Origin of the sequence: Streptomyces sp. NPDC001068, assembly GCF_042897315.1 — a bacterium.
Taxonomy (GTDB): Bacteria; Actinomycetota; Actinomycetes; order Streptomycetales; family Streptomycetaceae; genus Streptomyces.
The window spans coordinates 1-55,611 of the sequence record NZ_JBIAYD010000015.1 but is presented as its reverse complement, the minus strand read 5'-3'; the positions used below and the strand labels follow the sequence as shown (position 1 = coordinate 55,611).

52 protein-coding genes and 2 pseudogenes (1 of these 54 only partly in view) are annotated in these 55,611 nt (G+C 70.3%); 27 read left to right on the top strand and 27 right to left on the bottom strand.

Annotated features, from left to right (window positions below; genetic code table 11):
* Positions 1-2,882, top strand: partial view of an FG-GAP repeat domain-containing protein gene (locus ACFY3I_RS36100; RefSeq protein ID WP_390865217.1) — the 3' portion only. The gene continues 241 nt to the left of window position 1, outside the view; only the last 2,882 of its 3,123 coding nucleotides appear in the window; its start codon lies beyond the left edge, outside the window; it ends in the stop codon at positions 2,880-2,882.
* Between the two features lie 429 nt (positions 2,883-3,311).
* Complete coding sequence (locus ACFY3I_RS36095) at positions 3,312-4,514, top strand: alpha/beta hydrolase (RefSeq protein WP_390865216.1); 1,203 nt, start codon at positions 3,312-3,314, stop codon at positions 4,512-4,514.
* Between the two features lie 151 nt (positions 4,515-4,665).
* On the opposite strand, the gene ACFY3I_RS36090 is transcribed toward ACFY3I_RS36095, so the two are convergent.
* Positions 4,666-5,148 (bottom strand): hypothetical protein, encoded by a 483-nt coding sequence (locus tag ACFY3I_RS36090; protein ID WP_390865215.1) that lies wholly within the window; start codon positions 5,146-5,148, stop codon positions 4,666-4,668.
* 284 nt (positions 5,149-5,432) lie between these two features.
* Between ACFY3I_RS36090 and ACFY3I_RS36085 the strand changes: the two genes are divergently transcribed.
* The 3 genes from ACFY3I_RS36085 (at position 5,433) to ACFY3I_RS36075 (ending at position 8,499) form a co-directional block, all read left to right on the top strand.
* Positions 5,433-6,659 (top strand): cysteine desulfurase-like protein, encoded by a 1,227-nt coding sequence (locus ACFY3I_RS36085; RefSeq protein ID WP_390865214.1) that lies wholly within the window; start codon positions 5,433-5,435, stop codon positions 6,657-6,659.
* A gap of 728 nt (positions 6,660-7,387) precedes the next feature.
* Entirely contained in the window at positions 7,388-7,846 is a 459-nt protein-coding gene (locus tag ACFY3I_RS36080; protein WP_390865213.1) for a hypothetical protein, read from the top strand.
* A gap of 179 nt (positions 7,847-8,025) precedes the next feature.
* Entirely contained in the window at positions 8,026-8,499 is a 474-nt protein-coding gene (locus ACFY3I_RS36075; protein WP_390865212.1) for a GNAT family N-acetyltransferase, read from the top strand.
* A gap of 105 nt (positions 8,500-8,604) precedes the next feature.
* Here the strand turns inward: ACFY3I_RS36075 and ACFY3I_RS36070 are convergent, their stop codons facing one another.
* Positions 8,605-9,864, bottom strand: coding sequence for an NADH:flavin oxidoreductase/NADH oxidase family protein (locus ACFY3I_RS36070; RefSeq protein WP_390865211.1), 1,260 nt, complete (start codon positions 9,862-9,864; stop codon positions 8,605-8,607).
* A 95-nt stretch (positions 9,865-9,959) separates the two neighbouring features.
* Between ACFY3I_RS36070 and ACFY3I_RS36065 the strand changes: the two genes are divergently transcribed.
* Positions 9,960-10,544, top strand: a complete 585-nt coding sequence (locus ACFY3I_RS36065) for a TetR/AcrR family transcriptional regulator (protein ID WP_390865210.1) — start codon at positions 9,960-9,962, stop codon at positions 10,542-10,544.
* A 129-nt stretch (positions 10,545-10,673) separates the two neighbouring features.
* Here ACFY3I_RS36065 and ACFY3I_RS36060 read toward each other — a convergent pair whose 3' ends face one another.
* A complete protein-coding gene (locus tag ACFY3I_RS36060; RefSeq protein ID WP_390865209.1) occupies positions 10,674-10,991 on the bottom strand; it encodes a hypothetical protein in 318 nt (105 codons plus the stop codon).
* A 225-nt stretch (positions 10,992-11,216) separates the two neighbouring features.
* Here ACFY3I_RS36060 and ACFY3I_RS36055 point away from each other — a divergent pair, with 225 nt between their 5' ends.
* Both ACFY3I_RS36055 and ACFY3I_RS36050 read left to right on the top strand, forming a co-directional pair.
* A complete protein-coding gene (locus ACFY3I_RS36055; protein WP_390865208.1) occupies positions 11,217-12,095 on the top strand; it encodes an LppX_LprAFG lipoprotein in 879 nt (292 codons plus the stop codon).
* A 42-nt stretch (positions 12,096-12,137) separates the two neighbouring features.
* On the top strand, positions 12,138-12,608 hold the full coding sequence (locus tag ACFY3I_RS36050) for a hydrolase (RefSeq protein WP_390865207.1): 471 nt from the start codon (positions 12,138-12,140) through the stop codon (positions 12,606-12,608).
* Here the strand turns inward: ACFY3I_RS36050 and ACFY3I_RS36045 are convergent.
* From ACFY3I_RS36045 to ACFY3I_RS36035, 3 genes are all read right to left on the bottom strand, one after another.
* A complete protein-coding gene (locus ACFY3I_RS36045; RefSeq protein ID WP_390865206.1) occupies positions 12,583-13,494 on the bottom strand; it encodes an alpha/beta fold hydrolase in 912 nt (303 codons plus the stop codon). The two genes, ACFY3I_RS36050 and ACFY3I_RS36045, sit on opposite strands and share 26 nt — an antisense overlap.
* Positions 13,495-13,778: 284 nt before the next feature.
* Complete coding sequence (locus tag ACFY3I_RS36040) at positions 13,779-14,438, bottom strand: fasciclin domain-containing protein (protein WP_390865205.1); 660 nt, start codon at positions 14,436-14,438, stop codon at positions 13,779-13,781.
* A 123-nt stretch (positions 14,439-14,561) separates the two neighbouring features.
* Positions 14,562-16,211: a molybdopterin-dependent oxidoreductase gene (locus ACFY3I_RS36035; RefSeq protein ID WP_390865204.1), complete on the bottom strand. Its 1,650-nt coding sequence runs from the start codon at positions 16,209-16,211 to the stop codon at positions 14,562-14,564.
* Positions 16,212-16,442: 231 nt separating this feature from the next.
* On the opposite strand from ACFY3I_RS36035, the gene ACFY3I_RS36030 reads away from it, so the two are divergent.
* Together ACFY3I_RS36030 and ACFY3I_RS36025 are read left to right on the top strand one after the other, a co-directional pair.
* Positions 16,443-17,153 carry a hypothetical protein gene (locus ACFY3I_RS36030; RefSeq protein ID WP_390865203.1) on the top strand — a complete coding sequence of 237 codons (711 nt, stop codon included), beginning with the start codon at positions 16,443-16,445 and terminating at the stop codon, positions 17,151-17,153.
* A 353-nt stretch (positions 17,154-17,506) separates the two neighbouring features.
* A complete protein-coding gene (locus ACFY3I_RS36025; RefSeq protein ID WP_390865202.1) occupies positions 17,507-18,430 on the top strand; it encodes an alpha/beta fold hydrolase in 924 nt (307 codons plus the stop codon).
* A gap of 115 nt (positions 18,431-18,545) precedes the next feature.
* Here the strand turns inward: ACFY3I_RS36025 and ACFY3I_RS36020 are convergent, their stop codons facing one another.
* From ACFY3I_RS36020 to ACFY3I_RS36005, 4 genes are all read right to left on the bottom strand, one after another.
* Positions 18,546-19,778, bottom strand: coding sequence for an Ig-like domain repeat protein (locus tag ACFY3I_RS36020; protein WP_390865201.1), 1,233 nt, complete (start codon positions 19,776-19,778; stop codon positions 18,546-18,548).
* A 637-nt stretch (positions 19,779-20,415) separates the two neighbouring features.
* Positions 20,416-20,724 (bottom strand): DUF5133 domain-containing protein, encoded by a 309-nt coding sequence (locus ACFY3I_RS36015; RefSeq protein ID WP_390865200.1) that lies wholly within the window; start codon positions 20,722-20,724, stop codon positions 20,416-20,418.
* A 65-nt stretch (positions 20,725-20,789) separates the two neighbouring features.
* The gene (locus ACFY3I_RS36010) at positions 20,790-21,590 is read right to left on the bottom strand and encodes a SigB/SigF/SigG family RNA polymerase sigma factor (protein ID WP_390865326.1); all 801 of its coding nucleotides are present in this window, start codon (positions 21,588-21,590) and stop codon (positions 20,790-20,792) included.
* 389 nt (positions 21,591-21,979) lie between these two features.
* Positions 21,980-22,348 carry a helix-turn-helix transcriptional regulator gene (locus tag ACFY3I_RS36005; protein ID WP_390865199.1) on the bottom strand — a complete coding sequence of 123 codons (369 nt, stop codon included), beginning with the start codon at positions 22,346-22,348 and terminating at the stop codon, positions 21,980-21,982.
* A gap of 129 nt (positions 22,349-22,477) precedes the next feature.
* On the opposite strand from ACFY3I_RS36005, the gene ACFY3I_RS36000 reads away from it, so the two are divergent.
* On the top strand, positions 22,478-23,281 hold the full coding sequence (locus ACFY3I_RS36000) for an anti-sigma factor antagonist (RefSeq protein ID WP_390865198.1): 804 nt from the start codon (positions 22,478-22,480) through the stop codon (positions 23,279-23,281).
* Between the two features lie 69 nt (positions 23,282-23,350).
* On the opposite strand, the gene ACFY3I_RS35995 is transcribed toward ACFY3I_RS36000, so the two are convergent.
* A complete protein-coding gene (locus ACFY3I_RS35995) occupies positions 23,351-23,581 on the bottom strand; it encodes a hypothetical protein (RefSeq protein WP_390865197.1) in 231 nt (76 codons plus the stop codon).
* A gap of 192 nt (positions 23,582-23,773) precedes the next feature.
* A pseudogene (locus tag ACFY3I_RS35990) lies at positions 23,774-24,670 on the bottom strand (NAD(P)-dependent oxidoreductase); the annotation flags it as partial.
* Positions 24,671-24,955: 285 nt separating this feature from the next.
* On the opposite strand from ACFY3I_RS35990, the gene ACFY3I_RS35985 reads away from it, so the two are divergent.
* The gene (locus ACFY3I_RS35985) at positions 24,956-25,483 is read left to right on the top strand and encodes a hypothetical protein (RefSeq protein WP_390865196.1); all 528 of its coding nucleotides are present in this window, start codon (positions 24,956-24,958) and stop codon (positions 25,481-25,483) included.
* 186 nt (positions 25,484-25,669) lie between these two features.
* Here ACFY3I_RS35985 and ACFY3I_RS35980 read toward each other — a convergent pair whose 3' ends face one another.
* The 3 genes from ACFY3I_RS35980 to ACFY3I_RS35970 all read right to left on the bottom strand — a co-directional run bounded on the left by ACFY3I_RS35980 (position 25,670) and on the right by ACFY3I_RS35970 (position 28,531).
* The gene (locus ACFY3I_RS35980; RefSeq protein ID WP_390865195.1) at positions 25,670-25,903 is read right to left on the bottom strand and encodes a hypothetical protein; all 234 of its coding nucleotides are present in this window, start codon (positions 25,901-25,903) and stop codon (positions 25,670-25,672) included.
* A gap of 309 nt (positions 25,904-26,212) precedes the next feature.
* On the bottom strand, positions 26,213-27,436 hold the full coding sequence (locus tag ACFY3I_RS35975) for an MFS transporter (protein ID WP_390865194.1): 1,224 nt from the start codon (positions 27,434-27,436) through the stop codon (positions 26,213-26,215).
* A 342-nt stretch (positions 27,437-27,778) separates the two neighbouring features.
* Positions 27,779-28,531, bottom strand: a complete 753-nt coding sequence (locus ACFY3I_RS35970) for an SDR family oxidoreductase (RefSeq protein ID WP_390865193.1) — start codon at positions 28,529-28,531, stop codon at positions 27,779-27,781.
* Between the two features lie 90 nt (positions 28,532-28,621).
* Here ACFY3I_RS35970 and ACFY3I_RS35965 point away from each other — a divergent pair, with 90 nt between their 5' ends.
* Entirely contained in the window at positions 28,622-29,218 is a 597-nt protein-coding gene (locus tag ACFY3I_RS35965) for a TetR/AcrR family transcriptional regulator (protein ID WP_390865192.1), read from the top strand.
* Positions 29,219-29,484: 266 nt separating this feature from the next.
* Entirely contained in the window at positions 29,485-30,432 is a 948-nt protein-coding gene (locus ACFY3I_RS35960; RefSeq protein WP_390865191.1) for a hypothetical protein, read from the top strand.
* Positions 30,433-30,505: 73 nt separating this feature from the next.
* Here ACFY3I_RS35960 and ACFY3I_RS35955 read toward each other — a convergent pair whose 3' ends face one another.
* From ACFY3I_RS35955 to ACFY3I_RS35940, 4 genes are all read right to left on the bottom strand, one after another.
* Positions 30,506-31,372: a hypothetical protein gene (locus tag ACFY3I_RS35955; RefSeq protein ID WP_390865190.1), complete on the bottom strand. Its 867-nt coding sequence runs from the start codon at positions 31,370-31,372 to the stop codon at positions 30,506-30,508.
* Positions 31,373-31,606: 234 nt separating this feature from the next.
* The gene (locus ACFY3I_RS35950) at positions 31,607-32,815 is read right to left on the bottom strand and encodes an acyltransferase (protein ID WP_390865189.1); all 1,209 of its coding nucleotides are present in this window, start codon (positions 32,813-32,815) and stop codon (positions 31,607-31,609) included.
* Between the two features lie 85 nt (positions 32,816-32,900).
* Complete coding sequence (gene car / locus ACFY3I_RS35945; protein ID WP_390865188.1) at positions 32,901-36,428, bottom strand: carboxylic acid reductase; 3,528 nt, start codon at positions 36,426-36,428, stop codon at positions 32,901-32,903.
* Positions 36,429-36,578: 150 nt separating this feature from the next.
* On the bottom strand, positions 36,579-36,917 hold the full coding sequence (locus ACFY3I_RS35940; protein ID WP_390865187.1) for a cyclic-phosphate processing receiver domain-containing protein: 339 nt from the start codon (positions 36,915-36,917) through the stop codon (positions 36,579-36,581).
* A 137-nt stretch (positions 36,918-37,054) separates the two neighbouring features.
* Between ACFY3I_RS35940 and ACFY3I_RS35935 the strand changes: the two genes are divergently transcribed.
* Positions 37,055-37,741, top strand: a complete 687-nt coding sequence (locus ACFY3I_RS35935) for a hypothetical protein (protein WP_390865186.1) — start codon at positions 37,055-37,057, stop codon at positions 37,739-37,741.
* Positions 37,742-37,770: 29 nt separating this feature from the next.
* Here the strand turns inward: ACFY3I_RS35935 and ACFY3I_RS35930 are convergent, their stop codons facing one another.
* From ACFY3I_RS35930 to ACFY3I_RS35915, 4 genes are all read right to left on the bottom strand, one after another.
* Positions 37,771-38,577, bottom strand: a complete 807-nt coding sequence (locus tag ACFY3I_RS35930) for an SDR family oxidoreductase (RefSeq protein ID WP_390865185.1) — start codon at positions 38,575-38,577, stop codon at positions 37,771-37,773.
* A 25-nt stretch (positions 38,578-38,602) separates the two neighbouring features.
* Positions 38,603-39,022 carry an SRPBCC family protein gene (locus ACFY3I_RS35925; RefSeq protein ID WP_390865184.1) on the bottom strand — a complete coding sequence of 140 codons (420 nt, stop codon included), beginning with the start codon at positions 39,020-39,022 and terminating at the stop codon, positions 38,603-38,605.
* Positions 39,023-39,052: 30 nt separating this feature from the next.
* On the bottom strand, positions 39,053-40,066 hold the full coding sequence (locus ACFY3I_RS35920) for an aldo/keto reductase (protein WP_390865183.1): 1,014 nt from the start codon (positions 40,064-40,066) through the stop codon (positions 39,053-39,055).
* 73 nt (positions 40,067-40,139) lie between these two features.
* Complete coding sequence (locus ACFY3I_RS35915) at positions 40,140-40,910, bottom strand: SDR family NAD(P)-dependent oxidoreductase (protein ID WP_390865182.1); 771 nt, start codon at positions 40,908-40,910, stop codon at positions 40,140-40,142.
* Between the two features lie 283 nt (positions 40,911-41,193).
* On the opposite strand from ACFY3I_RS35915, the gene ACFY3I_RS35910 reads away from it, so the two are divergent.
* On the top strand, positions 41,194-41,421 hold the full coding sequence (locus ACFY3I_RS35910) for a hypothetical protein (RefSeq protein ID WP_390865181.1): 228 nt from the start codon (positions 41,194-41,196) through the stop codon (positions 41,419-41,421).
* Between the two features lie 155 nt (positions 41,422-41,576).
* Here ACFY3I_RS35910 and ACFY3I_RS35905 read toward each other — a convergent pair whose 3' ends face one another.
* Positions 41,577-42,443 carry an LLM class flavin-dependent oxidoreductase gene (locus tag ACFY3I_RS35905; RefSeq protein WP_390865180.1) on the bottom strand — a complete coding sequence of 289 codons (867 nt, stop codon included), beginning with the start codon at positions 42,441-42,443 and terminating at the stop codon, positions 41,577-41,579.
* Positions 42,444-42,737: 294 nt separating this feature from the next.
* Here ACFY3I_RS35905 and ACFY3I_RS35900 point away from each other — a divergent pair, with 294 nt between their 5' ends.
* From ACFY3I_RS35900 to ACFY3I_RS35890, 3 genes are all read left to right on the top strand, one after another.
* Positions 42,738-43,322: a TetR/AcrR family transcriptional regulator gene (locus ACFY3I_RS35900; RefSeq protein WP_390865179.1), complete on the top strand. Its 585-nt coding sequence runs from the start codon at positions 42,738-42,740 to the stop codon at positions 43,320-43,322.
* Between the two features lie 115 nt (positions 43,323-43,437).
* Positions 43,438-44,808 carry an MFS transporter gene (locus ACFY3I_RS35895; protein ID WP_390865178.1) on the top strand — a complete coding sequence of 457 codons (1,371 nt, stop codon included), beginning with the start codon at positions 43,438-43,440 and terminating at the stop codon, positions 44,806-44,808.
* 108 nt (positions 44,809-44,916) lie between these two features.
* Positions 44,917-45,675, top strand: a complete 759-nt coding sequence (locus ACFY3I_RS35890) for an SDR family oxidoreductase (protein WP_365292199.1) — start codon at positions 44,917-44,919, stop codon at positions 45,673-45,675.
* Between the two features lie 72 nt (positions 45,676-45,747).
* Here the strand turns inward: ACFY3I_RS35890 and ACFY3I_RS35885 are convergent, their stop codons facing one another.
* On the bottom strand, positions 45,748-46,299 hold the full coding sequence (locus tag ACFY3I_RS35885; RefSeq protein ID WP_390865177.1) for a carbonic anhydrase: 552 nt from the start codon (positions 46,297-46,299) through the stop codon (positions 45,748-45,750).
* Positions 46,300-46,399: 100 nt separating this feature from the next.
* Positions 46,400-46,915: a carbonic anhydrase gene (locus tag ACFY3I_RS35880; RefSeq protein WP_390865176.1), complete on the bottom strand. Its 516-nt coding sequence runs from the start codon at positions 46,913-46,915 to the stop codon at positions 46,400-46,402.
* A 524-nt stretch (positions 46,916-47,439) separates the two neighbouring features.
* On the opposite strand from ACFY3I_RS35880, the gene ACFY3I_RS35875 reads away from it, so the two are divergent.
* From ACFY3I_RS35875 to ACFY3I_RS35855, 5 genes are all read left to right on the top strand, one after another.
* Positions 47,440-48,006, top strand: coding sequence for a TetR/AcrR family transcriptional regulator (locus ACFY3I_RS35875; RefSeq protein WP_390865175.1), 567 nt, complete (start codon positions 47,440-47,442; stop codon positions 48,004-48,006).
* Between the two features lie 403 nt (positions 48,007-48,409).
* Entirely contained in the window at positions 48,410-49,297 is an 888-nt protein-coding gene (locus tag ACFY3I_RS35870) for an NmrA family NAD(P)-binding protein (protein WP_390865174.1), read from the top strand.
* 370 nt (positions 49,298-49,667) lie between these two features.
* The gene (locus tag ACFY3I_RS35865) at positions 49,668-51,395 is read left to right on the top strand and encodes a diacylglycerol kinase family protein (protein ID WP_390865173.1); all 1,728 of its coding nucleotides are present in this window, start codon (positions 49,668-49,670) and stop codon (positions 51,393-51,395) included.
* A gap of 1 nt (position 51,396) precedes the next feature.
* A complete protein-coding gene (locus tag ACFY3I_RS35860) occupies positions 51,397-52,350 on the top strand; it encodes a YihY/virulence factor BrkB family protein (RefSeq protein WP_390865172.1) in 954 nt (317 codons plus the stop codon).
* Positions 52,350-53,132 carry a phosphatase PAP2 family protein gene (locus ACFY3I_RS35855; RefSeq protein ID WP_390865171.1) on the top strand — a complete coding sequence of 261 codons (783 nt, stop codon included), beginning with the start codon at positions 52,350-52,352 and terminating at the stop codon, positions 53,130-53,132. Before ACFY3I_RS35860 ends, ACFY3I_RS35855 begins: the two co-directional genes overlap by 1 nt.
* Before the next feature lie 13 nt (positions 53,133-53,145).
* On the opposite strand, the gene ACFY3I_RS35850 is transcribed toward ACFY3I_RS35855, so the two are convergent.
* Positions 53,146-53,571: a DUF6003 family protein gene (locus ACFY3I_RS35850; RefSeq protein WP_390865170.1), complete on the bottom strand. Its 426-nt coding sequence runs from the start codon at positions 53,569-53,571 to the stop codon at positions 53,146-53,148.
* A gap of 428 nt (positions 53,572-53,999) precedes the next feature.
* Here ACFY3I_RS35850 and ACFY3I_RS35845 point away from each other — a divergent pair, with 428 nt between their 5' ends.
* From ACFY3I_RS35845 to ACFY3I_RS35835, 3 genes and pseudogenes are all read left to right on the top strand, one after another.
* Positions 54,000-54,482 carry a hypothetical protein gene (locus ACFY3I_RS35845; RefSeq protein ID WP_390865169.1) on the top strand — a complete coding sequence of 161 codons (483 nt, stop codon included), beginning with the start codon at positions 54,000-54,002 and terminating at the stop codon, positions 54,480-54,482.
* 27 nt (positions 54,483-54,509) lie between these two features.
* A pseudogene (locus ACFY3I_RS35840) lies at positions 54,510-54,869 on the top strand (transposase); the annotation flags it as partial.
* Entirely contained in the window at positions 54,803-55,270 is a 468-nt protein-coding gene (locus ACFY3I_RS35835) for a transposase (RefSeq protein WP_390865324.1), read from the top strand. The pseudogene ACFY3I_RS35840 and the gene ACFY3I_RS35835, both read left to right, overlap by 67 nt.
* Positions 55,271-55,611 lie beyond the last annotated feature (341 nt).

The following is a 55,611-nucleotide window of genomic DNA, read 5'->3' as shown; positions in this document are numbered from 1 at the left end:
GGCTGTTGTGGACCGACTACGCGACGGGCAGGACCGTGACCGTCGAGAACGCCGGCGGCGTCTACGTCCCGGGTACCGGCTGCACGTCCATCGGCTCCGAGTGCCGTCATGCCTGGTACGGCTCGGACAGCGACCTGGTCGCTCTGCCGACCACGGCCAACGACGCGTACGCCACTCTGTGGGATCCGGCGACGGCCACCTCGAAGAAGGTGAGCTGGAACAGCTCCGGCCAGTACGGGCCGGGCTACTACCGGGCCCTCGCGGGCGACACGATCGTCACCTCCGAGGCTCTGCTCGACAAGGTCGACGGCGAGTGGCGCACCCGCCGGTTCACCGGTGATGTGGCGATCATGGGGAGTGGCGACGTCCGGGCGGCGGACTCCGACGGTGTGCTCTGGTCCGGCGGCACCAGCAGGATCAGCTACATCGACATCGGCTCGGCGGTCAACACCCTGGTGTTCGACGACGCCCTCTTCGCCTCGCACTACGTGATGAGCGAGGACCGTATCGGCTGGTACGACGACGCCTCGGGCAAGCTGCACCTGAAGTCCCGCAGCGACCTCACCGCCGCCGAGCAGGTCGTCACGCTGCCCACCGACCTGGGCCCGCTCGACGGCGACCCGGCCCTGGTCGGTGACCACCTGCTGTTGCCGCTGTCCGCAGGTTCGCTCGGGTCCCGGCTGCTCGCGGTCGACATCGGCGATCCCTCGCGGCAGCAGACCCTGCTGGAGAACACCGGCGAGTACACGCTGGCGGCGGGTGACGGCAGCGCGCTGGTCACCGGCGGCGCCGACGCCACCGACTGGTGGGTGCGCCGGGTGAGCCAGGCCGATGACCGCACGCTGAAGCAGGCGAAGGTCCAGCAGGTCCCCGCGGTGGAGAACGCAAAGACGGGCATCGCGCTCAGCCGCGGCCGCCTTCGGGTCGCCGCGGACGACCCGAAGGGCATCGCGGACACCACGTCCGTGCGCACTCTCACCACCGACGGTTCCGCGACGCTGACGGCGTCCGGGGCCACGGCGAGCCGTTCGGTATACGCCGCCCTCTGCCCGTACGAGGGCACCACCTGTTCGGCGCTGTGGGGGAACCTCGACGCCCGGGACGTCTACCTGGACGCGACCGGCGGCACCGACGAGGGCGAGGGTATCGGCGACGACCGGCTGGTGGAGATCGGCGGCAACGACCTGGACTTCGGCGGCCGGGGCGGCCGTATCGTCGACGTCTCCGACCGCTACGCCGTCTTCGACTCCGGCGGCGCCTCCCCGGCACAGTACGTCGGCGAGTTCGGCCAGGGTCAGAAGCTGAAGCGGTCGGTGCGCGCCGCCGCCCTCAACGGGTCCACCCTGTGGAGCGCCTCCACCGCCGGAAAGCTGACCTCGTACGGCATCCAGCAGGAGAAGACGCTCAGCACGGTGACCGTGCCGGGACTGGCCTGCGTGCCGAGCGAACTGCAGGCGGCGGGACGCTGGGTGTACTGGGCCTGCGGGACGGACTCGGCCGGCGTGTACGACACCAAGGCCGGCACGTCGAAGGCGGTCACCCCCGGTGACGTGCTCCTCGGCGACGGCTTCACCGTCCGCCACGACCATCGCGCGGGCACGCTGGTCCTCACCGAGGCGGCCACCGGGACCAGTCGCACGATCGCCTCCGACCTGGCCGACAAGGGCCTGACCGTGGACCGCCGTTACCGCTGGACGGTCGACGAGTACACCGGCCTGGTCGCCTGGTTCGACGACTACGAGCGCACCCACGTCACGACCACGGGCATCGCCCCGTCGGCCGTGACGGCCTTCGAGACGGAGGTCGGCGACCACGTGGAACCGGGGTCGTCGCTCCAGGGCGCCTGGGTGCTGTCCCGCCCGGTCACCTCCTGGTCGCTCACCCTCACCTCGGTCCAGAGCGGCGCGAACGGCAGGGCCACTCGCACCCTCACCGGCGGCGCGACCCCGGACCGGGTGACGGCGACCTGGAACGGGACGACGGCGAGCGGGGGTTACTTCCCCAACGGCCACTTCACCTGGGCCCTCAAGGCGACCGGCCTCGGCACCGCCACGGCGAACACGGTGAGCAGCGGCGAGGGCTTCCTGCGGCGCGGTGCAGCGGTGCGCCGTGACTTCGTCAGCCCCGACGGCCCGGACGGCCGCGGTGACCTGCTCACCCTCAACTCCTCGGGCGGGCTGAGCTTCCACAGCGGCACGGGAACGGGCAGGCTGGGCGACAAATACACGGGCACCGGCTGGCCCACGACCATCATGGCGATCCCGTTCGGCGACCTCAGCGGCGACCGCTGCAACGACGTCCTCGTCCGCTACAGCAGCGGCGCGCTCCGGCTGTACAAGCCGGGCCGCGGGGCCGCGGTCAAGCCCTCGACGTCGTACACGACCCTCGGGACCAGCGGCTGGACGCAGTACAACGTGCTCACCTCGCCGGGCGACGTGAGCGGTGACGGACGTCCGGACCTGATCGCGAGGAACTCGTCCACCGGAACGGTCTACCTCTACAAGGGGACGAGCACCGGCAAGCTCGCCGCCCGCGTCAAGCTCTACGACAACTGGAAGGGCTACAAGAAGATCGTAGGCGTCGGCGACATCACCGGCGACGGCAAGGCCGACCTCCTGGCCCAGGACACGTCCAACAACGTGTACCGCTACGACGGCAAGGGCGACGGCACGTTCGCGGCCCGCGTCAAGGTGCTGTCGAACTGGGGCGGCTCCTACAACGCGGTCGTCGGGGTCGGCGACATCACCGACGACGGCAGGCCGGACCTTGTCTCGCGCGACACCGGCGGCAAGTTGTGGCGCAACAACGGCGACGGAAAGGGTTCGTTCGGTCCGCGGGTGCAGATCACAAGCGGCTGGAGTGGCTACAAGGCCCTTTCATAGGAGGCGACTTCGGCCCGCTTCGGCTTTGTTCCTCCGCCGGCCGGGTTCGGCTCACGTTGCCCGCGACGGCCGGCCGCTCCTCGACGGATGACCCCTCGTCGTCAGCCGCTCCCCGGACCTCCGGGGAGCGGCTTCGTACCGCGCTGAGGGAGCCGTTCGGAGTCGGGGGCGGGAGCCGGTTCCAGACCTGGATCACGGTGCGAGTCGGGTGTGGTGTGGCGCCGTCCGGGGGCCTCGCGGTGAGACGTCGAAGCCCGTGCCGGCCGTCGCCGTCCACACCGCCGGCAGCACTCAGGACGAACGGGCTCACCCGGGTGCGGGCCCGGTGCTACGTTGTCCGGAGCCGTGTGCACGTCACGTCGAACAGCCGCATCCACTGGCTGACGGGCTGGTGTCCTGCGTTCCGTGGAGGCGGCAGGGGGAGTCGCGATGCCGTTCACCCAGGTGATCAGCAGCAGTGGGATGGTCACCCTCATGACGCTGCTCGCGCTGCGCCCGCCACGCCCCCGGCGCACCACTCCCTTCACGCTGAGCTTCTTTCTCACCTTCCTGATCAACGAGCAGCCGTTCCTCGCCCTGTATCTGCTGGCAGCCGGTGTGATCCCGCCCTTGTCGGCCGGAGAGACGGGGAGGCTGTCGTGGTGGCTGGGTGCGGGCGTGGCCGCGGGCACCGCGGTCGGTCTGCTGGCGCTCGCGGTACGGACCCGCACCGCCCGGCCCCGGCTGACCACCGCGCTGCGACAGGCACTCGGGCCGGCGGCGGTGACGCGGCGACGGCGGCGCGGCCTGTGGCCGACGGTGCGCCTGCTGGTGCTGCCTCTGATCTCCTACCGGTTCGACGTGCGGCGGGTGGCCAACCTGCGCTACGGCGAGGCCGGCCGCGGCCACCTGCTGGACGTGTACGTCCCCCGGGCGGGGACTGCGAACGCGCCGGTCCTCGTCTACCTGCACGGAGGGGGCTTCCGCATGGGCAGCAAGATGATCGGCGCGCGCCCCCTCCTGTACCGGCTCGCCGGTCAGGGCTGGGTGTGCGTGAGCGCCAACTACCGGCTGAGCGGCCGACTGCGCTACGCCGACCGGCTCGCCGACACACGGCAGGTCATCCGGTGGGTGCACGACAACGGACCCGCCTACGGAGCCGACCTGTCAGCGGTGTTCGTCGCCGGCGGCTCCGCCGGGGCTCACCTGGCGGCCACGGCCGCGCTCACCGCCTCAGCCGTTCCGCGCCCGCCGGACAGCAGAGAGGCCGGCCTTCCGGTGGCCGGAGCAATCGGCTTCTACGGCTACTACGGCCAGGCCGACGCCGGCGCCGACTCCACCCCGCTGGCACACCTGCACGCCGACGCTCCGCCGTTCCTCGTCGTCCACGGCACTCTGGACACGCTGGTCCTGGTCGAGGACGCCCGCCACTTCGCGTCCGAACTCGGTCAGGTCTCCGCCCAGCCGGTGGTGTACGCCGAACTCCCAGGCACCCAGCACAACTTCGACTTCTTCCCCTCGCTACGGTTCAACGCGGTCATCGAAGCGGTGGAGGACTTCGCCGCCTGGGTCCGTACCACGGGAGCCGTCCCACCGTCGCACCGGAACGCAGCACCCTCCCAGCGGGAAATCGATCCCGGCACCTGCCCCTAGAAGCCGAGCCACCCGCCGTCCGGCGCCCAGGCCAGGCCAGTGCAGCCCAGCCCGCAACACCGACCCGAACTCGACCACCTGGGAATCCACCGGCCCCCGATCATCCCGACGTCGAACGAGACCTTCAGCGAGTGGGAACAAGCAGGATCAGTCACTGTGAGGCTCCGACGCCGCTGATCCAGACACGGAAGGGCCTGATCTCCGGATCGGTCCCGGTCTGCTCCGAGAGGCACCGCACGTCGTCCAGGTCGGACCAGGCGATGAAACCCGGCTGGCTGTCGGCCAGAAACCCCTCGATGACGGGGCCGAGGTGGTCGGAAGGCACATAGGCACCACCGAACGGCAACTCATCCGGAGGCACCGAACCGGTCGAGCACCGAAGCTGCCCGGCTTGTTCGTCATGCCACACGTAGAACGTCGCAACCCCGGAAAACCCGAGGTCGCGAACGCGTTCGCGGATGGCGGCAGCGGTCCGCTCGAAGGCCGCCACCACCTCGGCGACGGACAGCGAACCCCTGTCCTCCTCCCCCACACCCAGCGACCAGGTGTTGGTCTCCCACTCCACCCGCCGGTCTGCAGGCTCCAGCACCAGAGGCTCGTCCGCCACCTCGGCGATCCACGTCAACAGCACCACAGCAGTATCCCCGCACAGGTCCGCCCCGATGGCGGGCCGACGCCGACACTCGTCCCGATGCGGCAACGGCGTCTCGGACTCCGCCGCCTGGACGGCCTCGATCCCCTCCGGTCCCAGGGGCCGCAACACCGTCCCCGACGCCGAGAAAGGCGGGCTGTCGGCGGGAGGAACCCTCTGCGATCATCGCAGCAGGCCGCTCCCGGCGTTCCGAGGGGTCATACCGCCCCGGCGGTTCCTCGGCGCTGGACCGGAGCGGCTCCGGCACCGCGACCTGAGGATCCTCAGTGACCTACGACGTCAGCGCCCTGCGCGCTCAGTTCCCTGCCCTCAAGGCAGGCATCGCGCACTTCGACGGCCCCGGCGGCACTCAGACCCCGACACCCGTCATCAAGGCCATCGCAGATGCCCTCGGCAATCCCCTGTCGGTCTGGGGTACGGTCGCTCCCGGCGAGGTCAACGCCGAGCGGATCGTCGCCGACTTCCGGCGCGCGATGGGCGATCTGCTGGGCGCCGATCCGACCGGCATCGTCTTCGGCCGCAGCGCCACCCAGTTGACGTACGACCTCGCACGCACCCTCAGCACGCGGTGGACGGCGGGCGACGAGGTCATCGTCTCCCGGCTCGACCACGACGCCAACATCCGGCCATGGATACAGGCCGCCGAACGGGTCGGCGCGATCGTCCGCTTCGCGGAGTTCGACCAGGCCACAGGTGAGCTGCCGCCCGAGGCCGTGGCCGGACTCCTCACCCGGCGAACCCGCCTGGTCGCCGTGACCGGCGCGTCCAACCTGATCGGCACCCGGCCCGACCTCGCCGCGATCGCCACCCTCGTCCACGACGCCGGCGCGCTGCTTCACGTCGACGCCGTCCACCTCGCCGCGCACGCCACCATCGACGTACGTCGCCTCGGCGCCGACTTCCTGGTCTGCTCCGCGTACAAGTTCTTCGGCCCTCACCACGGCGTTCTGGCGGCCGATCCCGCACTCCTGGACACCCTGCGCCCGGACAAGCTCGCCCCGTCCAGCGACGCCGTCCCCGAGCGCTTCGAACTCGGCACCCTGCCGTACGAAGCGATGGCCGGGACCACCGCGGCCGTGGACTTCATCGCGGACATCGCTCCCGACCGGGACGGCGGCAGGCGGGACCGGCTCGAATCGGCCTACGCGGCGATCGAGAGCCACGAGTCCTCGCTCCGTGAAGTCGCGGAGCTCGGCTTGTACGCACTCGACGGGGTGACCTGCCACTCGCGGGCGGCGAACCGGACCCCCACGCTCCTGCTCACGTTCCAGGACCATGCCGCCGCGGACGCCTACCGCTTCCTCGGCACACTCGGAGTCCACGCGCCGGCAGGGTCCTTCTACGCGCTCGAAGCCTCCCGGCACCTGGGCCTCGGGGACATCGGCGGCCTGCGTGTGGGACTTTCGCCCTACAACGACGCGGAGGATGTGGAACGCCTGGTGGCGGGACTCACGACGTTCCTGAAGACACCACCGGCGCGAGACCGGCTGTGAGCAGGACTCCAACTCCCTCTGCCCGCCGCCGGACGCCAGTTCGGCTATGTTCTCGATCCGTGGAGCCGGGCGACGGGGGGGGAAGGCTATGGCGCAGTTCTTGGGACCGCTGGAGCCGGCAGAGGCCGGGTGGGTGATCGGGGACCCGAATCGCAAGGGTGGCATGTGGGTCCTGCTGACCCCCGAGGGCCTTGAGCACCGACGGCACGGCGAGGCAGCACCCCGGCTCACCGTCGCGTGGTCCCGGTTCATGGAACTGAACGTGCGAGCCGCCTACCGGAAGTGGCAGACGACCCCCGGTCTCCCTGCCCGGCCCGGCGCCGACATGGGCCCCGACGGCTGTTCCCTGCACGGCACCGTGCGCCACCCTCTTCACCCAGCTCACCGAGGCCAAGGCGCTGCATCGGCTCGGCGATCCCGAGTGGTTGGGCGCGGCAGTCGCACGGCTTTCGGGCCACACGTCCTGGAACGGCCCCAAGGCCCAGGCGACTGGTGGAGACGACCGTCCAGAGCCTCGGCACCTGACCGCCTGACGCGTCGGCCGGCTGACTGGACGACCTGGTGGGTCACATCGATCCTCCGTGTCGAACTGCGTGCCGCTTTCCGTTCGGTCGTGCGCACCGTGGACCCGGTTGCCGCCGTGGACGTCACCCGATTCGACGATCCGCTTTCCCAGGAGGACATTTCACGAGAAGGTGGGATCTCCCCCCATCGAGAGGATCTCCCTCATGCGCCTGACGCGCACCGCGGCCCTGACCACCGCCAACGCGCTCGCCCTGCTCGTCCCAGCCGCCAGCGCGCACGGCGCCGCCGTCGCCTGTGGTGGCTCCGTCTCCACCCGGGGCATCGCCGCGAGAGGCTGCATCAGCGCCGACAAGGGCAAGGAAGGGCGCGTCTACACCCGCGACATCAAGGCCCACGTCGTCCTGACCAACACCAGCCCCCGCGCCGCCTATGTCGACTACGAAGCCTTCTTCCGCGTCGTCTCCGGCGGCCACTGGGTCAAAATCGGCAACGGGCGCACTCTCGTCCCCCGCCGTACCACCACGGGCCCCACCGAGATCGGCGGCACTACCCGCGTCTGCTTCGTCGTCAACGCCAAGGTCGAGATCCGCGTCCACGTCAAACCCGCCCGAGGCGCCTGGAGCAACTGGACCGGCGCCGCGACCTCCCAGTGCCAGACCTGACCGAAAGACGCCCTGCGCACGCCGCCCTCCCCGAGAAACCCTGACAGAAGGTCTTGCGGGGGGCGACGTGCTCCGACTCCGCTACCCACCCTCTGAGTGGGATGCAGCGCGTCGCAAAGGGTGCCCGTCGGAGGGGAGGTGCTATCCGTACGCGGCAATCTCGGCAGGTGAACGCCCCCATGACGACCGTCCGTGACGCCACGCCAGCGGACGCCGATGACGTCTACCGTCTGCTGAGCGCGTTCGTGACGAGCTACCGGCCCGACCGAGCCGTGTTCGACGCCGTCACGTTCCCCCGGGTCATCGAGGCCGCCTCGGCGGGCGGCGCCGAGTTCCTGGTCGCCGAGCAGGACTCGTGCGCGGTCGGGTACCTGCTCGCGGTGCGCATGCCCACTCTCTTCGCCGGCGGAACGGTCCTCGAACTTCTCGAACTCACGGTGGACGAGCCAGTGCGTGGCCGCGGTACGGGTTCCGCGCTGGTCCGGGCCGCGCAGGCGAAGGCCCGGGAGGCGAAGGACGTCGAGGTGACCGTGCCGACCCGCAGAGCGGCCGACTTCTACCGCGCTCTGGGGTTCAAGGAGACCGCCGTTCATCTCACATGGCGACCTGTTCCTCGCCCGCCGCGACGAGGCCCTGGACCTGATGCAGGCTGAGAGGCGGTTGCCGGAGCAGCCGTGGGCCGGGCCGGCCGGTCGGTCCGCCGGCAGCGTTCCCGTCCGCGCGGCGGTTCCTCGTGGCGGGCGAGTACGGTGGCACGCCTACACGGCGCGCTGCGATGCCGTCCGCTGCGATGCGGAGAGCCAGGCGCGGTAGCGGCGCAGGGCCCGCCGCTGCATTCGCCGCTCGGCGAGGAGGGCTACCGCCGGGTGGGTGCGGGGGGTGGGACGGCTGCCGCGGGCGATGCGGCGCATCTGCCGGCGGACCTGGGCCATGCCGGCCGCCGAGGCGAGGGCCTTGTCCGACCAGGTGACCGGCCGCAGCCGGTGGTCGGCCTCGCGGCCCTCACGCCAGCGCTCGGGCAGGTCGGGGGTGACGGCGAGGGCCGTACCCATTCCGACGACCGCCACCCCGCTGTCCAGGACCCTGTCGGCGGTGTGCCGCTGGGTGATGCCACCGGTGAGCATGAGCGGCAGCGGGCTGGTGTCGACCAGGTCCTTCGCGAGGTCGAGGAAGTACGCCTCACGGGCGTGGGTGCGGGCGTCGGCGGGGCGGCCGGACATCGCGGGGCTCTCGTAGCTGCCGCCGGAGAGTTCGACGAGGTCGACGCCGAGCGGCGCGAGCATGCCGATCACCTGGCGGGCGTCGTCGGCGTCGAAGCCGCCGCGTTGGAAGTCGGCGGAGTTGAGTTTCACCGCGACCGCGAACGACCCAGACACCGCGGCGCGCACCGTACGGACGACGTCCAGCAGCATCCGGGCCCGGTTGTCCAGCGAACCTCCCCACTCGTCCGTGCGCTTGTTCACCAGTGGGGACAGGAACTGCGACAGCAGGTAGCCGTGCGCGGCGTGGATCTCGACGCCGTCGAAGCCCGCCTGTTCGGCGCGCCGGGCGGTGACGGCGTACCGGGTGACGGTGGTCTGGATCTGTTCCGGCGTCATGGCGACGGGCTTGCCGAAGCGGCCGCTGTGCCTTCCCAGGTCGACGGCGACCGCGGACGGTCCCCAGACGACGCCCGGCATGTCGGATCCGATCTGCCGGCCGGGGTGGTTGATCTGCATCCAGACGGCTCCGCCGCCGGACTTGGCGGCCCTGGCCCACTCGGCGAAGGGCTCCAGTGGCGCGGCGGCGTCGAGGACCACGCCGGCGGGGCCGGTCAGCGCCTCGGCGTGCACCATGACGTTGCCGGTGATCAGCAGCCCGGTGCCACCGGCGGCCCAGCGCCGGTACAGCTCGAACAGTTCCTTGTCCGGAAGCTGGCCGGTGCCGGCCATGTTCTCCTCCATGGCCGCCTTGGCGATCCGGTTGGTCAGCACCTGCCCGGAGCGCAGGGACAACGACGAGAACAACTCGCTGGTCATCCGGGTTCCTCTCTCGATCTCGACCGCTTAAAATGTGTGCAGCGTTCACATTAAGAGGACGATGTAAGCGATGTAAACTTGAGGGAGTGTGGCGAATGTCGCAAGCGGGCGGCACGTATCACCACGGCGATCTGCGCGCCGCCTGTCTGCGTGCCGCGCGGGAACTGCTGGAGGAGGACGGCAGCGCCGGTCTGTCCCTGCGGGCGGTCGCGCGCCGGGCCGGCGTTTCGGCGACGGCCCCTTATCGGCACTACGCGGACCGCGAGGCGCTGGTCTCCGCGGTCGCCGCGGAGGGTTACCGAGAACTCGCCGAGTACCTGCTCGCCGCGCACCCGTCACCCACCACGCCCGACGAACTCGCCGCGGTCGCGGTCGCCTACGTCCGTTTCGCACTCGACCGCCCGGCCCTGTTCCGGGTGATGTTCGCCGAACCCTGCGACCCGAACAGCGAGGAACGGGTCGCCGCGACCGCGGCGATCTCCGACTACGTCCGCGGCATCGTCCGTGGCGCCTTCCCCGGTGCGGACGCCGACGCGCTGTCGGTCACCGTGTGGGCCCTGGTCCACGGCCTGGCTTTCCTGCACCTCGACGGGAAGCTCGACACCACCACTCCCGAACTGGTCGCCGACCAGGTGCGCACCGCCGTCCACGCCCTGTTCACCGCCCCCGCGGCCATGTGACGGACGCCGGCCCGGAGTTCGCGCCGAAGGCGGTCGCGCCCGGCCACGGCACCCACGCCTGCGCCCTCCCGCACCATGGCGCGGCTCAAGACCTGCCAGGTCCAGGTGCAGGAGCAGTGGTGCGCGGCACTAATCGCCGCGAGCGGCGTCGAGTTCGGCTGCCAGCACGGCCATCCCGTGCAAGTGCGTGAAGTACGTGCTCGCGTACTCGTCGTCACCAATGAGCGGAAGGATTTCTTCAAGGACCGCGGTGCGTGCGTGCAGCACTTCTCCGCGCCGGTCGTCCAAGGGGCCGTCCATGGCCGAGGAGACACAGCCGGCGAGCATCGTGTCCATCATCACCATGCACGCGCCCGCGGGCTCTCGCTGATAGAAGCCCGGAGGAAAGCGCAAGGTCATGAATTCGTCCCACAGTCGCGCCAACTGGTCCGGTTTCGCTTCCGCCATGCCTGCGATCATGCCGTACGACCAGACATCGAGGGAACGCGTTTCCTTGCAGGTGCCGACGCCCGTGAACGGACTTGACCAGCGGATTCACGTGAGGTGAACATACGTCCAACAGACCGCAGGACTTACCGAACGTCACGGAAACCCCCTCGCGGCCCTGACACTGGTCTTCTGCCCTATGGGGGAATTGTGCAGTTCTGGTCGCACGGCACGCTGCCACGGAGAATGACCCGCGCCGCGTGCGTGGGTGTGCTGCTCGCCGGAGGAAGTGCCGCCTGCGCCGCGACCGACGGGAAGGACTCCACGGCTCCTTCCCCGGACAGCTCCGCGCGCCGGGCCGCGGTCGACTCGACCGCGGCTGCAGGAACCGACGCCATAGCCGGAGAGCAGCCCGAAGCGGTCGTGGCGAAGGCAGCCAGAAGCACCGGGAACTTCACCTCGCTCCGCTACCGGATCGCCGGGACCGTACCGTCGATGGGGCATGTCAAGGGCGAGGTCTCCATGACCACGAAGCCCTGGGCCATGAACATGAAGGTGACGGCCGAGGCCGGCACGGCCTGGCACGGCCCGATGGAGTTCCGGTTCGTCAAGGACACGATCTACGCAGGCGGAAGCGCACTGCGCGCCCGCCGGGCCGACCACAAGGGCTGGATCAGTGCCGCCCCGGCCGTCTGGGGACATGGCAGTTCGCAGAACCAGGCGTTCGGGCTGCTGCCGAACGTACTGGAGGAGAACCCGATCGAGCAGCCCTCGCTGCTTACCGGGTCCAAGGACCTCAAGATGGTCGGGACCGAGACGGTTGCCGGCGTCGGCACTGTCCACTACTCGGGAACCGTCGCGAAGGACGACGTGACCGGTGACCGGCTGGACCAGCTCATCGGGCTGGAGATCACCGAACCGCTCACCATGGACCTGTGGGTCGACGGCACCGGCCACACCAAGCAGTTCCGCCTCAGGGGCACGCACGACGAGAAGTTCTTCCCCGAGACCGGGGACGGTCCGCTGGACCTGAACGTCACCTTCCTCGACTTCAACAAGCGGCTCACCATCAAGGCCCCCGCCTCGGCCGACACGGTGTCCCTCGGAGACGCGCGCGAAGGCTGACAAGTCATCCCTGCCCGGTTCGGCCTCGGGGACGATGGGGCCATGGATCCCCTGCTGCACCAACTACCGCCCGCTTTCTGGACTGTTCCGTACGTGGGCTCCCGGTTTCCGGGGTCTCCGGAGGTCGCAGACCGTCCAGGCCTGGCGGAGGGGGCGAACTGCCAACTGTTCGCCTACGAGGTGCTGCGGCACTTCGACCTGGCTCCACCTGATGTGCGTTCCGGTGAACTCTGGGCCGATACGCGGGCCACGGCTCGCGTATCGGTTGCGCGCCCACTTGACCTGCTGTTGTTCAACGCCACCGACGATGCTTACGGCGCCCACGTAGGAGTCTCGGTGAAGGAGGGGCGAGTACTGCATCTGTGTGCGGAAATAGGGCGCCCGGTGGTCTGGGAGATGACAGAGTTCGCGAAGCGGGAGCGTTATCGCGTCCTGATCGGCATCAAGCGCGTGCTCGACAGCGCGCAGGGCCGCCGTCCGGTGCACGTCAGGCAGCCGCGTCGGCTGACGTGACGAAGTCGGCGACCTTGCGAGTCAGGACTTCCGGCTCTTCGATGTGGCCGAAATGGCCGCTGTCCTCGAGCACAAGAAGGGTGGACCGAGGGATCCGTTCGTGGATCTCGCCGGCCCAGCGCGGACCGCAGATGAAGTCATGGCGACCCACGATCACCAGGGTGGGCGTGGTGATCGACTCCAGGGCGCTGCGGTCGTCGATGGCCGTGGGGGCCATGCAGTCGTCGAGTCCGGAGATGTAGGAACCGCTGATCGACTCAAGCACGGAGGCATACGCGTCCTGGTGGCCCCAGTAGTCGGCGAAGTAGACCGGGAACAGGCGGCGGGCGGCCATGGTGAAGGCCGCGTCGTCGGCGATCGCCGGGACCGACTGCCAGGCGTCCAGGACGTCCTGCAGCCCGGGGTCGCCCGCGTGGTCGGCCGCGAACCGGTCGAGATTGCGGACGGCCTCGGCGAAGTGCTCGGGTCCGGTCACGGGAGCGCTCTCGTAGAGGACGAGTCCAGCCAGCCTCTCCGAGTGCTCACGGGCGTAGTGCTGCGCGACGAAGGCACCGTGGGAGTGGCCGAGAAGACTGACCCTCCCGGCGTCGAGCGCGACGATCAGCGCGTCGAGTGCCTGCGCGTAGACGTCCCGTGTGTAGCCGTGCGGGTGGCCGGCCAGGCGCCCAGATCCTCCGGTGCCGACGGGTTCCACGTACACCAGCGTCAAGAACTCCTCCAGGGCCGGCATCCGCAGGTACTCCCAGGAGAAGCCGGGCCCGCCGGGGTGCACCATGCACACCGGACCGGAGCCGTGCACGTGGTAGCGCTGGCGGATACCGCCGAGCTCGTCGAAAGTGAGGTCGTGGGTGCCTGGGGCCAAGGGGTTGTCGCTACTGTGGTCCATCAGGTGCTCCTGTCGATGCCCGGAGGGGCGGCCGCGATCGGTGCAGTCGGTCCCCGCCGCCCGCAGCCCCGCGGGTGCGGGGCACGGACACAGGACGCGTGGGCGGCGCGGAAGTTCGACAGATCGAATATGACCCGCATCACACAACTACTCAGGACGCTCCGGCGCGGATCTCCCCGGCCAACGCGGCGGCCGGCCGGACCAGCCGGTGCGTCCACGGGTCCCACCCGGGTCGCCCCATGTCAAGGCGCCCGGGCGGGACGGCGTTCCCCGCCGTGCCGGGGTCAGCTCTTGGGCATCAGGACGGTGTCGATGATGTACACGTTGGCATTGGCGGTCCTCACGTTGCCGCACACGACCTTGGCGGAGCCGTTGACGGTGTAGGACTCACCTGAACCAGCGGTCATGACCTTCGACTTCTCCAACGTGTCGAAGGATCCGTTCTCCAGGTCCTTCGGGGCCAGCTTCTTGCCTACGACGTGGTAGGTGAGGATCTTCGTCAGCTCGGCCTTGTCGGCGAGGACCTTGTCCAGGGTGGCCTTCGGGATCTTGGCGAAGGCGTCGTTGGTCGGCGCGAACACCGTGATGTCCTGCGCGTTGTTGAGGGTGTCGACCAGACCTGCCTTCTTCACCGCCGTCACGAGCGTGGAGAGCGCCGGGTTGTTGGAGGCGGCGGTGGCGACCGGGTCCTGGGCCATGCCGTCGAAGGAGCCGGCACCGGTCTTCGGCACCGACGAGCAGGCCGTGCCGAACGGCTGCTCCATGCCGCTCGCGTTGCTGCCGGAACCGCTCATGTCGTCACTGCCCTTGGTGGCCGAGGCCGACGTCTTGCCGGCGGAGCCGGACTTGCCGGAGTCGCTGCCGCCCGAGCAGGCGGTCAGGGCGAGCGGCAGGACGGCGGCGGCGACGAGCAGGCCGGTGCTACGGCGGATACGGGTGTTCATCATGTTCTCCTGTGGAAGGGCGCAGCACCTTGCGGCTGCGCTCTGGGGGTTGAGGAAAGGTGGCTTCGGCAACGGGCTCGGGGCCCGTGGGGCAGCGAGTCAGGGGGCCCGTGCGGCAGGGGGTCAGTCGACGGTCACGACGACGGAGTGCCAGCCGCCGGCGCCGTCGGGGATCGTCCCGGTCCGCCTGCTGGTCTGGACGGTGCCGGTGCGGTCGGTGGCCCGTACGGTGAGGGTGTGACCGCCGGAGGCTGCCTGCCAGGGAAGGGACCACTGCCGCCAGGTGTCCGGGGTGTCCTCGGCGGCCAGGTGCGCTTCCTGCCAGGGGCCGTCGTCGACGCGGACCTCTACCCTGTCGATGCCCCGGTGCTGAGCCCAGGCGACCCCGGCGACCATCACCGTGCCTGCCCTGGGCCGGGCGAAGGGCTTGGGGGTGTCGATCCGCGACTGGGTCTTGACCGGGGCCCTGCGCGCCCAGCCGCGCTTGACCCAGTAGGGGTCGTACGCGTCGAAGGTGGTGAGCTCGATGTCCTCGATCCACTTGCAGGCCGAGACGAACCCGTACAGGCCCGGTACCACCATCCGTACCGGGAAGCCGTGTTCGAAGGGCAGCGGTTCGCCGTTCATGCCGACGGCGAGCAGCGCGTCGCGGCCGTCCATGACGTCCTCGACCGGACTGCCGAGGGTCATGCCGTCCACCGAACGGGCCACCAGCTGGTCCGCCGGCCCTCCCCTCGACGGGGGCCTCACCCCGCACTCCGTCAGCAGGTCCGCCAGTCGCACGCCCGTCCAGCGGGCGTTGCCCACATAGGGACCGCCGACCTCGTTGGAGACACAGGTCAGGGTGATGTCCCGCTCGATCAGCTCCCTACGGAGCAGGTCGTCGAAGGAGTAGTCAGCCGGACGACGTACGCCCTTGCCATGGACGCGCAGCCGCCAGGCGGTGGCGTCGACCTTCGGCACCACGAGCGCGGTGTCCACCCGGTAGAAGCTGCTGTTCGGCGTGGTGAAGGGGCTGATTCCGGGGACGCGCGGTGCGGACCTGCGGGGCACCGGCCGCGCCGGCGACCCGGCCGGCGGCAGGACCACCCTGTCGCGTGAAGCGACCGCGTCCCGGCCCTGCGAGGCGTTCAGCGTCCGGCCGATCGCGCCGACCACGGCGGACGCGGCCGCCGCGGAGGCTGCCGCGAGGACGAAGCCCCGCCGGTCCCAGCTCTCGGACACGGGCGGACCGGCCGCGGCCTCCCCGCACTCGGCGGCCTCCCCGCGCTCGGCAGCCCGCTCAGACGCCGCCGGCCGCCTCGCAGCGGTCAGACGGCCTGTCAGGGCGTACAGGAGCAGGGCCCCGGCAAGGGCTCCTACGACGGAGGGCAGTGTGTCGATGAGCCCGGTGGAGTCCGGCCGGCCGGCCGCGGCCGCCGCTCCGACCGCCCCCATGAGCAGAACCCCGACAGCTCCGGTACGCCGCCACCGCACCGCCAGCGCGCCCAGTGCCAGGGCGAGCACGGTCAGCACCGCGAGGATGCCTAGCTGCAGCACGAGTTTGTCGTCGGTGCCGAAGTGCCGGATCGCCCAGTCCTTGACCGCCGCGGGCGTCGCGTCGATGGATGCGCCGCCCACCGCGACGATCGGACCGGACTGCGGACGCACACCGGCCGCGACCAGTTCGGCCACCGCCAGCGCTGCGAAACCGGCCAGCACCCCACTCAGGGCACCCAGCGCCAGGCGCAGCCGACCGGGCCGTACTCGCTGGTCCTTCTCTTCGTCCCTCACGCGGGGAATCCGGTTCTGCACCCCGGCCCGGATTGGTCCCCAACCTGATCAGGTGAAAAGGGAATTCACACCAATCCGTCCCTCAATCCGCAACGGATTACGCGGTTGCCCGTCGATCCAAGGTTCGCGCCGGCGACCCGGGCCCGTCCACGCCTGACGCGGCGCCGAGCCCTAGGCTCTCCAGCCTTTCGCCGAGGACGGCGACACACATGCATCGAGTATCTTTTCGACGTGTCCATACCTCCGGCGCCGCAGCCGCCGCACCAGACGCCGCCCTCGCCCTGGAGCGCCCCGTCTCCCGCCCCGCCGCGCAGGAGCCGGATCGGGCTCATCGCCGCAATCGCCGGCGGGGTCGTCCTCCTGATCGTCGCGCTCGCGGCGACAATGGTGCTGGTGGGCATGGGGGTCGAGAACAGCTTTCCTCCGGCCGACTCCTCCCTGACCGTGCGACCGGAACTGGTCGACGGCCGCTTCACACTGAACAGGGACGACTCCTCGACTCTGGGCCTGACTATGCAGAACAGCTGGCGGCGCAGCTGGGACGCCGAGGACATCCACGGCATCGCCGCCACCTACAAACCGGAAGACGGCGAACGGGGCTCTCTCGTCGTGACCGGTATGTACGGGCGGTTCAAGAACACCGACAGGATGCGCGCCCACGTGCTGGCGGACAACGCCTCCAAGAACACCCAGGTGACAGTCCTCGTAAAGCCGCAGGACGACACACCGGCCGGCTCCCCCGTCCACGTCAGCTGCGACATCGTGACGCGGAAGTGGGCCGACGGAAACACCCTCAGCTACCCCGTCTGTGCCTGGGCGGACGGCAACTCCTGGGCCCGCGTCGCCGACATGACCCGCTCCGGATCGGTGAACCTCGACCTGAAGGCCACCGCCAAAATCACTCTCGAGGTCCGCACCGAGATGAGGACACCCATCAAGTGACGGTCCCACCGGCCGAGACCAGGCGCTCGAAAGCGGGCGCCTCCATGGTCTCCGCGGTCCTGTCCCAGCGGTCGTCGCCGACTGCCCTGGCCGACAACCGGGTTGAGTCGGTCCCGCAACCGGCGCGGGCAGTCGTGCACGGCCTACGGCACCTTGAACCCTGCACGCACAGGACCCGTCATCCGCAGCTGCGCGAGGCACATCGCCCGGTGGCCGCTCGCGGGGGTTAACCCCACCGCGCGGACTGGCGACAGCGACACCGCGAACAGTCGGGCCAGCGGGATTCTGTGATCAAGCACGTCCCCGAATGATCGGACAGGTCACAACGTACTCACGTCGCCGAAGGAACATTCATGTCCCGCACGCCCCGCACGCGCCGGTCCGCGTACCGTGCTCTGGCCTCTCTCGCCGTGCTGGCTCTTACCGCCGGCGCCGCCACGGCCTGCAGCGACAACGGCCACGCCGCCAAGCACCCGGCCACATCGTCCGCATCACCAGGCAGCGGCAAGTCAAGTGAAGCCGAGCTGCACATGATCGACAACGGCGGTCACCGTCTGGCCTTCTACGTCACGCGGGGCAGCGGCTCCACGATCGTGCTGGACTCGGGCGGCGGCGAGTACTCCTCACAGTGGAAGAACATCGTCCCCGGACTTCGCGCGGCCACGGGGGCCACCGTCATCACCTACGACCGGTCGGGTCTCGGCAGGAGCGACGTGGTACCTGGCCGGTGGAAGGTCGAGAGCGCCGTCAGCGACCTCGCCGCGGGACTCAAGCAATTGGGTGTCACCAAGGACGTGACCCTGGTCTCCCACTCCCAGGCCGGCGAGATCGCGACCTACTTCGCGAAGGGCAACCCGGAGATGCTCTCCGGTGCGGTCCTGGTCGACGCCAACCTCCCTCAGTTCTTCACGGACGAGGAGATCCCGCGTCTTGTGGCCGCGACCAAGCCGGAAGTCGACGCGGCGAGGAAGGACCCGGAGAAGCCGGAGAACCGTCAACTCCTCGCCACCGCTGACGGATTCGCCACGGCGCACCGTGCTTTCCACAAGCTCAGCTGGCCGAACTCGGTACCGGCAGCGGTCATGGTGTCGGAGAAGACCCCGTTCGCCGGGTCTCCGGAGGACGCCCAACACTGGCGGGACGCCGCCGCCGCTTTTGTTCAGGAGGCGCCCAACCGGACGCTCGTCACGGCCGAGGGCACCTCCCACGAGGTGCCGACACAGCGCCCCGATCTCGTACTCAAGGCGATCGAGGACATGTTCGACACGCAGCACTGAGTCCGGGAGCGTGCCGGCACTCGACGGCAGCAGGCTGACGCCTCGATGGAATCGTGGACGCGGCCCCCTGCGGATCGCTCCGCAGGAGGCCGCTGCGGGTGCGTCTACCGGCTGGTCACAGCACTGTCACCGGGCGGGTGTCGGGATGGTCGCTGTTGCCCTGGTAGACCGCGTCGCCGCTGTAGACGGCGGTGATGGTGTGCGTGCCTCTGGTCCGGAAGGCGGTGACGAGGCCCGCGGTGGCGCAGTGTCCGACGGCGGGCAGCAGGCGGCGGGTGCCGAGGGTGGTGTGGGTGGTGGTGTCGGTGAACGTCACCGTGCCGGTGGGCCTGGTCGTGGAGCCGGCGCCGGGGCAGACCCTTTCGCCGAGCACGACCGGCAGACGGATCAGGGTGCGGTGCGGGAGCGCGGTCAGGTTGGTGGTCACCGGCCTGCCCGGGGTGTAGGTGATGGTCAGCTGTGCCGGCCCCGACGCGGGTCCGGAGGTACCGCCCGCCGGGACGAGGTTCGACCCGCCACCGCCGCCACCGGGGCCTCTGGTGCCGTCACCGGAGATGCTGTTGCAGCCGCCTCCTCCGCCGCCGCCGAACCAGCCACCCCCACCCCCGCCGCCACCGACGGTGCCGCCGGCCCGGCCTCCGGCACCGGGCTGGCCCGTGGCGCCGGCGGTACCGCTGCTGTCGGGGCAGAGGGCTCCCCCGACGCCGCCCTGCGTCTGGGTGCCTCCACCACCGCCCTTGCCGCCGTCAGGCCGCTCACCGCCGGGCTGCCCGGTGTCTCCGGCGGCTCCGCCGGTCGCCTCGGGGACGGGGATCGAAGCGACTCCGGCGCCTCCCCCGCCTCCGCCCCCGCCCACGATGAGGCGGGGGTCGGTGCCGGGGACGCCGGTCAGAACACAGCCGGCGTCCACCGAACGGCACGTGCGAAGGTCGCTCGAACCACCGCCGGCGCCGCCTGGAATGAACGGGATCGGGCCGTTGCTGATGCCGCCGCCGGTACCGACGTTGACGTAGAGGGTGCTGCCGGGCGTGACGCCGAGGGTGCCGCTGACGGCGGCGCCGCTGCCGCCCACTCCGCCGCTGGGTCCGTTCTGCCCTGCGTCACCCGTGGCCGTGACAGACAGCTGGGTGATACCCGAGGGGACGGTGAAGGGCTGGTCGGCGCCGGCGGTGAAGGTGAGGGTGACGGGCGCTGCCGCGGCGGGCGTCGCTGTGGGCAGCACCATGACCGCCGCCGGCAGCACGGCGGCGGCGAGAAGGGCGCCGCGGCGGGTCGCGCGCACCGGCCGCCCGCCGACGGTTGCGCCGGCGTCCTGTCCGGACGTCGCAGGCGTCGGGATCAATCTCATGAAGGGGGCTCCTCGGCAGGGGCGCGGCACCGCGGCACGCCACGGGCTTCGGTCGATGTGCGACCCCGCGTTCGGGAGGCCGCTCTGTGATCTAGCCACATCCCCTGGCCCACGCGCCTCGAACACACCGTCCCACCGCGCGGCGATCAACCGACCAGCGCACACCGCGATTCCGAACCCGAGCCCACATCCGCCGCCTTTCTCGGTCCTTCGGTCCTCCGGTAAGGCTCACCCGGCACCCCGCATCTCCGAGTAGGGAAGCCCGGTGGCTCTCGCCTGCGGGGCTCACCAATGCGATGGGTGTGCCGAGTTGACGGGCCGACAGCAACCGATTCCGTATCGGGACCGTGGCCGACGACCGATCTTGTGTGCGACTGATCGCAACAGCCGCCGGAGTTCGGACTCGTGAGGCAGCGCGATCGCGTGGAAACGCCTGCGACCGCACATGGCTGTGGCCCGCCCCGGGAGAACCGGGACGAGCCACAGTCGGGTGAAGCGGCGCGGAGGGCGCCATGGGCACATCACGTTCCGGACGTCCTCCGCACGCGGAGCCTACGCCGCTCCCGGTATCCGGGCCGACAGGTGCGGAGCGGCACGCCGTCGCACCGGAGCATTCGTGTACCGAGTGGCTCGGGCCTCAGCTGTGGAGGGCAGGGGCCGAGCTCGCGGGGCGGCTCCGACGACCGGTGGCGATGACGGTCCGTGCCGGACCCGGGCCGGTCGTCTTCCCGATGCCGGTGGTGGCGTCGATCGTCTGGTCCAGATAGTCGCGGGCCACCTGCAGGGCCTGCGCGATCTCCCGTGTCCCGGTGGACACGCACAAGGTGTAGGCGAGGTCTTCCAGGCGCCGGCCCGGAACGCTGTCGTCCACGAGGGCGTCGACCGCGAGCAGCGTCTCGTACTCCGTGAGGAGTCCGCGGAGCGTCGCGGGGTGAGGCATGAGCATCGGAGAGTCTCCAGGGGTGCGAGGTGGCGAGGTGCGGGGGGTGGGCAGCTGGTCGAGGGCCTGGGTCACTGACGGAGGGCCTCGGCCCGGACCATGGCGCAGCTGCGGGTGATGAGGCGCGAGACGTGCATCTGGGAGATGCCGAGGTGTTCGGCTATCCGGCTCTGCGTCATGTCCTCGAAGAAGCGCATGTAGAGGATGTCCCGCTCCCTTTCGGGCAGCCGCCTCAGGCCTTCCTTGACGGCCTCCCGGTCCACGACGGTGTCGAAGGAACCGTCCACGTCCCCAAAGGTGTCGGCGAGGCTGTACCCGTCCTCGCCCATGGACAGTTCGGCGTCCAGGGAGAGGGTGCTGAAGCTGTCCAGGGCCTCCAGACCGGCCTTGACCTCGTCCTCGGACAGCCCCGTGTGGGCGGCGAGGGCAGCCGTCGTGGGTTCCGCGCTGCCCGGTTGCAGGGTGAGTTCACGACGGGCCACCCTCACCCGGTTGCGCAGTTCCTGCACGGAGCGGGGCACCCGCAGGACCCACATCCGGTCCCTGAAGTGCCGCTTGATCTCACCGGTAACGGTGGGCACCGCGTAGCTCTCGAAGGCGCCGCGGGAGGGTTCGAAACGGTCGACGGCCTTGACCAGCCCGAGGGCGGCCACCTGCCGCAGATCCTCGATGTTCTCGCCGCGGTCACGGAAGCGGCCGGCGATGCGGTGCGCCATGGGCAGCCACGCGGCCACCAACTCCTCGCGCAATGCGTTTCGTTCGGGGCCGTCCTGGAGGGCGGCGAGCCGGGTGAAGAGGGACGCGGTGTCGGGAGCGTCATCGTGGGGGTGCCGGGACGCGGTACGGGCGAGGTGGTTGGGCGTGCGGGGCAGGCTGGAGGCGACGTTGCTGGGCACAGGTGCTCCTGGACGGATGCTCAGAAGACTTCGGAATGCGGATTCCGTTGCCCTCTGATGGCGTGGTCAGGGGTGCCGCAACGAGGAAGGCCGGCACCGGAGCGCCGACAGGTCGGGGGATCCCCGCTGGGCAGGCGCCTCCGGTCCGAAGCACTGACCCCCGCCTGCCCCCGACCACGCACCGCAAACCGCGGTGGAACACGCGCCGCGTCGAGCCGCTTCGACCTGCCGCTGTCGCCGGGAAGCAGCGTCGCGGCGAGAGGACGGTGACGAGAGGTCAGGCCGCGCCGACCGGGACGCGCCGAGACGTCGTCACTGCGCTCGGGCAGCCGTCGCGGTGGTGGGGGTGGTTCAGGCGTGTCGGCTCAGTGATCACCGAGCGTGTCGGCCGTGGTTGCGGCGGGGGGTGCGGATGTCGTCCCGGCGGGGCGGGCGGAGTCGTGGTGGTCCAGGAGTGCCAGCAGGTCGGCGACGGTCGCCGGGGCATCGGCGGGGTGCCGCAGGAACGTGCCGGGAGAGATCCGGTAGACGTTGGAGCGGCCTTCCCGGACATGGGTGAGGTAGCCGCCCCCCTCCAGGTCCGTGATGATCTTCTGCACCGCTCGTTCCGTGAGCCGGCAGCGGACAGCGATGTCGCGGACACGGGTCGTGTTGTCGGCGGCGATCGCGGCCAGCACCCGGGCGTGGTTGGTCAGGAAGGTCCAGCCTGCGTGTGGCTCTTGCGCTCGGTCCATGCACTCCACACTACGTGGCCTGTTTCACGTCTCCAAAGAGGCGAATTTTTATTCGTGTATTGGTTGACGTGAAGGGCAGGTGGGGTGAATCTGAGAGTAGCGAGAAGACGGTATGCGCGGGAGCTGAACATGTCCCAGTACGAGTCACCTTCCCCCGACGGGCATGGCTGCCCCAGGTGCGGCAGTCCGTCCCCGCACCCGCCGGCCCAGGTGTCCCTGCAGGTGGACGCCGCCGGGGAACGGCTTGTCGTGACGGTCGCCGGCGAAATCGACCTCGACAGCGCCCCGACGCTGGCCCAGGCACTGAGCGAAGCCCTGGACGACTCCCCCGGCGGCCTGGAACTGGACCTCGGGGGCGTCGACTTCTGCGACTGTTCCGGCCTCAACGTCCTCCTGCGTGTGCGCCACCAGGCCCACACGAGAGGGAAAAGCGTCGTCCTGCACGCCACCAGCCCGGCCGTGGAGAGGCTGCTGTCTCTGACCAGCACCCTTCCGCTCTTCCGCACAGGCCCGGCAGACCCCGGTCAGCGGTCCGCCTCCCCCGAGAACCCGACGACCGGGAACCCCACACGTGGGCAGGGGCCGGCCACGGCACGCGACGACGCGACCGGGCACCCGCAGACACCTCCGAACCCTTCGCCACGGAACATCGCGGGGCCCGGGCGCGCCCTCGCCACCGAGAACGCCCAACTGCACCGGGCGATGGAGACCCGCACGAACATCGACATAGCCCGCGGCATGCTCATGGCATCGTTCAAGCTCACCACGAACCAGTCGTGGCAGGTCCTCGTGACGGCATCCCAGCACACCAACACGAAACTGCATCTGATCGCCGACGCAGTGGTAGGGACCTCCGAGGGCCGGACCCTGCCCGGTCCGCTCGCCGGCCACCTCGCCGCAGCAGTGCAGACACACAGCGCCTCGACGGGGTGACCCTGCTGCCACCCCACGGACGGCACCCGCCGACGCACGCGATGTGAGCCAGAGCCCGACACGGCATCCCTACGCGGGATCCTCCCGGAACGCCTCGGCGATGATCGCGTACTGGGCCGCGGTCTCCAGGGGGCGGTCACCGCCGGTCGCCGCGTCCGCCGCCTCCGCCCGGGCCAGATACGCCCGCGACCGACGGAGACAGTACAAGCGGATCCCCTCGTCGGACGCCGCCTCGAAGTCGAAGTCGTCGACGGGCGGCTGGGTGAACTCGGCACGATGCCAGGGACGCTTCTCACTCATGCCGCCATCCTGCCCACACCCGGCAGGGTGAAGCCCTGCAGGGACGGGGGCGCACGGCAGGGCTCGGGGTCGGTGTGACACCGTGCGGCTCGTTGGCGGACGCGCCGACCCCGCGGGAACGGCCACCATCGTTCCGTCGCCCAATGAGTCGTCGTACCTGCTCACCCGCCGAGTGGAGGCCGAGCGGAGCGGTCAAGGGCGCAGCAGGGTACCGGCGGCCTCCTCCAGGAGCGCCACGGCGAGGAGTTCGCCGTCCACGGGTCCGAAGCGGTCCAGGGCCCGGCGGTGGATGCGCGCCACCGTGTCGGCCAACTCGTGCGGGGTGCCGAGGTGTTCGGCCTCCTCGTTGACGACCTCGAGCTGGTCGTGGATGCGGTCGAGTCCGTAGGAGCGAAGGTAGTCCCCGGCGAACAGGGCCGGCAGGTCCCGGCGGATGAAGTCGCTGCCTGCCGCGCTGTCGGCCAGCGTGCCGTGCAGGGCGGTGAGGTCGATGCCCGCCCGCTGACCGAGCAGCAGGGCCTCGGCGGTTGCCGTGGCCTGTCCGAACCAGAGGAGATTGATGAGGAGCTTCGTGGTGTAGCCGGCTCCCGGGCCGCCCATGTGCCGGATGCGGTCCGCCGTCGTCACCGCCTCCAACAGCGGCCTGCACCGGTCGAGGACGTCAGCGGGACCGCCCACGAACAGCCGCAGACGCCCGTGTTCGGCGTCGTCCGGGCTGCCGCCCATGGGCGCTTCGAGCACATCGACGCCGTGTGCCGCCGCTCGTTGCCGCAAGTCCCGTGCCGCCGCCGGGGCATTGCTCGTCATGTCGATCCACACCGCCCCGGGCGCCAGGGCCGCGAAGACGGCATCCGGCAGAGCGGCCGCCACCTCGTCGGGTCCCGGAACCACGGTCACCAGGACATCCGCTCCGGCAGCGGCGGTCACCACGGAGGGAGACCACTGCGCACCCAACGCACGTACCGCCGGCTCCCGTTCGGGGCACAGGTCGCAAACGGTCACCGTGTGTCCGGCCGAGACCAGGCGTCCACACAGAGGTGTCCCCATCCGGCCGGCGCCGACGAGGGCTACGCGCGAGGTCAAAGAGTCACCGCCTTCCCGGTCGTAGCGTCTGCGGCTTGCCGGCGTCCCGCCGTCCCGCCGTCCCGCCTCAAAGGCCTTCGCCGGTTGTTCCCTTGGAGACGCGAGGGGGCGCTCCGATCATCCTATGAGTTCGCACTTCCTCTTGAGCCGCGGCGGCCGGACGAGGTCGCAGGTCGACGAGCCGACGGCGTCGTGAAGCCGCGAACTCCGAGCCGTGCGGGGCAGTCGCGCAGTACCTGCAGCGCTCCGGGATACGCTGCTGCGCTCCACCACGACGGGGAGGTCTCCTCAGTGATTCCCGCACGGATACTCGTCGGTCCCCTGCTGGCTCTCGTGACCCTTGCGGTGTCCGGCTGCTCTTCCCTCCTGGGCTGCACCGACACCACCGCCGACCGCGGCAGGGCCGGTGTCAGGGTGCGGATCGAGGACAACTCCGGCCGGCTCACCGGCGCCACCGCCAAGATCGTCGACTGGCGCCTTGAGCCTTACCCGCAGAAGCCCGCCGCGGGAGACCAGGTCCACTTCCACTTCCGCTTCGACGGGGCCGAAGAGTTCAACGGCCCCGAACTGGACGCCTGCGCGGTCGACACGAAGCGCGTGGTTCTGGGGTGCCAGACGGTCTATTCGTTCCAGTCGTTCGGACCAGCCGGGGACCGTACGAGCGACGAGTGGATCTACGCCGGGAATCCCGCGCAGGTCGCCGAAGTACTGCTGATCCCCAACAACCAGTCCTACGACCCGCGGACCTGCGACCAGGACGGCAAGGACGGCGGCGGAGACCACCCTCCGAAACGGCCCGTCAAGGGGGACCGACTGTGAGCGGCACAGCAGTTGGTGTGCCGCTCGGTCGTTACCGTCCCATCCGTGCGGAGCCGGTCCCGACTCCTGGTGCCGGCTTCGGGGTGCCACACCCCGACCGGGCCGCTTCCGGGCCGGAGGCGGTGCGGACCGTCGTACGTGGCCTACCGCGTCTGCTGCCGAGGTCGTCCAGGAGCTGTCCCGGCGTCATGCCGGAATGAAGCCAGGCCACCAGGGTGGGACGTTGCCCGGGCAGAACGGGGCGGGGTAGGAGTCCGGCATCCCCAGCCATGTGACCAGGAACCAGGTGAACCACAGGGTGAAGACGAGCCCTGCCATCAGGGACGTCCTGCGATGACGTCTTGCCAGGGTGCTGTGCAGGACCACCCACGGGACGGCAGCGGCGATCCATATGAGCGGCGCGAGAAACAGCAGGGTCATGCCGTTGGCTCCAACTCTGCCGCCGATGTCACAAGCAGCCCATGCCCTGCCGATCGCAGTAGTGGTCACCACTGCGGTCAGCCCGCCGATGACTGCGCCAAGGCCAACTCCGCTGGACCAGCGTCTCGGCGGACTCGACCGCTCTGCTCCCACGATCGTCTCCCCCGTCTCGCCTCGGACACGGAGAGTACCAACGCCAGGCAGCCCGTTTGAGCCCTGGCCTGCCCTGACCCGGTCGGCCGTGGTCAGTGGACGGCCGGGTGTTCGCACGATCTCCGTGTGCCGGTCCGAGGCCGTCCTCGGCGGGGGTCAGGCGCGGGACACGCGCGTGAAGATCTGGGTGGCCGCGCTGAGCAGGGCGAGGATGCCGCCGAAGGCGAAGCCGGTCGAGACGCCGTAGCCGTCGACGATCAGGCCGCCGACGAGTGATCCCGCGGCGAGCGAGATCTGCAGCACGCTGACCAGGAGCGCGAGGCCGCTCTCGGGAGCGTCGGGGCTCGCCTGCAGGATCCACGTCTGCAGTGCCAGGGGGACGGCGCCGAAGGCCGCGCCCCAGAGGACGACGAGCACGATCACCGCGGGTGCGGCGCCGGTCAGGGTGTTGAGCAGGATGACCGAGGCGGCGACCAGGACGGCCGCGATGCTGTAGACCGTGCGCAGGCTGCGGCCGATGATCGCGCCGGCGGCGAAGTTGCCGGCCAGTCCTGCCACGCCGTATCCGAGGAGGGTCAGTGTCACCGCGGACGATCCGAAGTGTGCCCGGTCTTCGAGGTAGGGGGTGATGTAGGTGTAGGCGGCGAAGTGGCCGAGGAAGATCAGGGCGGTGGCCAGCAGGGCGAGGCGGGCACCGCGGTTGCGCAGGGACGAGGTGAGTGTGGCCATGCGTATGGCGCCGGTGGGCGGCAGCGAGGGCAGGCGCCATGCGAGAGCCGCGAGGGCGAGCAGGGCGGCGCCGGCGGCGATGAAGAACGCGGTCCGCCATCCGGCGAGGTGTCCGATGAGTGCGCCCAGCGGCAGGCTGACCACGGTGCCGGCGGAGATGCCGGCGGTGATCAGCGCGGTGGCGCGGTGGACTGCCTGGGCGGGCACCAGCCGGGCGGCGACGCCGGCACCCATCGCCCAGAATCCGCCGACGGCGACGCCGAGCAGGATGCGGGCCACTGCCATGACCGGCATGTCGGGGGCCAGTGCCGCCACGACGTTGGAGGCGGTGAAGGACACCGCGAGCGCGATCAGGACCCTGCGCCGGTCGAGCTTTCCCGAGGCGATGGTGAGCAGTGGGGCCGTGACGGCGGCCGTCAGGCCGGGCACGACGACGACCAGGCCCACGGTGCCGACCGAGACGTGGAGGCTGGATCCGATGACGGGCAGGAGGCCGATCGGCAGGAACTCCGAGAGCACCAGCACGAAGGACATCAGGGCGACCGAGGCGACGGCCGGCCAGTTGCCCTGCGGCGAGGGCGTCGGGTGCCCTGCTGCTCGTAGCGGTTCCGGCCGGCCGATGACCGATGCCGTGCTGGAGTGGTCACTCATGCTTCTTCGCTCCTGGAAGGATCGGGGCCGTGGGTGGCCCGTGCCGCGTTGTTTCGCGGCGGTGCTGTGCCGCGACCGTGGGGACGTGAGCGGCGGCGGTCACAGCGGCGTGACCATGGGAACGAGGCGCGCGTCCGGGCCGGTGGGTCGCCGGGCGGGTGACGCGTGCCACAGTCGTGCGGGTGACCCGCCGCGCGGTTCGGGCAGCGGCTGCCCGGCACGACAGGGTGACGCGGCGGCGCATCCTGCCTTCCCGCGGACGGGGGACGCTTTCGGCCCCCGCCTGCGGAACGACGGAAGGGAGGAAGGAAGAAGGAAGAAGAAAGGTCGGAGGGCGGACCCTCAGATCTGATTCAGTCCACCGTCGACGTAGAGCTCGGAGCCGGTGACGAAGCTGCTCTGGTCGGATGCGAGGAAGAGAGCCGCCGCGGCTGCTTCGGCGGGGTCGCCCATGCGGCCGAGGGGAACCTGCTGCGCGAAGAAGGCGTGGAGCGACTTGGCCTCTTCCTCGTTGGGCGCGAGGCCGGTGATTCCCGGCGTCTTGATGGGACCGGGCACCAGGGTGTTGACGCGGATTCCGCGGCCGCGCAGCTCGTTGGCCCAGGTGCGGGAGAAGGAGCGGACGGCGGCCTTCGACGCGGCGTAGACGCCGAACGCCTCTCCGCCGGTGGTGGCGGCGGTGGAACCGGTCAGGATCACCGAGGCGCCGTCGTTGAGGAGCGGCAGCGCCTTCTGCACGGTGAAGAGCGTCCCGCGGACGTTGATGTTGAACGTGTCGTCGAAGTGCTGCTCCGTGACCTCCTCCAGGGTTGCGAATTCGCCGCCGCCCGCGTTCGCGAAGAGCACGTCGATACGGCGGCCCTGCTCGGCGACGACGGAGAAGAGCCGGTCGAGGTCGGCGGGGCTGGCTATGTCCCCGCGGACGGCGGTGACGCCGTGGCCGATCTCGGCGGCGGCCGCGTCGAGCGCGTCCTGGCGTCGGCCGGTGATGATCACGTGGGCGCCTTCGGCCGCGAACCGCCGCGCCGTGGCCAGCCCGATACCGCTGTTCGCCCCCGTGACCACGGCCACCTTGCCTGCGAGTACTTCCGTCATGACGCGCCACTCCTCAGTAGTTCTTGACTGCTTCGTCCATAACGCTAACCGTTATGGACGACGGGGTCAAGAAAGCGTATGCTTAGCCTCATGGCACGACCTCGGAAATTCGATGAGCAGCAGGTCCTGGCGACCGCACGGGAGCAGTTCTGGGCGGGCGGGTACGCCGCCACGCGCATGGACGACATCGCCGCGGCGACGGGCCTCGGCAAAGGCAGCCTGTACGGCGCGTTCGGCGGCAAGCAGGACCTCTTCCACCGCGTGTTCGACGACTACTGCAACTCGGTCGTCGACGCCACGGCCCAGCAGCTGCGCGGCGACGACGAGAACGCGTACGCGCGGCTGTCCGCCCACGTCCACGCGGTGGCCGCGGCCACCGCCGCGGACACCGCCCAGCGCGGATGCCTGCTGGCCAAGGGCACCGCCGAGCTGGCCGAACACGACAAGACCGTGGCCGGGCGTGCGCACACGGCGATCGAGGCGCTGCACACCCTGCTGGAGGACGACATCACCGCCTGCCAGCGCAACGGCGACCTCGACGCGAACGCGGATCCCGGAAAGCTGGCCGCGCTGGTACTCGCCGTACTGCGTGGCATCGAAGCACTGGGCAAGGCCGGAACCGACGAGGAGACGCTGACGGACATCGCCCGCACCGCCCTCGCCGTCCTGCCACGCCCCACGAACTGACGAACCCGTCGAGCCTTCTCGCCAGGGCTACGAGGAGGCCTTGGCCGTTGCTGTCGTCACCACTTCTGACTCAACCGCCGAGCCGCACCTGTGAGTCCTCGCGCGACGGTGGCCTGATGACACATGTCAGACCTCGGGCCTAAGGTGTGCCGGTGATCTTCAGAAAGAAGCAGAAGGCCGCGGATCTGGCCGCCGTCATATCTGAGCTCGAGCAGGCAGTGGCCGCTCGGGACGGTGGCCGTACCGAGCGTGCGTTCCATGCGACGATGAGTGCTCTGCAGTCGGCGACGGGCGCTGAATGCGTACCGGTGGGGCCCCGGTTGGCCGCGCTCCTGCCCGCCTTCCCGCCCACGGGGCCGCGTCCGCTGCTCGCGACGATGGCCGGCTTCTGCGTGGAACGCGGTGCCGATCCGGCAGCCTGTGCCGAGCCGGTTCTCGACGGCACTCACCGGGACCTGCTCGACGCCCTGGAGTTCGCCCGCCGCTGGGCCGCCGCCGGCGGTGCGGAGGACGAACTGCCCGAGGCCGACGAGAAGATCATCGACGACGCGCTGCTGGCCCGGCTGGGCGGTGAGGCGCACGAGGCGACGCGGCTGGCGCTGGCCTGGTGCTCGGTCGAGCAGTGGCAACCCCCCGCGCTGGCCGTGCTGTGCCGCAGCTCCGAGGTGCGCCGGCGCTACGCGTCCGCGCTCCTCCCCGCCTGCCGCGACCTGGCGGCCCTGGAGCGGCACGACCTCAAGTGCCTGGCCTACGCGCTGGCGATCCTGGAGGACGAGCCCCTGGTGGTGTTGCACCGGCCCAGCCGGACCGGGTTCGAGGTGCGCATCGGCGGCATCGGAGACAACTTCCAGTTGCACACGCTTCTTGCCCATGTGCTCGTCGGCGGCGGCCATGTGCCCGGCACCGCACCGTCGGCGGAGAGCGTCCGTCTGGCCACCAGCCCCGAGCCAGCCCAGGGCCGTACCGGTGCCGTCGCGACCGGGGCCTTCGAACTTCTCGCCCCGGACGGGGAGCGGATCTGGAACGAGGGGCTGCCCGACGACATCCCTGTCGTGGAGGGACGTCGCCTACTCGTGCTGGACGAACCGGCGTACGCGCGCAGTTGGAACGCCGACCGGTTCTTCCCGTTGCTCCCCGGGACGGCCGAGCTGACTCGGGTGCTGTCCGTGGACGAGGTCCAGACCTGGTTCACCCGCACCTGCTGGACGCCCTGACCCGGTTTCCTCGCGCCACGGCTCCGCTCGGCCGCGGGGCGGCGATGACGGTCGCCGCGGCATCTCGCCGGAGTCAGGTGCTGAGGTCGAACACGCCCCAGGTGGTGAACGGCTCGGCCTGGACGTAGATCCTGCTTCCTCTGCCGACGACCCGCCGACGGCCGGGGGCAGAGTCTTCGGGCAGGGAGAGCAGGCCGACGCCCGTGGACTCGACCGATGTCCCGTTGATCTCTCCGTGGACGAGTCGGTCCCGGTCCGTGCGGTAGCCGCCGTAGAAGGCGACCCGATCTCCGTGGACAGCCACCGCTTGGGCGCCCCGTACACGGTTCGCCCACACCCGCACGGGCCGACGGGTGCGGTCCGGGCGTATCTCGACGAGCGGGAAGTCGGTGTAGGGGCACGCCCAGGCGACGGTGCCCGACACGTTCAGGGCGTAGCAGTCGAAGAGACCGGGGATGCCGGCGTCGTCCGATGTCCAGACGAGTCGGCCCGAGGCGCTCCAGCACCGGATTCCGATCGGGTTCTCGTCGAAGTGTCCGACCCAGATTCGGCCTTCCTCATCCACGAGGAGGTGCTCGATGGCGTCGCCGACGGAGAAGGAAGTGATCTCGCGGCCGAGCGCGTCGAAGACCTGAACCTGGCTCGCGTCCTCGTACCGGTGGACGCGGGACGCGGCGACGACGAACCCGCCGTCAGGCAGGCGGTCCAGGCACGGCCAACGGGTCCGCACGGCGCTCAGCTCGGTGAGTTCGACGTTGCCGTCCGGATCGACGGAGACGACCAGTGCGTCGACCGGCAGGGCATCGCCGCCGGGCTGCGGAGCACGTTCGGCCAGCAGCCAGTGAGCGGTGCCGAAAACGTCGACGGTACTGGTCAGGACGTGGCGGGCGCGGTGCCCTCGGGGCAGGTGGGCGTGAGGAACGAGGACGCTCTTCTGCACGGGCGAGCTCTCCTGAGTGGGCGGTCGGTCGCGGCCATCGGGTACTGGAGACCGGCAGTCGGCGGCGCGCGAGCGGTGGAGAGCCGAGCGAGGTGCCTAGACGGCATGGCCCTTTCTGGTCGTCATGAAGGTGATCGTGGCCGATCTGCGAACCAGGGACAAGTCATTTCTCCGGCCCCCGCGCGACCGCCGCGCCGCGAGGAGGTCAATTCGACTTGTACGTTCGAGACGCCTCTAGGGCCGCATCCCGAACAGGAAACGGGTCGCCCGTGTGCGGCGGACCAGGATCTCGTACGTGGCGAGAGTGAGGGAGAGGGCGATCGCCACGAGGGCGGCGTACTCGACCAGGATCGGCGCGGACCAGCCGGTCACGAAGTACGCGACGGCGACCACGATCGGCTGGTGCAGGACGTACAACGGCAGCACGGCCGCGGCGAGATAGCCATAAAGGCGCCGGCGCCTCGTCGGCGTCGGCGTCCGCGCCGCATGCGGTGGCTTGGACCGTCGACGGTCGAGGAGGCCGGGGATGGCGACCACCAGGCACCATCCGGCCGCGCCGAACAGTGCCCGTGAGGCGGTGGCAAGGGGGGTCGTCTCCGTGAAGGGCTCGTCGGCCAGGGCGAAGCCGGGGCCCGCCGCAACGAACAGCGCGGCGCCGAGCCAGGCCGCGGTGCCGGCGTCGCGCCGCGTCACGGTGCGGAAGCGGTCGTCTGCGGCGAGCGTGAAGCCGGCGACGAAGAACAGCAGGTACGACCAGCGGTGCCAGCCCGCGTACTCCTCCTCCAGCCCCGCGAAGGCACAGATCCCCGCGAAGGCGAGGGCCGGCAGCAGTACGAGGCCCCGCCGGCGCAGGGTCGCCCGCGCCACCCGATCGCCGATGCGCCTGACGCGCTCGCGCGGCAACCATCGGTGCATCGGCACCAGCAGGAGGGAGAACGTCAGGAGGAGCACGACGAACCAGAGATGGCCGGTCTCGAAGTGCTCGCCCCGCACGAGGAAGGGGAACTCTTCGGGCTCCAGGTGCACGTCGTAGAAGCGGGGCAGGAAGCCGAGATAGGACTCGTGGTGGTCGGCGTCGGCCGAGCGCAGCCGCAGCCACTGCGGAAGCGGGTTCAGCGCGAGGGTCGCGAAGACCAGGGGCACGCCGAGCCGCAGCAGCCGCTCGCGGGCGAAGCCGCCCGCGCCGCGGCGCTGAAGAGAGTGCCAGGCGCCGAGGCCGGAGATGAGGAACAGCAGCGGCATGGCCCAGACGACCCCGAACCCGGCGATGATCACGACGGCTCCGCTGGTCTCGGCGTTCTTGACGTAGAAGTCGTCGTCGGCGGCGAACACGAGCGCCGAGTGGAAGAAGACGAGCCCGATCACGACCAGCATCCGGATCGCGTCCAGTTCCGGCCGCCGCGCCGGTGTCGGTGCCTGCTCCGGCTCCGTGTGCCTCGCCATGTCCGCGCCCCCCGTCGCCCGTACGTCACCAGTGTTGGAGAGGCGGCGGCCGGGCGCCACCCCCGACGCAGGGCAACGACGGGACTCACCGACCGGGCAGGATGCCCAGCGCCCGCAGGTCCTCCGGGTACTTGCAGATCAGCTCCCGGCCGAGGTGGGGGACGTCCTTGTCCGGGCCCACCCCTGCGGCGCGCACCGCCTCCTCGAAGCGTTCCGTGGGGAAGCCCGCGCCGTTGACCGCCTCCGCGGGCCGGGAGAACGCCTGCAGCAGGGGCAGCAGCGAGTACTGCTTCTGCTGGTCGGGCATGGCCCGGATCGCGGTCTCGAAGCGCGCGAACCACTCGTCGAAGTCGTGAACTCTCGTGATGGAGTACCCGGCCTCGACCAGCCAGTCGACGAAGGTGTCCAGGGAGATCCCGTCGGCGTGCGGGTTGAACACGTTGTACGTCCGGTAGCCGCGGGTCACCCGCCCGCCGAGGATGTTGACGGCCTCAGCGGTGAAGTCGACCGGCAGTCCGTTGTAGTGGGCCGGCCGGCGGTGGCCCTGGGCGTCGAGACGGTAGAAGGAGTCCGGTGCCACACCGGTGGCGATCACGCTGAACAGCAGCCGGGTGAACACGTCGGGCACGTTGACCTGCCCGACGTACCGGCTGTGCGCGAGGATCAGGTCCGACCGGAAGACGGAGACCGGCAGACCGCACAGGTCGTGCGCCTCCCGCAGCAGCACCTCGCCGGCCCACTTGCTGGTCGCGTACCCGTTGGCGTAGTCGTCGCCGAGTGCCCGCACGGGGCTGACCGTTCTGATGTCGGCGTCCTCCTCGGCCGACGACAGCGGGCCGACGAGGGCCGCCACCGTCGACAGGAACGTGATCGGCTTCATGCGGCCGGTGATCGCCAGCCGGATCAGTTCGGCGGTGCCGACCACATTGGGGCCGAACAACTGCTCGTACGGCAGCACGTGATTGACGAGCGCGGCCGGGTGCGCGATGTGGTCGACGGTGTCGGCCAGCCGCTGCCAGGTCGTCTCGTCCAGACCCAGACCGGCCTCGCCGATGTCACCGGCCAGCACCTCCAGGTGTCCGCGGGCCAGTTCCCTGAAGCGGGCGAGCAGTTCGGGGTCGCTGTCGTAGACGGACTCCAGCCGCTGCCACGCGGCCTCGGCGTCCGCGCCGCGCACCACGCAGATCAGCCGGCCGCCGATGGGTGCCAGGTGTTCCATCTGGTCCAGGGCCATGAAGCGGCCCAGATAGCCGTTGGCACCGGTCATCAGGACCGTGTGCACGTGCGCCTCGGGAAGCGGGAGCGTGGGCGCGGCGGCGAGGGTCCGGGGGTCGATGAACCGGGCCAGGGTCAGGTCGGCGGCCTCGACCTGGTTGCCGCCCGGGCCGTGCACGGTGGCGAACGTCGGACGTCGGGAGCCGGAGTCCCGCTCGGACTCGATGTGTTCCGCGACCTTACGGAGGTTGTTGGCCGGGCTGATGATGACGCCGACCGACACCTCGAACCCGAAGATCTGCCCCAGCAGCTCCGACAGGGTGAGCGCGGAGAGGGAGTCCCCGCCGAGGTCGCCGAAGCGTGCGTCGGGGTCCACGAGATCCTGGCCCCCCAGTACGGCTCCGGCGGCCTGGAGCACGGTGTCGAGCACCGGCCGGTCGGCGCCCCCGTGGCGCAGTTCGCTCAGCGCGGCGCTTTCCCGGTCGGCCAGTTCGGTGTAGAGCTGTTCCAGCCGCGGGCCGTACTGACTGGTCAGGCGCGGGCGGATCAGCTTGCGGGTATGGGACAGGAGGCCGTTCTCCGTGCTGAAGGGTTCGGTCTCGATGAGGAAGTCGCGGGGGATCTCGTAGCCGTTGAGGCCGGCTTCCGCGGCGGTCCGACGCAGTGATTCATGCAGCCGCGCCACGAGATCACCGTCTGCCCCCGTCGCGTCCTCGACGGGCACGATCACGGCGAGCAGGTAGGAACGTTCGCTGTTGCCGTAGACGAAGATCTGCCGCACCAGCGGGTCGGTCGCGAAGGTGGCCTCCACGCGGGACAACGCGACGAACTCGCCCTGGGCCAGCTTGAGCACGTTCTTGCGGCGGTCGACGTAGACCAGTTCGTCCGGTCCGACCTCGGCCATCACGTCGCCGGTGTGGTAGAAGCCGTCCGAGTCGAAGACGTCCGCGGTCACGTCGGGGCGCCGGTAGTAGCCGGGGATGAGCGTCTCGGACCTGACCAGCAGCTCGCCGCGCGGGAACGGCATGTCGGTGAGCCTGTAGCCCAGCTCGGGCACGTCCACCAGCTTGTACTCCAGGACCGGCGGCCTGCCCACCTTGTGGTCCACGGTGATCGGGCCGGCCTCGGTGGAGCCGTAACCGTCGTGCACGGGAAGGTCGAGGACCGACTCGACGAACTCCCTCATCTCCGCGGACAGGGGCGCGGACCCGACCGCGGCCCACATCACGCGGCCGCCGAGGAACTCCTCGCGCAGCTCCGCCTTGATCTCCTCGGTCCTCCCCTCCTCGTCGACGTCGCCCGCCTCCCCCATCGCGCTGCGGAAGCGCTGGTGGAGCATCTCGCACACGCGGGGCACGAGGAGGAGTTCGGTGGGACGGGCCAGACCGATGTCCTCGAAGAGGGTGGACAGGTCGCCGCGGGCGACGAAGTAGTTGATGCCGCCGCGCGCCATCGTGGTGAACAGCCCCGTCCGCCCGAAGAGGTGACTCAACGGCATGTAGTTGACGGTGACCACCGGCCTGTCCGACGCCTCGAACCAGCTCTGCCACTGACGGCACACCAGGCGTTCGGTGTATTCCGCGCCCTTCGGCGTGCCGGTGCTGCCCGAGGTGTATACGAGCAGGCCCAGCCGGTCCGGATCGGGTTCCGGCATGGGCGCGGCGGGCAGGCCACGGCCGCGTTCGATCACGTCGTCCAGCAGGTCCAGTGAGATCCGTCGGCCGGCCTGGGCCAGCCGGCGGCGTGCGTCCTCGATCCTCGTGCGCTCGTCATCGTCGTCAGGACGGTGGTCGAACACGACCACCCGCGCGACCGTCGGACTGTCGAGGGCCAGGTCGACCGCGGAGTCCAGCACGTCGATGTCGACGGCGAGCAGGTGCGGTCCGGTCTCCGCGACGATCGGGGAGAGTCCGGCCACGGACGTGCTTCCCTGCAGAGGCACACAGACCGCGGCCAGCCGGGAGCAGGCGAGATCGATCACCGCTTGTTCGGCGCTGGTGCTGCCGAGTACGCACACGAAGTCGCCCTGGGTCACGGGATCGTGCCCGTCGTGGTGCCACTCCGCCGCGACCGCCTCGAGACGGTCGCCGAGCTCGCGGTAGGTGATCATGTCGAACCGCGGGAGCAGTCGAGTCTCCGGCCGACCGCCGGTCGGGTCGGTGACCGTTTCCCGGGCGCGTTCGCCCAGGGCGGGCCGGTCGGCGTAGGCGTCCATGACCATGGCCGTCATCGAGGCCATGGACTGTCCCGGCCGCTGAATGGCCTCGGTGACCCAGTCGAGTGGCTGAACCTCGCGGAGCTGCTCGTCGCCGGCACACAACTGGGCGGCTCGGCGCTCCTCTCGGAGGTCTGTCGTCCCGCCGTCGTCGCCGGCCGGTTCGCCCGAACCACGCACCATGGCCGCCACCTCCTCGCACTGTGCGGCCTTTGTGCCTCTATGCAACTGTATCGTCAGAAAAGAGAGCCATCACGTCGAAGCGGTGCCCCAGGGCCCTGGTGCGGCGGGGTGTGGATGCGCGGACGAATCCCCCGCTCGTGATCAATACACCTAGGCCGTTGTCCGACGGACCTGGTAGTTCCAGCGTGTGAGCGACCGGACGACGGTCTCGGCGCCGATGGGGTTGGCACTGTGCACGAAGACCGTGCCGATGCGGAAGGGCCGCCCGTTGAAGGCGGCTTCTTCCAGGAGGGTCACCACGGGCAGGATGCTGTCGTCGCCGCCGAGGTCGTGGTCGAGCCAGAGTTCGTCGATGAAGCTGTCGCGGTGTTCTTGGAGGAGCTCGACACCTTCGCCGCTGCTGCGGGCGATCCGCGTGGCCCTCGGCAGCGGCCGCAGGTCGTCGATGCCGAGGATGACGGGTTTCGGAAGTGGCGAATCGTCTTTCACCCGGCCATCTTCGCAGTGCGGCGGCGCTCACGACCGCCGACTGTTCACGACGTACGCCTACCATGCGGTCGACCGGCACCCCGATCGCCGCCATGACCAGGGGGGCAGCAGCCATGACCATCGTGTGAGGAACCGCCATGAGGCGTTGGATTTCCGCTCTCGCCGCCACCCTGGCGGTCGCGAGCGTCGGTTCGTGCACCACCACTGCCACGCGCGCCGAACCAAGGACATCCGCGACCGCTATGGCGTCGAGCCCGAAAGCCTGCGCGCACGGTACGTACGAGTGGTTCAACGTGAAGCGGCCCGTCCGGCTGTCCGCCGTGTCCGACGTGGAGACCCTCGGCAAGGGTGGCGGCAAGCTGAACGGGCTCAAGCACCGGGTGTGGTCGCCCAAGACCTCCGTATCGTCGCATGGCCCGGCGCTCCCGCCTCGTGACGTGCTCTTCTCCCTCGCCGAATTCATCGGCGAGGCCCAGGAAGGCGATGACGCGGCCGACATGGCCTTCACCGAGGTCGGCAGAACACCAGGTGATCCCAACTCGACCCGGACCAGCTCCGTCGACGGGGCCGGCAGCTTCGTCGACTACAACGCGACGCACGCCGTAGAGGCGGACTTCCGGTACACCTGTCGACACGCCACAGCCGTGACCTCCGGACACGCGACGAGCTGGACGGCCGACGGCTCGGGCATCTTCGAATGCGGCACCCGGCTTGGATTCCCCAAGGAGAACCGCGACGATCTGGCTGTCGCGCGGGAGGCCGCACGCCTGTCGTGCGCTCCGGACTCGAAAGCGGCCCAGTCACCGGGGACCGCAGACCGGTAAGGAGCGGGCGCCTCCGGGCCCGGCGGGTGTCAGCTGGTCTGGGCCGTCGGCATGATGAAGACCTCCGGGAGGTTGACCCGAAGCGGGCGCGAGGCGATGAAGGCGACTATCTCCGCGATGTCCTCCGAGCGCAGCCAGTCGACGGTCTCCTTCGAACCCTCCAGCCACGCATTGGCGCCGGGGTCCGTGACGTGGTCCTGTAGCTCCGTCCCCACGATGCCCGGCTCGATCGCGGAGACACGCACCTTCTTCGGGCCCAGCTCGGACCGGAGGTGCTTCGAGAGGTGCGAGACGAACGCCTTCGTCCCGGAGTAGACGGCGAAGTTCGGGTACAGGTTCCGTGCGGCGCTCGACGAGGTGTTGATCAGGTCGGCCACGCCTCGCTCGGCGGCAGCCCGCAGCAGTTGGGGGGTGAAGGCGCCGATGGCGTTCATCAGCCCTGAGACGTTCAGGTCGATCTGGCGCTGCCACTGGTCCTGTCGCAGTTCCTCGACGGGGGCGGGCAGCATGACGCCGGCGTTGTTGAGGAGCAGGTCCGCGGCGCCCAGCTCCTCCGCCACGCGGTCGGCCGCGGTCTGCACGGCGTCGGCGTCGGTGACGTCGACGCTGAGCGCGACGGCGGAGCCGCCGTCCTTGCCGATGCGCGCGGCCAGTTCGTCGAGTCGGTCCGCGCGCCGGGCCAGCACCGCGACCTTCGCGCCCAGTGACGCAAGATGCTCGGCCGACGCCTCTCCGATGCCGCTGGACGCGCCGGTGATCACGGCCACCCGGCCGTCGAGAGGTCTGTCGAGGTATGTGGCAGAGGTCGAAGAGGTCGCAGAGGTCTCGGTGTTCATGAGGTGACACCTTCCGCAGGAGCGTCTAGCCGCTGAGGTGTTTGTGCAGGGCGTCCAGGCCGTCGCTGTAGATTCCGGTGAAGAGATCGACGACTTCTTCCTCCGTGGCTCCGTCGGGAACGAAGCGGCCCGACCACTGGACCTCGGCCGCGTTCTCGTTACCGCTGATGCCGTACACCTGCAAAGTCGACAGATAGTCGACGACCGGGAAGGGCGCCTGCTCGATGTGGTAGCTGTAGTACCGCTTGTCCTCGTCGAACGACATGAGCCGTTCCACGATCGCTTCGCCCTCGGGGTTCTTCAGGTGCCGTAGCCGGCCGCCTTCCGAGAAGGTGCTTTCGGGTATGTAGGGAAGCCAGTCGGGCAGTGATCCGAACCCCCCGATCAGCGCCCATACCTGTGCGGGTGATGCCGGGACGACCCTGCTCACCGATGTGGATGCCATGTCGCTCCTCCAGGACTCGTGGGACGGCCGTCATGCCCCGTCGGGCAGCGGTGCCAGGTCGCTGACCAGGCCGGAGGCGCGCAGGTCGGCCCAGAACTCGACGGGAACCTTCTCGTTGAGCGCCGCATGGTCCTCGATGGTGTGGGCCGGCTGCGTCGCGCCCGGGATCACGGCCTTGGCGACCGGATGCGCGAGCGAGAACTGGAGAGCGGCGGCTTTGATGCTCACACCGTGCCTGTCGGTGAGTTCCTTCAACTGGTCGACCTTCGCCACGATCTCGGGCGGGGCGGCGACGTACTCGAAGTGGGTGCCGCCGGCGAGGATGCCGGAGCTGTACGGGCCTCCGACGACCATCCCGACGCCCTGCTCCTCTGCCATGGGCAGCAGTCGTTGCAGGGCGTGGGCGTGGTCGAGCAGGGTGTATCGCCCGGCCAGCAGGAACCCGTCGGGTTGCGGCTCTTCGAGTGCGAGGGTGATCTCGATGGGTTCGGTGCGGTTGACGCCGAGTCCCCAGGCTTTTATGACGCCTTCGTCGCGCAACTTGGTGAGGACGCGGAAGGCTCCGGTGCGTGCCTCCTCGATTTTCTGCAGCCATACGTCGCCGTGGAAGTCCTGCGCTATGTCGTGCACCCACACGATGTCCAGGCGGTCGGTCTGCAGTCGCTTCAGGCTGTCCTCGATGGAGCGCTTCGTGGCATCGGCCGTCCAGACGTGGAGCATTTTGTTGGGACGCCCGTTGGCGAAAAGATTCCCCTTCTCTCCGAGGTCACGCTCGGCGGGATCCTCCTCTTCGTCCAGAATGACGCGGCCGACCTTGGTGCTGAGCACGTAGTCGTCACGGGGGCGGCCGGACAGGGCCTTCCCCAAGCGAATCTCCGACAATCCCGAACCGTAGAAGGGGGCGGTGTCGAAGTAGCGTGTGCCCTGTTCCCAAGCGGCATCGACCGTCGCCACGGCTTCTTCCTCGGGAACCGAGCGGAACATATTTCCGAGCGGCGCGCACCCGAAACCTATATCTGCCGGAAGTATTCGATCGAGTTTCACAACATTTCCCTTCCGGATATCCAGTGAGGTGCGTACAGAAATAAACGAAGCGCTCCCGGTGCAATCGGACGCGTTATGGGAAAATCGTGGGAACCATTCCGCCGTCCACACTCAGCGCCGCACCGGTCGTGGCCGATGCCTGCTCGGACGCGACGTATGTCACGATGTTCGCTATCTCCTCGGGACGTATCAATCGCTTGAGCAGAGAGGCCGAGGCGCGGCCGGTGGACACGTATCGGCGTTCCCGCTCGTCGTCCGGGAGCTCCGGATAGAGCCTCGACAGCATCGACTGCACGCCCTCGGTCAGCGTCGGTCCCGGCAGGACGCAATTGACGGTGACGCCGGTACCGGCGACTTCCTGAGCGATTCCCCGCGAAACGGCCAACTGCGCCGACTTCGTCACCCCGTAGTGGACCATCTCGGTCGGCGTCTGGATGCCGGCCTCACTGCTCACGAAGACGACACGGCCCCATCCCCGGTTCACCATCCGAGGCGTGTAGTGACGTGTCAGGCGTACCCCTGAAAGCACGTTGACCTCGAACAGCCTCATCCAGTCCTCGTCGGTGATCTCGAAGACAGGTTGAGTCTCGAAGACACCGGCGCTGTTCACCAAGATGTCCACGTCGGGCAGTCGATCCAGTATGCCGGCGGCACCCACCGCCGTACCGATATCCCCGGCCACGCCGCGAACCCCCAGTTCCTTCGCGACCCGTTCCACCGTCTCGGGGCTGCGTCCGTTGACGACGACCTCCGCTCCGACGGCGGCGAGCCCCCGCGCGATGGCCTCGCCGATGCCGGAGGTCGACCCGGTGACCAGGGCGCTACGGCCGTGCAAGTCGATCATCGTCAGCCCCTCCGTCCGGCCGGGCGAGCGCTGTCACACAGGCGGCAGTCCGCCACCGTGTGAACTCCGGAACATCCGCATATGCGCTTTGATCACGAGGCGCGACCCCGGCACATTCAGGGGTGTCCGGCACGTCGTGGCGGTCCGCCCCTGCGCCTACCCACCGGTGACGCCGGCGGCGACTGACCCGGTCAGGGATACGGTCCTGGTCAGCGGCTCTCCCGCACCCGTCATCGTAGGCATATCCCTACCGCAGGCGCATCCCGAGATCTGGCGAGGCGACATGCGGCGGCCCTGTCCAGGAGTCGCCGAACCTCCGCCGGGGCGACGGGACTTCCGAGGGCAGCCCCTCAGGTCGTACCTCGATCTCCTCGATCTCCGCGGATGGGTCGCCGACCACCGGTCCAACCGGTCGGCGCACCGCGTGCGGCACGATCACATCTCCCTGCTCGACACGATCGGCGCCGCGAAGCACCTCGCCCTGTCCGGCACGATCACCCGCCACCCCTGACATGTCCGCCTACTTCACCCAGCAGCTCGACGCCTACCCACTCGACGACCGGCAGCGCACCGCCGTCGACCACGGCAACGCCCAGGCCCTCTTCCCCAGGCTCGCCCGCTGACAAGGGGAGCCGTCGCGCGTCCCGGGTGGAGGGGCGTGGGGGCTCACAACTTGGGCGGACCCTGTTCGACACGGCGCAGCACGGGTGTGAGCCGGTCCAGTGTCTCGCCGGTCTGGATCTGCCGTTCGTCCCACCAGGTCGCCCCCGCCTCCGCCAACGGGCCGATCAGGTCGACGGTCCTCGCCGCGTCCTCGCCCGGGGTGGCACCCCCGAGGACCACCTCGAAGGGAGCGTCGGTCCGTTCCTCACGCTGGTCACGGACGTACGCGACGAGGTCACGGACCTGATCGACGGGCGGAATGCGGCCGTGCCGGGCGTCGAGGAACAGGGGAACGGCACCGTCCCACCGGGCGGCCCGGCGCATGGGCGGGCGGTTCGGCCAGAAACCGGCGATCCATACGGGCGGCCGGGGGCGCTGGACCGTGGCGGGCAGCAGGGTGACATCGCGTGCGTGGTAGTGCCGTCCTTCATGGTTCACCGGCCGGCCTGACCAGTAGCGCTGGAGCAGGTCCAGTCCCTCGTCCAGCCGTTCGGCCAGCACCTTCGGGTCCGTGCTGTCGCCGAAGCTCCCGTACTCGTCCTCGACGGGGCCGCCGAGCCCCGCGCCGAAGATGACCCGGCCGCCGCTCATGGAGTCCAACGTCGCGACCTGGCGGGCGAGTTGCTGCGGGCGCCGGCGGGCGACCGGGGTGACCAGTGTGCCGAGCCGGATCCGCGAGGTCGCCAGGGCGGCAGCGGTCAGCAGCATCCACGGATCGGCGAAGGGCCTGCCGCCATGGTTGCGGTGCAGCAGGTGGTCCCAGACGAACAGCCCGTCCCATCCTGCCTGTTCGGCCGCGACGGCCACCTTCGTCACGGCCTTGTGATCGGCGAAGTCACCGAAGTTCGGAATGTTGACGGAGAAGCGCATCCGCACATCGTCCCCGTACGGCCCCGGCGCTCACAAGCCGCAGTCCGTCGGCCGCCGGCTCCTGGCCGACGAGCGAGCAGAGCCGTGCACGCCGCTCGCCGGGACGGCGCACGCCGCAACCGTGCGCGGGTCGCAAGGCATCAGACGACTCGACCCACCGGACGGTGATCCGTGATCCGTAACCCATGAACCGTGGTCCGTGGTCCGTGATCCGTGATCCGGGCCTTCGACCTGCACCTGAGCTTCCGCCCCTCTTATTTGACCGATCGATCTATTAAGGCTTACGTTGAGAAGGTGACCAGGACCAAAGCATTCGACCCGGACGCCGCACTGCAGTCGGCCCTCGAGCTCTTCTGGCGTCGCGGCTACGAAGCGACGTCGATGGCCGACCTCGTCGAGCATCTCGGGATCGGCCGCGCCAGCATCTACGCGACCTTCGGGAGCAAGCACGAGCTCTACCTGAAGGCGCTGGACCGGTACGTCGAGATGCGTGACCCGGCCATCCTGGAGGAGCTGTCCCAGCCGGGGCCCGTCATGCCCGCGGTGCGGGCGGTGGTGCGTCGCTTCGCGGCGGAGGCCACCGCTCCGGAGGTGCGGGAGGCCGGCTGCCTCGTCACCAACACGGCGGCCGAACTCGGCCCGCACGATCCCGCTGCCGCACGTCGCGTGGCGAGCAGCTGGGAACACGTCGAGACCGTCCTGCACTCCGCGCTCGTACGAGCCCGGGCGCAGGGCGAACTCCCCGAGGACCGCGATCCGCGCGCCCTGGCCCACCTGCTGCTCGTCGTCCTCCAGGGGATGCGCGTCGTCGGCAAGGTGTCCAGCGACCCCGCGCGCGTACGGGACGCGGCGGAGCAGGCGCTGACCCTGCTCCCCTAGACCGGACGTTCTCGGACGCTCAACGCTCACCGAAAGGCAGCCACACGTGCACCACCGGATCCGGCGGAAGCATATCCGGATAATGAACCGATCGGTCTAATATGTTGGAGGGGCCGTGACCATCACGAGCACCGCCTGCGTCTCCGCCGTACGCAACCGACAGGCTTTCGTCCTCCTCGGCAGCGTCCAGACGACATTGATCTACACCCTCTCGGCCATCGCCGTACCACTGCCCGAGATCGGCCGAGAGTTCGACCTGGCCCGGGCGGATCTCATCCTGCTCAGCGCAGCGTACGGACTGTCGTTCGCGGGGCTCGTGCTCTTCGGCGGGCGGCTCGCCGACCGGTTCGGCGGGCGGCGCTCCCTCACCGCCGGACTGCTGCTGTTCGCCGCGTCCTCCGCCGTCGCTCCGCTGGCCCAGGGCATCGGCGTCCTTCTCGCCGCTCGATTCGTCCAGGGCGCGGGGGCGGCGGTCGTGGCACCGGCCGCCATGGCGGTCCTGCGGACGGTCTTCCCCACCCCGGGCGCGTACGGCAGGGCGATGGCGACATGGGGCGGACTGTCCGTACTCGGCGCGACCGCGGGCAACCTGCTCTCGGGTGTCATCGCCTCGCTGCTTTCCTGGCGGTGGGCCCTGGCGGTACCGCTCCTGGTGGCGGTCGCGGCCCTCGTCCTGGCCCCGAGGCTGTTGCCGGGCACCACGCCGAACCGCGACAGGTCACTGGACCTGCGGGGCGCGGTACTCGCCACCGCCGGAATCACCCTGGCCAGCTACGGGTTCGTCGTCACCGACGGCAGGCCCTGGCTGTCGGCGCCCGTCCTGGTGCCGCTGCTCGCCGGAGCCGCGCTGACGGCCGGGTTCCGGTACGCCGAGCGCCGCATCCGCGACCCGTTGCTGCCCCCGGGCTTCCTGCGCGACCGGCGGCGGGCGCTGGGTCTCGCCGCCACCGCGCTGAGCGCCTGCGGGACGGGGATGACGTTCGTGGTCCTCTCGCTGCACCTGCAGCAGGACCGGGACTGGTCGCAACTGGCGACCTCGGCCGCCTTCCTGCCGTTCGCCGTCGCGCTGATCGCCTCGGGGCGCGCGGCGGCGCCGCTCATCCGCCGGTACGGGGCCGGGTCCGTCGCCGCCTCCGGCCTCGCCACAGCCGCCGCCGGACTCGTCCTCCTGGCGGTCACCGGGTTCGACGTGCACATCCCGTACGTCTACGGCCTGCTTCCCGGTCTGGTACTCCTGCCGGCCGGGGCGGCCGCGTCCTTCGCGGGCGCCGCCGTCCTCGCCACCGAAGGTGTGCCCCCGGAACAGGGCGGGCTCGCCGGCGGCGTCCTCAACACCGCGATGGAGGTGGGCCCCACCGTCCTGTTCGCCGTCCTGCTCACCGTCGGCGGCGACGCCACCTCGCTGGCGGCAACTGCCGTCGCCCTCATAGCCGTTGCCGTCCTGAACCACCGACTTACGACGCAGTCGCACCGACGCGCGACGTAGTCACACCGACGCACGACCTAGTCACACCGACACACGAAACAGTCACACCGATGACGACCCGAACGTCCTCCCTGACAGGGTCGTCGCTCACTCGAAGGAAACGACATCATGAACCGCTTCAACGGCAAGTCCGTCCTCGTGACCGGCGCCGGCTCCGGACTGGGCCGCGCCATCGCGCTCGCCTTCGCCGCCGAGGGTGCCTCCGTGGTCGCCGCGGGCCGCACCGCGGCCTCCCTGGACGACACCGTCGCCCTCGTCGAAGCCGCCGGCGGTACGGCTGTCGCCGTCACCGCCGACGTCACCGACTCGGGACAGCTCGCACGTCTCGTCGGTGAGAGCGTCGCCCGCTTCGGCGGGCTGGACATCGCGGTCAACAACGCCGGCCTGTTCCGGGGAGGCGTACCCGCCGGTGACATCGAGGAGGAGGACTGGGAGGCGGTCCTGCGGACCAACGTGACCGGAGTGTGGCTGGCCCTGAAGCACGAGGTGGCCTACATGAAGGAACACGGCGGCGGGACGATCGTCAACGTGTCCGCGAACCTGGGCGCCCACCACCGTATCCGCAACGCGGCCGCGTACATCACGTCCAAGGCCGCGGTCTCCGCCCTCACCCGTGCCGCCGCGCTCGACCACATCGACCAGAACATCCGCATCAACGCGGTCAGCCCCGGGGCCTCCGACGCGCCCATGTCCCTGCGCCCCGGCGAGACCCCGGCAGACCGCGCCGAGCGGGTGAAGAAGGAGAACCCGCTCGGCCGGGTCGCGGACGCCGAGGAGGTGGCGGCAGCGGTGCTCTACCTCGCCTCTCCGCTCGCCGGCTCGGTCGTCGGAGCCGACCTGGTCATCGACAGCGGGGCCTCGGCCTGACGTGTCGGACCCGGCCCACCACGGCGGCCCACGACGGCGGCCGGCGCCCGACCGGTGCCGCGGCGGCGGGCGTCACGCGGTCGTCCGCACCGGGACGGCGGTGGGCGGCACGACGATCTCGACGGTGCCGGTGGTGACGTCGTACACGAGGCCGGAGACCAGGAAGTCGGGGCTGCGGACCTCCTGCCGCACGACGTCCGCGTCCACGCGGACCGAGCGGTGCGGGTCACTGACGGACTTGGCGGGGAGCACGTCCGCGGGCACCTCGAAGTACTCGGCCAGGAGGTCGTCGAAGGGGGCCAGATCGAGCATCCCGCAGTCGGTGTGGTGGAGGATGACCAGGTTCCAGGGTCCGCCGGCCTTGCCGTCCGGGTGCGCCTGGCCGACTTTGCCGAGCATCTTCATGGTGCGCAGAGTCGCGGGAGTGATGCGGCCCCCCACGTTGCGGATCACGGCGGCTTCGCCGCGGCGCAGGCCGAGGACGTGCGCGGGGTCCACGCGCGGGTCGACGCAACCGACGATCATCATGTTGCCCGTCGGGTTGATGGTCAGCCCCGGCCCGGTCGCGAACTGTCCGGTGACGAATTCGGCGTTGCGGCCGACCAGTTCGGCAACGTCGGTCATGGCATCTCCTGGGGTGGCTTGCTGAAGGGTGCGGGCCCCGCCCCGTCGAGGACGGGGCGGCCGGTGGGCTGGAGGTGGTGCGCCTTCGCTCGCACCGGGGCTACGGCGCCACGACCGTCTCGACCTCGCCCGTGGCCACGTCGTACAGGAGCCCGGACACCCGCACCCCTTCCAGGCGGGTCTCGCCGCGCAGGGCGGCGACGTCGTGGGCGAGGGCCGCTCGCGGATCGCCTACGGCCTGCTCGGCCAGGCCCGCCTCGTCGGTGGCGAAGTAGGGGGTGAGCAGTTCGGGCTGGTTCTGGAGCAGGGTGATACCGCAGTGCGTGTGCTGCAGGACGATCAGTTCCCAGCCGGGGCCGAGGTCGGCGCCGGCGGCCTGGGTCACCTTGCGGAGCATCACCAGTTCGTCCAGCGTGCGCCGCGTGACGCGGCCACCGACGTTGCGGATCGCCGCGATGTCGCCCTGCTCGGCGCCCAGGACCACCGCGGGGTCGACACGCGGGTCCACGCAGCCGATCACGATCGTCTTCAGGTTCGGCATCATGCGCAGGCCATCCGTGAACCGCGTCTTGGCGAAGTCGGCGTTGCGGGAGGTGAGGGTTTCGACGACACCCATGGTGTGCTCCTTGGATTCATGAGATTCATGGGATTCAGGGGTTGCGGTCAGTCCATTTTCTGGACTCACTGGTATGCACTGTAGCAGCGTGAGTCCAGAATCGATACCGACTCGCGGGAGCGCTCGACGAACGACGCACTCGGGGCCATCGGCGACCGCCACGCCCTGCCGATGCCGCGTGAGCGGCTCTACGCCCCCTCGCTTCTCCGGCCTGGTCGAACCCGCCGGCGTACACCGCCGAGTGGGCGCCGACCGCGGTTCCGTGCAAGCGCACCCGCCGCACCCGCACGGGACATGCCGAAGGGTTGTCACGTATCCCGTACTCGCGGAAGGCCGCGCCTGCATCGCCGAGCCGCCCCGGGCCGTGCACAACCTCGCTTCCGGCGAGCCGGCCGGCCTCGACGGGCGTCCGGCCCGGACGGGCGGCCGGCCCGGACGGGCTCGCGCGCTCCGGACGAGCTTCCCGACTCCGGACGAGCTATTATAGATTTCGGTCAAAATATAAGCGAAAGGGCTGGTGCCACATGAGCCGGGTCTCGCAAGCTCAGGCCCAGGAGAACCGGGCCCGGGTCGTCGCCGCAGCCGCTCAGCTCTTCCGGGAGCGTGGCGTCCAAGGCGTCGGCCTGCCGGACCTGATGAAGTCCGTGGGCCTGACGGTCGGCGGGTTCTACAAGCAGTTCACCTCGAAGAACGCACTGGTGATCGAGGCCACGGAGCAGGCCTTCGACGACAGGGACGTCTATCTGGCGGGCCTGGACGGCAAACACTCCAGCCGCTCGGATGCGCGCGGGGACATGGTCGGGGAGTACCTGTCGCGGGAGCACCGCGACGCTCCGGGCACGGGCTGCCCCACAGCCGGATTCGTGGGTGATCTGGCACAGGCCGCACACGAGGGCAACCTCACCTCGCAGCCGGCCTACGCGGACGGCGTGCGGAGGTTCGTGGACTGGATGGGAGACGGGGACGAGGGACTGGTCGCCACCTGCACCCTGGTCGGAGCCATCCTTCTGGCTCGCGCGACCTCCTCCACCGAACTGTCCGAAGAGATCCTGCGGGCAGCCCGCCGCTCCATCACCGACTCCCTGTCCTGAGCGCTGCGGACACGCGCCTGCAGCCACGGCATCCGGCCGCCGGTCGGCCCCCACCGGCCAGCCGTGTCGGGCGTGACGACCCGCCGGGGAGCCCCGGCGGGTCGTCACGGACGTCGACAGCGGCTGTCCGGCACGCGCGAACGCCGGCAGCCCCGGGGCTGGAGTCCCGTCCGGCAGGTCCCGTCCAGTGGCGGCCTCCTCCACGGGCGTGCGGGCATACGCACAGGTCAGAAGAGTCTCCGGGACCGTTTGCCATCTTTAGATTATGGCGTTAATCTAAAAGCAGGTTGCCCGCCCGCCAAGGGCCAGTCGGCGACCGCGCCGCCTCATGCCAACGAGGACATGGAGCGCATCCAGACCGCCCCGCCAGCGACACCGGCGACAAACCCCCCAGGGAAACAACATGACCACGATCCTGATCACGACGGCTGCCGGCGAGACAGGCCGACCGATGGTGGACCACCTGCTCAAGGAGGGCTTCCACGTTCGCGCCATGGTCCGCACCGACGACGAGCGGGCGCAGCGCCTGCGGGACACGGGTGCCGAGGTCGTCCTCGGTGACCTGCTCGACTTCCGCGATGTGCGCGCGGCCCTGAGGGGCGTGCAGCGCGCGTACTTCAACTACCCGGTCGGTGAAGGCCTCGTCGAAGCGGCCGTGATGTTCGCGCAGGCCGCCAAGGAGCAGAACATCGAGTACGTGGTGAACATGTCGCACATCCAGTCGCGTCCCGACGCACGGAGCAAGGCGACTCAGAACCACTGGCTGACCGAGCAGGTCTTCAACTGGTCCGGCGTTCCCACCACACACCTGCGCGTCACGTTCTTCACGCAGTGGCTGCTCTACATCTCCGGACTGATCCGCTACGGCCGTTACGTCATGCCCTTCGACGCCGACAGCCGCTTCGCCCCGATCACCGGCCACGACATCGCCCTGACCGCCGCCAAGTTGTTCACCCGTCCCGCCGAGCACGCCGGACAGGCCCTGACCCTCACCGGCCCGGTCGAGTACAGCCACGAGGAGCTCGCCGCCGAAGTCAGCCGGATCCTGGACCGCGACCTCCCGTTCGAGCGGGTCACCGTGGCGACGTTCCTGGACCTCATCGGCATCCCCGACGACACCGCCAAGCTCAGGCACTTCGAGGCGGTCACCATCGACCAGCAGGAAGGCCGCCTCGCGGGCGTCACCGACACCGTGCGCCGCATCACCGGACAACCCCTGCAGACGGTCGAGGACTTCATCGACGAGCACCGATCACTGTTCGAACTCCCCTACGCCACCAAGGCCGCATGACACCCGGCCCTGCCTCGGCCGGCAGGCGCCACAGCGATTGCGGCGCCTGCCGGGTCCGGCATGTGCGGCGCGTCAGCCGGCCTGTCGGCGCCACACAGGAGCAGCGCGAGCCACCCGAAGGTGCGTGGCGGTTCCGCACCCCCCTGATCCCGGGAACGTACGGCAAGTACCGCCCGGCGCTGGACGGTTCGGCGACCGCGGCCGTGGTGGAACTCCTGCCCTGACGCCTCCGCCGACGGCGAACGGGAGGTCCCGCGCGGGCCGCCCCTTCACTCGTACCGCCTGCTCCGCGCCTCCGGGGGCATGTGTGCGGTGGGGCGGCCTCGCGTGGTGCGGCCCCACCTGCCGACCACCGACCCAGGGAGAAGCGATGCCGACCGCCGTACCGGAGAGATCAGCGGGCCTGCCAGAGGAGAGTCCCCGCCCCGCCGCCGCGGCGACGGGCGCCGGGCGGGGCCGCCGGATGCCTCGCGGACTCGTGCGGGCCGCCGCCTTCGTCGGTGCGGCGGCCGCCTGCCAGGCCGCCCTGATGATCGGGCTCGGCCTGCTGATCACCGGCCCCGCCCGCCGCGTCTGGCCGATCACGGCGGAGGACGGAGTCAACCGGGGCCTGGAGCGGCTGCGTACGTCCACCCTGACCACGCTCTCCTCGGTCGGGTCCCAGATGGGCAACACGCTCACCGTCGTCGTCGTGACGCTGGCGGCGTGCCTGGTGCTGGTCCTGGTACCCCGTCTGCCGCTGTGGCGCCAGGCGTCGTTCCTCGCGCTCGCGGTCTCGTTGCAGTCGCTGGTCTTCCTGGTCGTGACCATCGCGGTGGAGCGGCAGCGACCCGAGGTGCACCGTCTCGACGGCTCCCTGCCGACCTCCAGCTACACGTCCGGCCACACCGGTGCGGCCACCGCCCTCTACGGAGGTCTCGCCGTCCTCGCGCTGACCCGTCTGCGGGGGCCGTGGCGGCGCGTGGTGGCCGCGGTGCTGCTCCTGCTGCCGCTCGTGGTGGGGGTGTCCCGCCTGTACCGGGGCATGCACCACCCGACCGACGTGTTGGGCGGCCTCGTCAACGGCGGGCTGTCCCTGCTGGTGGTGGGGCAGGCCCTGCTCCGCGACGCCCGCGTGTCGGCGCCCGTCGCCGGAACCGCCCACGCCGGACGTGCGGGACGCCGTCCGGGCCGGGTCGCCGTGGTCGTCAACCCCACGGCGATCGACGGGGGCAAGCGCGCCGAGCTGCGCGAGGTCCTCGCCCGGCACGGTCACCGGGAGCCGGTGTTCCTGGAGACGACGGTCGCCGATCCAGGCGGCGGTCAGACGGCCCAAGCCCTCGGCTCCGGTGCGGAGTTGGTCGTCGTCTGCGGCGGCGACGGCACCGTGCGCGCGGCCGCCGACCGTCTGGCGGGCAGTGGCGTCCCGCTCGCCATCGTGCCGTGCGGCACCGGCAATCTCCTCGCCCGCAACCTCGGCCTCCCGCTGGCTCCGGCCGAGGCGCTCGACGCCGCCCTCGGCGGGACGACCCGCGCGGTCGACCTCGCCCGTGTCGAGGGCGACGGCATCCCCGCCACCCACTTCGCGGTCATGTCGGGCGTCGGTCTGGACGCCGCGATGATGCAGTACGCGCAGGAACACCACCGGGCGAAGGCCGTGCTCGGCTGGCCCGCGTACGTCCTGGCCGCCCCGAAGGCGATGCGCGGCCCCCGGATGCGGCTGAGCGTCCGGCTGGACGGAGCCGAGCCCCTGCGCGGTACGGCCCGCATGGTGCTCGTCGGCAACACCGGCGCCCTCCAGGGTGGCCTGCGCCTGATACCCGACGCCCGCCCGGACGACGGGCTGCTGGACCTGCTGATGCTGGACCCGCGCGGCCCCGGCGGCTGGCTGCGCACCCTGGGCGCGCTGCTGCCGCACCGCGGCCGGGACGGGCGGAAGGGCGCCGGCCTCAAGGGTGGCGGGCAGCCGGAGTTCCATACCTTCCGACGGGCCGAGTTCACCTTCGAGTCCCCGCAGCCCCGCGAGATCGACGGGGATCCGGTCGGCTCCGGCCGCCGCCTGTCCGTCGAGGTGGCGCCGGGCGCGCTGACCGTACTGGTCCCGGACCTGGAGGGCTGACGTGGGCAGTGCCACCAAGGTTCCGGAGACCCGGGACATGAGCGGGGACGAGTTGTCCGCCGACGAGGCGTGGGTGACGCTGCGCCGCTACGGCGGCTGGCCGCTGCTGCGCGACGCGTTCCTCCGCTTCCGCTACGCCGACGGGTTCAGCCACTCCCGTGCGCTCGCCCTCCAGACCGTGCTGGCGGTGATCCCGCTGGCGCTGGCCTTCGTGGGTCTCTCCACCAGCCTGCACACCGAGGACATCGGCAGGATGGCCGAGTTGACGATCCACCGGATCGCCGAGGGGCCCAGTGCGGAGGTGATCGACGACGCGCTCGACCGCAGCAGGCGCACGGCGGGCGACGACGGCACGCTCGCCCTCTGGTTCGGCGCGATCTTCTCGATCGTCAACGTCACCACGGCGATGTGCCAGATCGAGCGCGGCGCCAACCGTATCTACGGCAACGAACGCGACCGGCCCTTCCACCTCAAGTACGCGCGCGGGCTGGTCATGGCGCTGTGCGCGGGAATCCCGCTCGGCCTGGGCTTCGTCGTCATGGTCGCCGGCGACGACCTGGCCTCGGCCGCCGGCACGGTCTACGGGTTCGGCCCGACCGCGCAGACGACGTGGAACGTGGTGCGCTGGCCGTTCGGGCTGCTGCTCGCCCTGATCTCCGCCAGCGCCGTCTTCCGGCGCTCACCGCGCCGCAGCCAACCGGGCTACACCTGGCTGGCGTTCGGCGCGGCCCTCTACCTGGTGCTGTGGATGACCCTGACCTGGGTGCTCACCCTCTACCTCGATCTGAGCGGCTCATTCGACACGGTCTACGGCCCCCTCAGCGCCTTCATGTCCCTGCTGCTGTGGGCCTATCTGACGTCGATCGCCCTGTTCCTCGGGCTCTCCTTCGCCGCGCAACTGGAGGCGGTGCGGGGACTCAGGCCCGAACCGATCCAACCCGACCCGGGGGTCTGATGCCGACGCAACCCGAGACGCCGCGCTCTCCCGGCCGCCGAAGCGGCGCCGACCGCCGGTTCGGTGTCCGACTGTTGGCGGCGGTCGCCGTCGCAGCGGCCGCCTCGGTGCCGTTCGCCCTGGTGCTGGTCCTCGTGGAGGGCCGGTGGCGGCCGCTGCGCGATCTCGACCGCGGCGCGGCCGAGGGTCTGCACGGGTTCGCGCTGGACCACCCGGCCTGGACGCGCACGCTGCGCGTGCTCTCCGACCACGTCTGGGACCCGTTCACCCTGCGCGTGGGCGTGGCGCTGCTGACCGGCTGGCTGCTGTGGCGCGGTGCCCGGCGGCTGGCCGCGTGGGCGGCGGTGACCGCGGTGGCCGGCGGTCTGATCGGGCTCGGGGTCAAGACGCTGGTCGAGCGGGCGCGGCCGGCGCTGGAGGATCCCGTGGCGCACGCGCCGGGCTATTCCTTCCCGTCCGGGCACGCGATGACCGCCACCACCTCGTTCGCGGTGTTCCTGCTGGTTCTGCTGCCCATGGTGCCGCGGCGGGCTCGTGTCGCGTGCTGGGCCGTGGCGGTCCTGTCGGTGCTCGGGGTCGGCTTCACCCGGGTCGCGCTCGGCGTGCACTGGTTCAGCGACGTGCTCGGTGGCTGGCTGCTCGGGCTCGCCGTCGTCGTACTGACCGGCCGTGCCTTCGAGGCGTGGCGGGCCGACGTGGGCCGGGGGCACGCGCCGGTCGGTGCGGGGCTGGAGCCGGAACTCACCGGCCCGAGCCCCGAACCGGACGCGGCCTCCCGCTGAGGGGGGCCCGGCGTCACACGCCGGTCATGCGGCCGATCTCCTGGGGGTCGAGTCCGGTCAGCCGGGCGATGCGCGGCGCCGGGATGCCCGCGGTCAGCGCCCGGTGCACCAGGGTCTCCCAGCCCTGGGTGGTCTCCCGGTAGTCCAGCAGTTCGCGCTCCAGGTCGGTGACCGACTGGGGTGCGCACTCCTGCTGGACGCGGACCTCCTCCTCCGCGGTCAACGGGATCGGCAGCCGCTCGGCACCCTCGGGGATGAGGATCTCCGAGCCGGCGGGAAGGATCCTCAACCGCTCGGAGGAGGGGGCCACATCATGGGCGGAGATCCAGCCCCGCACGGCCGGGGTCTGGTCGCATTCCAGCGGCGCGACGGCCGCCATGGCTGCGCCGAGGCTCGGGTGACGGTCGGGGAGCAGGAAGAGGTAGGCCTCGTCAGCCATCGGGGGGTTCCGCCTTGTCGGTGTCGATATGAGTGCGGACACAGATCGTAATGCCGCCGCACCATGCCGAGGTGACGGAACCGGACCGACTCACTCCGTGGCGAGGGTGAACTTGTGGGGGCCGCCGTGGTGCGGGAGTTCGAGGCTTGCGACCGTCCTGCAGCGGTTCCCTAGGGCCTGTCGTCAAACGCGAGGTGATCAGGTGCTTGTGGGCCGCGATGGTAGCTGGAGCGGAGAATGCCGTCATGGCTCCTTCTTCTCCTGCGTCGCGGCTGGTGGCCGCGGCCGCTAGGACTCGGCTCCGCCCCCTGGGTCTGCGTCAGCGTGGCCAGTCTCGCCTTTGGCTGGACGATCGCGGCTGGTGGCTGGGGCTTGTCGAGTTCCCTTCGCCCAGGTGGAGCCAGGGCAGCGGTCTGCAGGTCGGAGCCATGTGGCTGTGGCAGGACATTGATCACTTCGCGTTCAATGTCAGTGAGCGGCTGAGCGGAACCGAGGACTATCGCAGTGATATGCAGTTCTCGCCGGTGGCAGACGCGCTCGCGCTCCGTGCGCAAGACCATGTACAGAGGCTCCGAGCTCAGTACCCCGACCTTGAATCGGTGGCGAGGAGCCTGGCTGCTCAGCCCGTCAGAAGTGGGTGGTTGTGGGAAGCGTGGAACGCTGGGGTGGCTTCGGCGCTCGTTGGGGACGTTGCACTCGCGCGGCAGCGGTTCGCTGCGGTCCTCGACGAGGAGCCCATCACCCCCTGGATGGACACCGCGCAGCAGACCACGCGAGAACTGGTGGCCATGGTGAGAGACAGGGATGCCGTAAGGGCATGGGCGCTGAGCAGCATCGCCTCGTGCCGGCAAAAGCTGCGCCTGGCCCAGGAACCGCTTGAAAAAATCTTTGGCGCAGCCACGAGCGTGTGACTCGACCATGGTCCGGCATGATCTTGTGTGACGGATCATGGTCGGGTGATACGTCGCCATGAACTGTCTGATTCCGAGTGGGACTTCGTGCGGCCGTTGCTGCCATGGACTGCGGCGGGCCGTCCTGGACGCGATGACCGGATGGTCCTGAACGGGATCGTGTGGAAGTTCCGAACCGGTGTGGCTTGGCGAGATGTTCCTGAACGGTACGGCCGGTGGACCACCCCGCACACCCGTTTCCGCCGCTGGGCCGGGGACGGCACCTTTGCAGGGATGCTCGAGAAGGCCCACGCGAGGGCCGATGCCGCAGGCGAGAACGGCTGGCTGGTATCGATCGACTCCACCATCGTCCGTGCTCATCAGCATGCTGTCGGGGCCCGAAAGGCGGGAACACCGACGACTGCACGCAGTTCACCGCCGTCATGGAGGCAGTGCGTGTTCCCCGCACCGGTTCCGGACGGCCACGGCTACGTCCTGACCTCCTGATAGCCGACAAACGATACAGCTCGAAGGCCATCCGCGCGTGGCTGAGGCGCCGAGGCGTCGCACACACCATCGCCGGGCGAGCGGACCGGATCCGCAACCGAGCCCGACTCGGCAACCGCGCAGGGCGCCCGCCAGCCGGCATCGAGCGGCAGGGTGACAGTCACGCCGCGATCTTCCCACCCTCAGTGCACAGACTGCCCAGCCCATTCGAACCGCTCGTCCGCACCCGACCCGGCGAACCTTTCCGGTCACAGCGTTACTTCCGCGGATGGACCGAGATCCTCGCCACCGGCAACCACTGATACACGGTGCCGGCTGGTCGCACCGTCCTCCCGCGCGACAGCGCGCCACCCGCCACCAGGCCAGCAGTCGGGCTCGCAGCCCGAAGCGCGCCTCACTCGCCACCGCCGCGCGCAACGCCGCCGCCGCCGGCACCGGCACCGGCACCCCGAGATATCCTGTCGGGCGATGTACAGGTTTACTGCTCGGCGTCCGGGGTAGACGCGGGCTTGCCAAGCGGCCGGTTCAGGACCGGTGCACATCAAAAGGGGAGGGCGCAGAATGCCGACGACGACCGTTCGGACCGCCGGGCAGAGGGTGGACGTTCCCGAGATCGCGGACCCTTCCAAGGTCGCGCCCAAGG

Excerpts from the sequence above, each read along its gene's own strand:
- ACFY3I_RS36095 (WP_390865216.1), top strand. The coding sequence starts at position 3,312 with ATGCCGTTCACCCAGGTGATCAGCAGCAGTGGGATGGTCACCCTCATG.
- ACFY3I_RS36080 (WP_390865213.1), top strand. The coding sequence starts at position 7,388 with ATGCGCCTGACGCGCACCGCGGCCCTGACCACCGCCAACGCGCTCGCC.
- ACFY3I_RS36075 (WP_390865212.1), top strand. The coding sequence starts at position 8,026 with ATGACGACCGTCCGTGACGCCACGCCAGCGGACGCCGATGACGTCTAC.
- ACFY3I_RS36070 (WP_390865211.1), bottom strand. The coding sequence starts at position 9,864 with ATGACCAGCGAGTTGTTCTCGTCGTTGTCCCTGCGCTCCGGGCAGGTG.
- ACFY3I_RS36065 (WP_390865210.1), top strand. The coding sequence starts at position 9,960 with ATGTCGCAAGCGGGCGGCACGTATCACCACGGCGATCTGCGCGCCGCC.
- ACFY3I_RS36060 (WP_390865209.1), bottom strand. The coding sequence starts at position 10,991 with ATGGCGGAAGCGAAACCGGACCAGTTGGCGCGACTGTGGGACGAATTC.
- ACFY3I_RS36055 (WP_390865208.1), top strand. The coding sequence starts at position 11,217 with ATGACCCGCGCCGCGTGCGTGGGTGTGCTGCTCGCCGGAGGAAGTGCC.
- ACFY3I_RS36050 (WP_390865207.1), top strand. The coding sequence starts at position 12,138 with ATGGATCCCCTGCTGCACCAACTACCGCCCGCTTTCTGGACTGTTCCG.
- ACFY3I_RS36045 (WP_390865206.1), bottom strand. The coding sequence starts at position 13,494 with ATGGACCACAGTAGCGACAACCCCTTGGCCCCAGGCACCCACGACCTC.
- ACFY3I_RS36040 (WP_390865205.1), bottom strand. The coding sequence starts at position 14,438 with ATGAACACCCGTATCCGCCGTAGCACCGGCCTGCTCGTCGCCGCCGCC.
- ACFY3I_RS36025 (WP_390865202.1), top strand. The coding sequence starts at position 17,507 with ATGTCCCGCACGCCCCGCACGCGCCGGTCCGCGTACCGTGCTCTGGCC.
- ACFY3I_RS36020 (WP_390865201.1), bottom strand. The coding sequence starts at position 19,778 with ATGAGATTGATCCCGACGCCTGCGACGTCCGGACAGGACGCCGGCGCA.
- ACFY3I_RS36015 (WP_390865200.1), bottom strand. The coding sequence starts at position 20,724 with ATGCTCATGCCTCACCCCGCGACGCTCCGCGGACTCCTCACGGAGTAC.
- ACFY3I_RS36005 (WP_390865199.1), bottom strand. The coding sequence starts at position 22,348 with ATGGACCGAGCGCAAGAGCCACACGCAGGCTGGACCTTCCTGACCAAC.
- ACFY3I_RS36000 (WP_390865198.1), top strand. The coding sequence starts at position 22,478 with ATGTCCCAGTACGAGTCACCTTCCCCCGACGGGCATGGCTGCCCCAGG.
- ACFY3I_RS35995 (WP_390865197.1), bottom strand. The coding sequence starts at position 23,581 with ATGAGTGAGAAGCGTCCCTGGCATCGTGCCGAGTTCACCCAGCCGCCC.
- ACFY3I_RS35980 (WP_390865195.1), bottom strand. The coding sequence starts at position 25,903 with ATGACCCTGCTGTTTCTCGCGCCGCTCATATGGATCGCCGCTGCCGTC.
- ACFY3I_RS35975 (WP_390865194.1), bottom strand. The coding sequence starts at position 27,436 with ATGAGTGACCACTCCAGCACGGCATCGGTCATCGGCCGGCCGGAACCG.
- ACFY3I_RS35970 (WP_390865193.1), bottom strand. The coding sequence starts at position 28,531 with ATGACGGAAGTACTCGCAGGCAAGGTGGCCGTGGTCACGGGGGCGAAC.
- ACFY3I_RS35965 (WP_390865192.1), top strand. The coding sequence starts at position 28,622 with ATGGCACGACCTCGGAAATTCGATGAGCAGCAGGTCCTGGCGACCGCA.
- ACFY3I_RS35960 (WP_390865191.1), top strand. The coding sequence starts at position 29,485 with ATGAGTGCTCTGCAGTCGGCGACGGGCGCTGAATGCGTACCGGTGGGG.
- ACFY3I_RS35950 (WP_390865189.1), bottom strand. The coding sequence starts at position 32,815 with ATGGCGAGGCACACGGAGCCGGAGCAGGCACCGACACCGGCGCGGCGG.
- car (WP_390865188.1), bottom strand. The coding sequence starts at position 36,428 with ATGGTGCGTGGTTCGGGCGAACCGGCCGGCGACGACGGCGGGACGACA.
- ACFY3I_RS35935 (WP_390865186.1), top strand. The coding sequence starts at position 37,055 with ATGAGGCGTTGGATTTCCGCTCTCGCCGCCACCCTGGCGGTCGCGAGC.
- ACFY3I_RS35930 (WP_390865185.1), bottom strand. The coding sequence starts at position 38,577 with ATGAACACCGAGACCTCTGCGACCTCTTCGACCTCTGCCACATACCTC.
- ACFY3I_RS35925 (WP_390865184.1), bottom strand. The coding sequence starts at position 39,022 with ATGGCATCCACATCGGTGAGCAGGGTCGTCCCGGCATCACCCGCACAG.
- ACFY3I_RS35915 (WP_390865182.1), bottom strand. The coding sequence starts at position 40,910 with ATGATCGACTTGCACGGCCGTAGCGCCCTGGTCACCGGGTCGACCTCC.
- ACFY3I_RS35910 (WP_390865181.1), top strand. The coding sequence starts at position 41,194 with ATGCGGCGGCCCTGTCCAGGAGTCGCCGAACCTCCGCCGGGGCGACGG.
- ACFY3I_RS35905 (WP_390865180.1), bottom strand. The coding sequence starts at position 42,443 with ATGCGCTTCTCCGTCAACATTCCGAACTTCGGTGACTTCGCCGATCAC.
- ACFY3I_RS35890 (WP_365292199.1), top strand. The coding sequence starts at position 44,917 with ATGAACCGCTTCAACGGCAAGTCCGTCCTCGTGACCGGCGCCGGCTCC.
- ACFY3I_RS35885 (WP_390865177.1), bottom strand. The coding sequence starts at position 46,299 with ATGACCGACGTTGCCGAACTGGTCGGCCGCAACGCCGAATTCGTCACC.
- ACFY3I_RS35880 (WP_390865176.1), bottom strand. The coding sequence starts at position 46,915 with ATGGGTGTCGTCGAAACCCTCACCTCCCGCAACGCCGACTTCGCCAAG.
- ACFY3I_RS35875 (WP_390865175.1), top strand. The coding sequence starts at position 47,440 with ATGAGCCGGGTCTCGCAAGCTCAGGCCCAGGAGAACCGGGCCCGGGTC.
- ACFY3I_RS35870 (WP_390865174.1), top strand. The coding sequence starts at position 48,410 with ATGACCACGATCCTGATCACGACGGCTGCCGGCGAGACAGGCCGACCG.
- ACFY3I_RS35865 (WP_390865173.1), top strand. The coding sequence starts at position 49,668 with ATGCCGACCGCCGTACCGGAGAGATCAGCGGGCCTGCCAGAGGAGAGT.
- ACFY3I_RS35855 (WP_390865171.1), top strand. The coding sequence starts at position 52,350 with ATGCCGACGCAACCCGAGACGCCGCGCTCTCCCGGCCGCCGAAGCGGC.
- ACFY3I_RS35850 (WP_390865170.1), bottom strand. The coding sequence starts at position 53,571 with ATGGCTGACGAGGCCTACCTCTTCCTGCTCCCCGACCGTCACCCGAGC.
- ACFY3I_RS35845 (WP_390865169.1), top strand. The coding sequence starts at position 54,000 with ATGTGGCTGTGGCAGGACATTGATCACTTCGCGTTCAATGTCAGTGAG.